46 protein-coding genes, 1 tRNA gene and 3 pseudogenes (1 of these 50 running past the window's edge) are annotated in these 57,671 nt (G+C 60.2%); 35 read left to right on the top strand and 15 right to left on the bottom strand.

Features of this window, described 5'->3' with window-relative positions; translation table 11 throughout:
• Positions 1 to 68: the final stretch of a hypothetical protein gene (locus NKI50_RS27700; protein ID WP_352718255.1), read on the top strand. The gene continues 388 nt to the left of window position 1, outside the view; only the last 68 of its 456 coding nucleotides appear in the window; the start codon falls outside the window, past its left edge; it ends in the stop codon at positions 66 to 68.
• Between the two features lie 10 nt (positions 69 to 78).
• Here NKI50_RS27700 and NKI50_RS27695 read toward each other — a convergent pair whose 3' ends face one another.
• From NKI50_RS27695 to NKI50_RS27680, 4 genes are all read right to left on the bottom strand, one after another.
• On the bottom strand, positions 79 to 1,305 hold the full coding sequence (locus NKI50_RS27695) for a M48 family metalloprotease (protein ID WP_352718253.1): 1,227 nt from the start codon (positions 1,303 to 1,305) through the stop codon (positions 79 to 81).
• A gap of 8 nt (positions 1,306 to 1,313) precedes the next feature.
• A complete protein-coding gene (locus NKI50_RS27690) occupies positions 1,314 to 2,951 on the bottom strand; it encodes a type IV secretory system conjugative DNA transfer family protein (protein WP_352718251.1) in 1,638 nt (545 codons plus the stop codon).
• 213 nt (positions 2,952 to 3,164) lie between these two features.
• Positions 3,165 to 3,467, bottom strand: a complete 303-nt coding sequence (locus tag NKI50_RS27685) for a hypothetical protein (RefSeq protein ID WP_352718249.1) — start codon at positions 3,465 to 3,467, stop codon at positions 3,165 to 3,167.
• Positions 3,467 to 4,339: a phage integrase N-terminal domain-containing protein gene (locus NKI50_RS27680; protein WP_352718247.1), complete on the bottom strand. Its 873-nt coding sequence runs from the start codon at positions 4,337 to 4,339 to the stop codon at positions 3,467 to 3,469. The genes NKI50_RS27685 and NKI50_RS27680 overlap by 1 nt, the downstream gene beginning before the upstream one ends.
• A gap of 934 nt (positions 4,340 to 5,273) precedes the next feature.
• Between NKI50_RS27680 and NKI50_RS27675 the strand changes: the two genes are divergently transcribed.
• From NKI50_RS27675 to NKI50_RS27665, 3 genes are all read left to right on the top strand, one after another.
• Complete coding sequence (locus tag NKI50_RS27675; RefSeq protein ID WP_352718245.1) at positions 5,274 to 5,489, top strand: hypothetical protein; 216 nt, start codon at positions 5,274 to 5,276, stop codon at positions 5,487 to 5,489.
• Positions 5,490 to 5,498: 9 nt separating this feature from the next.
• Positions 5,499 to 5,855: a DUF2958 domain-containing protein gene (locus NKI50_RS27670; RefSeq protein ID WP_352718243.1), complete on the top strand. Its 357-nt coding sequence runs from the start codon at positions 5,499 to 5,501 to the stop codon at positions 5,853 to 5,855.
• 246 nt (positions 5,856 to 6,101) lie between these two features.
• On the top strand, positions 6,102 to 6,377 hold the full coding sequence (locus NKI50_RS27665; protein ID WP_352641782.1) for a Y4lK-related protein: 276 nt from the start codon (positions 6,102 to 6,104) through the stop codon (positions 6,375 to 6,377).
• A 160-nt stretch (positions 6,378 to 6,537) separates the two neighbouring features.
• Here the strand turns inward: NKI50_RS27665 and NKI50_RS27660 are convergent, their stop codons facing one another.
• Positions 6,538 to 6,720, bottom strand: a complete 183-nt coding sequence (locus tag NKI50_RS27660; RefSeq protein WP_352641780.1) for a hypothetical protein — start codon at positions 6,718 to 6,720, stop codon at positions 6,538 to 6,540.
• A 1,225-nt stretch (positions 6,721 to 7,945) separates the two neighbouring features.
• On the opposite strand from NKI50_RS27660, the gene NKI50_RS27655 reads away from it, so the two are divergent.
• Positions 7,946 to 9,904: a ParB/RepB/Spo0J family partition protein gene (locus tag NKI50_RS27655; RefSeq protein ID WP_352718241.1), complete on the top strand. Its 1,959-nt coding sequence runs from the start codon at positions 7,946 to 7,948 to the stop codon at positions 9,902 to 9,904.
• Positions 9,905 to 10,055: 151 nt separating this feature from the next.
• Here the strand turns inward: NKI50_RS27655 and NKI50_RS27650 are convergent, their stop codons facing one another.
• From NKI50_RS27650 to NKI50_RS27640, 3 genes are read right to left on the bottom strand one after another with little or no spacing between them, the layout of a single operon-like run.
• Positions 10,056 to 10,334 (bottom strand): DNA -binding domain-containing protein, encoded by a 279-nt coding sequence (locus NKI50_RS27650; protein ID WP_352641777.1) that lies wholly within the window; start codon positions 10,332 to 10,334, stop codon positions 10,056 to 10,058.
• Positions 10,335 to 10,386: 52 nt separating this feature from the next.
• On the bottom strand, positions 10,387 to 10,815 hold the full coding sequence (locus tag NKI50_RS27645) for a hypothetical protein (RefSeq protein WP_352718239.1): 429 nt from the start codon (positions 10,813 to 10,815) through the stop codon (positions 10,387 to 10,389).
• Complete coding sequence (locus tag NKI50_RS27640; RefSeq protein WP_352718237.1) at positions 10,815 to 11,705, bottom strand: hypothetical protein; 891 nt, start codon at positions 11,703 to 11,705, stop codon at positions 10,815 to 10,817. Before NKI50_RS27640 ends, NKI50_RS27645 begins: the two co-directional genes overlap by 1 nt.
• A gap of 327 nt (positions 11,706 to 12,032) precedes the next feature.
• Here NKI50_RS27640 and NKI50_RS27635 point away from each other — a divergent pair, with 327 nt between their 5' ends.
• Together NKI50_RS27635 and NKI50_RS27630 are read left to right on the top strand one after the other, a co-directional pair.
• Positions 12,033 to 12,578 carry a recombinase family protein gene (locus tag NKI50_RS27635; protein ID WP_352718235.1) on the top strand — a complete coding sequence of 182 codons (546 nt, stop codon included), beginning with the start codon at positions 12,033 to 12,035 and terminating at the stop codon, positions 12,576 to 12,578.
• Between the two features lie 92 nt (positions 12,579 to 12,670).
• Positions 12,671 to 12,850, top strand: coding sequence for a hypothetical protein (locus tag NKI50_RS27630; RefSeq protein ID WP_352718233.1), 180 nt, complete (start codon positions 12,671 to 12,673; stop codon positions 12,848 to 12,850).
• Positions 12,851 to 12,917: 67 nt separating this feature from the next.
• Here the strand turns inward: NKI50_RS27630 and NKI50_RS27625 are convergent, their stop codons facing one another.
• Complete coding sequence (locus NKI50_RS27625; RefSeq protein ID WP_352718231.1) at positions 12,918 to 13,400, bottom strand: hypothetical protein; 483 nt, start codon at positions 13,398 to 13,400, stop codon at positions 12,918 to 12,920.
• 235 nt (positions 13,401 to 13,635) lie between these two features.
• Here NKI50_RS27625 and NKI50_RS27620 point away from each other — a divergent pair, with 235 nt between their 5' ends.
• The 8 genes and pseudogenes from NKI50_RS27620 to NKI50_RS27585 all read left to right on the top strand — a co-directional run bounded on the left by NKI50_RS27620 (position 13,636) and on the right by NKI50_RS27585 (position 23,966).
• Complete coding sequence (locus NKI50_RS27620) at positions 13,636 to 14,592, top strand: Y4kA family protein (RefSeq protein WP_352718229.1); 957 nt, start codon at positions 13,636 to 13,638, stop codon at positions 14,590 to 14,592.
• 424 nt (positions 14,593 to 15,016) lie between these two features.
• Entirely contained in the window at positions 15,017 to 17,089 is a 2,073-nt protein-coding gene (locus NKI50_RS27615; RefSeq protein ID WP_352718264.1) for a gluzincin family metallopeptidase, read from the top strand.
• 3 nt (positions 17,090 to 17,092) lie between these two features.
• A complete protein-coding gene (locus tag NKI50_RS27610; protein ID WP_352718227.1) occupies positions 17,093 to 18,697 on the top strand; it encodes a ComEC/Rec2 family competence protein in 1,605 nt (534 codons plus the stop codon).
• An 85-nt stretch (positions 18,698 to 18,782) separates the two neighbouring features.
• Positions 18,783 to 19,892 (top strand): patatin-like phospholipase family protein, encoded by a 1,110-nt coding sequence (locus NKI50_RS27605; protein WP_352718225.1) that lies wholly within the window; start codon positions 18,783 to 18,785, stop codon positions 19,890 to 19,892.
• Between the two features lie 31 nt (positions 19,893 to 19,923).
• Positions 19,924 to 20,068, top strand: a pseudogene (locus NKI50_RS27600) (IS5/IS1182 family transposase); the annotation flags it as partial.
• A 257-nt stretch (positions 20,069 to 20,325) separates the two neighbouring features.
• A complete protein-coding gene (locus NKI50_RS27595) occupies positions 20,326 to 20,772 on the top strand; it encodes a Ros/MucR family transcriptional regulator (protein WP_352718223.1) in 447 nt (148 codons plus the stop codon).
• Positions 20,773 to 20,944: 172 nt separating this feature from the next.
• On the top strand, positions 20,945 to 22,849 hold the full coding sequence (locus NKI50_RS27590; protein WP_352718221.1) for a hypothetical protein: 1,905 nt from the start codon (positions 20,945 to 20,947) through the stop codon (positions 22,847 to 22,849).
• A gap of 847 nt (positions 22,850 to 23,696) precedes the next feature.
• The gene (locus tag NKI50_RS27585; RefSeq protein ID WP_352718219.1) at positions 23,697 to 23,966 is read left to right on the top strand and encodes a hypothetical protein; all 270 of its coding nucleotides are present in this window, start codon (positions 23,697 to 23,699) and stop codon (positions 23,964 to 23,966) included.
• A 33-nt stretch (positions 23,967 to 23,999) separates the two neighbouring features.
• On the opposite strand, the gene NKI50_RS27580 is transcribed toward NKI50_RS27585, so the two are convergent.
• The 4 genes from NKI50_RS27580 to NKI50_RS27565 form a co-directional block, all read right to left on the bottom strand.
• Positions 24,000 to 24,479 (bottom strand): toll/interleukin-1 receptor domain-containing protein, encoded by a 480-nt coding sequence (locus NKI50_RS27580; protein ID WP_352718217.1) that lies wholly within the window; start codon positions 24,477 to 24,479, stop codon positions 24,000 to 24,002.
• 462 nt (positions 24,480 to 24,941) lie between these two features.
• Entirely contained in the window at positions 24,942 to 25,337 is a 396-nt protein-coding gene (locus NKI50_RS27575; protein WP_352718215.1) for a hypothetical protein, read from the bottom strand.
• A gap of 114 nt (positions 25,338 to 25,451) precedes the next feature.
• Positions 25,452 to 27,716 carry a KAP family P-loop NTPase fold protein gene (locus tag NKI50_RS27570; RefSeq protein ID WP_352718213.1) on the bottom strand — a complete coding sequence of 755 codons (2,265 nt, stop codon included), beginning with the start codon at positions 27,714 to 27,716 and terminating at the stop codon, positions 25,452 to 25,454.
• A gap of 26 nt (positions 27,717 to 27,742) precedes the next feature.
• On the bottom strand, positions 27,743 to 29,116 hold the full coding sequence (locus tag NKI50_RS27565; protein ID WP_352718211.1) for a site-specific integrase: 1,374 nt from the start codon (positions 29,114 to 29,116) through the stop codon (positions 27,743 to 27,745).
• Between the two features lie 403 nt (positions 29,117 to 29,519).
• On the opposite strand from NKI50_RS27565, the gene NKI50_RS27560 reads away from it, so the two are divergent.
• The 16 genes and pseudogenes from NKI50_RS27560 (at position 29,520) to NKI50_RS27485 (ending at position 52,636) form a co-directional block, all read left to right on the top strand.
• Entirely contained in the window at positions 29,520 to 30,083 is a 564-nt protein-coding gene (locus NKI50_RS27560; protein WP_352718209.1) for a hypothetical protein, read from the top strand.
• A 62-nt stretch (positions 30,084 to 30,145) separates the two neighbouring features.
• The gene (locus NKI50_RS27555) at positions 30,146 to 33,118 is read left to right on the top strand and encodes a TrlF family AAA-like ATPase (protein ID WP_352718262.1); all 2,973 of its coding nucleotides are present in this window, start codon (positions 30,146 to 30,148) and stop codon (positions 33,116 to 33,118) included.
• Positions 33,119 to 33,171: 53 nt separating this feature from the next.
• Positions 33,172 to 33,816 (top strand): TauD/TfdA family dioxygenase, encoded by a 645-nt coding sequence (locus NKI50_RS27550; RefSeq protein WP_352718207.1) that lies wholly within the window; start codon positions 33,172 to 33,174, stop codon positions 33,814 to 33,816.
• A complete protein-coding gene (locus NKI50_RS27545) occupies positions 33,809 to 34,747 on the top strand; it encodes a hypothetical protein (protein ID WP_352718205.1) in 939 nt (312 codons plus the stop codon). Before NKI50_RS27550 ends, NKI50_RS27545 begins: the two co-directional genes overlap by 8 nt.
• Positions 34,748 to 34,873: 126 nt before the next feature.
• Positions 34,874 to 38,806, top strand: a complete 3,933-nt coding sequence (locus tag NKI50_RS27540; RefSeq protein WP_352718203.1) for a hypothetical protein — start codon at positions 34,874 to 34,876, stop codon at positions 38,804 to 38,806.
• A gap of 94 nt (positions 38,807 to 38,900) precedes the next feature.
• Positions 38,901 to 38,970 (top strand) — tRNA-OTHER (locus NKI50_RS27535).
• Positions 38,971 to 39,336: 366 nt separating this feature from the next.
• Positions 39,337 to 39,540 (top strand): preprotein translocase subunit SecE, encoded by a 204-nt coding sequence (gene secE, locus NKI50_RS27530; protein ID WP_023721668.1) that lies wholly within the window; start codon positions 39,337 to 39,339, stop codon positions 39,538 to 39,540.
• A gap of 27 nt (positions 39,541 to 39,567) precedes the next feature.
• Positions 39,568 to 40,095, top strand: coding sequence for a transcription termination/antitermination protein NusG (gene nusG, locus NKI50_RS27525; RefSeq protein ID WP_006333333.1), 528 nt, complete (start codon positions 39,568 to 39,570; stop codon positions 40,093 to 40,095).
• 159 nt (positions 40,096 to 40,254) lie between these two features.
• A complete protein-coding gene (rplK, locus tag NKI50_RS27520; RefSeq protein WP_352718201.1) occupies positions 40,255 to 40,683 on the top strand; it encodes a 50S ribosomal protein L11 in 429 nt (142 codons plus the stop codon).
• A gap of 4 nt (positions 40,684 to 40,687) precedes the next feature.
• Complete coding sequence (rplA, locus tag NKI50_RS27515; RefSeq protein ID WP_352485033.1) at positions 40,688 to 41,386, top strand: 50S ribosomal protein L1; 699 nt, start codon at positions 40,688 to 40,690, stop codon at positions 41,384 to 41,386.
• Positions 41,387 to 41,777: 391 nt separating this feature from the next.
• Positions 41,778 to 42,296, top strand: coding sequence for a 50S ribosomal protein L10 (gene rplJ / locus NKI50_RS27510; RefSeq protein WP_008875657.1), 519 nt, complete (start codon positions 41,778 to 41,780; stop codon positions 42,294 to 42,296).
• A gap of 54 nt (positions 42,297 to 42,350) precedes the next feature.
• Positions 42,351 to 42,728: a 50S ribosomal protein L7/L12 gene (rplL, locus tag NKI50_RS27505; RefSeq protein WP_023680442.1), complete on the top strand. Its 378-nt coding sequence runs from the start codon at positions 42,351 to 42,353 to the stop codon at positions 42,726 to 42,728.
• A gap of 283 nt (positions 42,729 to 43,011) precedes the next feature.
• On the top strand, positions 43,012 to 47,148 hold the full coding sequence (gene rpoB / locus NKI50_RS27500) for a DNA-directed RNA polymerase subunit beta (protein WP_352496503.1): 4,137 nt from the start codon (positions 43,012 to 43,014) through the stop codon (positions 47,146 to 47,148).
• Between the two features lie 131 nt (positions 47,149 to 47,279).
• A pseudogene (gene rpoC / locus NKI50_RS27495) lies at positions 47,280 to 51,476 on the top strand (DNA-directed RNA polymerase subunit beta').
• 84 nt (positions 51,477 to 51,560) lie between these two features.
• Complete coding sequence (locus NKI50_RS27490; protein ID WP_352643659.1) at positions 51,561 to 52,226, top strand: O-methyltransferase; 666 nt, start codon at positions 51,561 to 51,563, stop codon at positions 52,224 to 52,226.
• 38 nt (positions 52,227 to 52,264) lie between these two features.
• Entirely contained in the window at positions 52,265 to 52,636 is a 372-nt protein-coding gene (locus NKI50_RS27485; protein ID WP_023721673.1) for a hypothetical protein, read from the top strand.
• 36 nt (positions 52,637 to 52,672) lie between these two features.
• Here NKI50_RS27485 and NKI50_RS27480 read toward each other — a convergent pair whose 3' ends face one another.
• Together NKI50_RS27480 and NKI50_RS27475 are read right to left on the bottom strand one after the other, a co-directional pair.
• Complete coding sequence (locus NKI50_RS27480; RefSeq protein WP_352587583.1) at positions 52,673 to 53,602, bottom strand: Gfo/Idh/MocA family protein; 930 nt, start codon at positions 53,600 to 53,602, stop codon at positions 52,673 to 52,675.
• Positions 53,603 to 53,726: 124 nt separating this feature from the next.
• Positions 53,727 to 54,008, bottom strand: coding sequence for a transcriptional regulator (locus NKI50_RS27475; protein WP_352643661.1), 282 nt, complete (start codon positions 54,006 to 54,008; stop codon positions 53,727 to 53,729).
• Between the two features lie 462 nt (positions 54,009 to 54,470).
• On the opposite strand from NKI50_RS27475, the gene rpsL reads away from it, so the two are divergent.
• From rpsL to NKI50_RS27455, 4 genes and pseudogenes are all read left to right on the top strand, one after another.
• The gene (rpsL, locus tag NKI50_RS27470; protein WP_006333356.1) at positions 54,471 to 54,842 is read left to right on the top strand and encodes a 30S ribosomal protein S12; all 372 of its coding nucleotides are present in this window, start codon (positions 54,471 to 54,473) and stop codon (positions 54,840 to 54,842) included.
• Between the two features lie 85 nt (positions 54,843 to 54,927).
• Positions 54,928 to 55,398: a 30S ribosomal protein S7 gene (gene rpsG / locus NKI50_RS27465; RefSeq protein WP_008875664.1), complete on the top strand. Its 471-nt coding sequence runs from the start codon at positions 54,928 to 54,930 to the stop codon at positions 55,396 to 55,398.
• Positions 55,399 to 55,428: 30 nt separating this feature from the next.
• The gene (fusA, locus tag NKI50_RS27460; protein WP_023680448.1) at positions 55,429 to 57,519 is read left to right on the top strand and encodes an elongation factor G; all 2,091 of its coding nucleotides are present in this window, start codon (positions 55,429 to 55,431) and stop codon (positions 57,517 to 57,519) included.
• A 67-nt stretch (positions 57,520 to 57,586) separates the two neighbouring features.
• Positions 57,587 to 57,671: pseudogene (locus NKI50_RS27455) on the top strand (GTP-binding protein); the annotation flags it as partial.

Below are 57,671 nucleotides of genomic sequence, written 5' to 3'. Positions count from 1 at the left end.
GAGCCGCTGACTCCAACCAGCACCAGCATGAGCGCGTTGTAGACCGCCAGTGGGAGCGAGATCGCTAGCGCTGCGGGATCAAGCGGCACTTTTCCGGGAAAGCGTTTTCAGATGCGCGCCGCTTCGAAGGGCATCGGTCCGGCGTTTGAGAGTAGGGTGAGTGCTGAACAGAGAGCCCATCTTGCCGCCGCGGAACATCAGGTAGCCGTACTTGTTTTCGATCCCGGTCGGCTTGGCCGGTATGCCATGGAGGCGCTCAAGAGCGCCAATCATGGCCTCCGGTGAAGCAATCCTGGCACCGATGGCATCGGCCTTGAACTCACGGGCACGCGACAGCCCCTTCACCATAAGCTCGGACCCGGCGAAAAGCGTATGCCTCGCCAGCATTCCCATTGCCGCGCTCAGCTGCGTCACACCGCGCCCATGGCGCTTTTCCTTTGTCGCCTGCGCCACCACTTCCGTGGCGATGATCGCCACGAAATTTGCCACATGAGCCATCATGGCCTGGAACCCTTCGGCAAATTGCATCCGTTCAACGTCGTTGTAGACGACATGCCCGAGTTCGTGACCGATCACCGCGTCCAGCTCCTGCGGTGAAAGGAGGTGCAACAGAGGTTTGCCAATAACGACCGCCGCCTCTTTGCGTGTTCCCATGGCAAAGGCATTGGTGACATTCACCACGCCGACGACCGGCGGCCTGATTCCAAGCGTTGCGGCATGTCCGGCGACACGCTGCGCGAGCGGGTGGCTGGCGTCGAGATACTGAACGCCGAAAGAACTGCCGACCATGGCCTTGGCCCGGGAAGTAAACCTGTTGCCGTAAATAAGGCCGGCAACCGCCAATATTCCGCCGATCACCCATCCCGGGCCACCCGGCCGCATATGCACCAAGGGAACACCGTGCGAGCCGCCCATTACCAGCCATTGAATGAATACGCAGGTAAACAGGACGGATCCTGCCAGGACGAGGGGGGTGCTGACGACGTTCCGGCTTAAGGAGGTCAGGTCAAGTTCCCGATTTTCGTCCGGCGCGGCAGCCTGGTGGCGCCTTGCTGCGACATCAGGCCGATCGCGCACCAAGGCCCGTCTCGCGATTTTGAACAGGACAACGACCTGCCAAATCGTAAGGCTCAGATCGACGATCACGAACGGGCCCGGCCAAGAAAAGTGGGGCGGCAGCGGCAGCACAACGCTCGGGTAAAGCCCGAAACCGAAAATGGCATACCAGCCGAGCCTCAGCGACGTGGCGGCCAAATACCTCACAGCCAAGGGCTTAACTTCGTCGAACAAGGGACCAGAGATCATACCGTTCCTCATACTTTGCGATTGGCTGGTGGAGTGACGCGATCACGGCAGGCTTGCCCCAGAAACCAGGGCACGAGTCTGGCCTGGATCGGGCGGACGCCACGCGCAAAGACAAGGCCTGTGCGGGTCTGGTCCGCGGCCAAGCCACTGAGCAGTTCCGTCACTTCGTCCGGCGTCAGGAGGGGACGGCCGGAATAAGCGATGCCGTGATTGACCGAGCCCGTTCCTGCCCCATTGCCACTGAAGATCGGGCCGGTCGAGGCGCTGTTGCTGGTGCCCGCTGTCCGGTAACCGCGCGTCTGGTCGCCGAGGAAGTCCGAAATCGTCAACGCTGTATAGTGTTCGTCCGTTCCGAAGAACGTTTTCACCGACGTATTGAAGAACGTCTTCCACCCGCCCGGGTAATGTTCTTCCAGCGTGGGCACGTCCTGAAGGAAGAACCAGAGGCGGACGCCGGCGCCGGCATGCGTGCGGATTGCGTCGCGGAAGCGCGGAAAGGGACCCAGGCTCAGGAACTCATCGAGGATGAAGAGGACGGGTATGTCCGGGATGGTTTCATTCTGGAGCATCGCGTCCAGGGCCGTCGTGAGTGTGATCCTCAGGAACGCGGCGTACGCGGACATCTTGTGGAACGGCACGTTGATGTAGACGGTCGCCGGTGCATCCTTCAGCGAACGGAAATCAAACGACGCCACCGAGGTGGCGCGATGGAGTCCCGGGTCGTCCCAAAGCGCGAACTCGGTGTTGATGGTGTCACGGAGGTTCGGAATGGATTTGCTGCGGTCCTTGCCGAGGACGATGTTGGCGGCGTTCGCGATCGCAGGGTTGCGCGAGGCGGCCATGGTCTTGATCGCCTCGGTGAAGAGGTCGAGTGGAGAGGCCGTAATACGCCGCACCTCGGCCATGTTGCGATGGCCCGGCGGCCCCGCCTCGGTTACGAACATGATGATGGCGGTAAGGACCGCGATGGCATCCTTGCGGAAGAAGTCCGGCGCGTACTGATCCGGCGGCATGATCAGATCGGCAAGCGCTTGGGCGTCGGAAAACGAGGCCACGCCGTCGAGGGGGTTGTAAGCGTCGGTTTCGGACTGAAAAGGTGAAATCCGATAGACCGGCCCGACGTTCCTCCGGCGCCAGGCGGCCGTTTGGGCGTAAAGCTCGCCCTTAGGGTCGAGCACCACACATGAGCCCTTGTAGCGGACCAGGTTGGGGATAATCGTCGTCGTCGATTTGCCGGTGCGTGTCGGCGCCACGGTCAGGAGGTGCCCTTCGCCATCCCAGTGGATCTGGCCGGCAACGGCGCCGCCGAGGGCGGGATCCTCGAAGGTCCCGATCAAAATCGAAGACGGGCTATCGAATTTCGCCGTAGGGTGCAGCAGGTCGGCTTTCAGGAGATCGGTGGCATCAGCCCATCGCGCCGAACCATGCAGCGGCGGCGGGTTGGCAACCGCCTCATCAACGCGCCGTTTCTCCTCGCGCTGCTCGTTTTCGATCCGTTTGCGCGCCCGGTGTTGGGCGAACATGTTGGTGATGGCGGTGCCGATTTTGAACCCGGTGGAAAGGCCTTCGGTGGCCGCCCCTTTACGGGACGATCCGAATAAGTCGACTCCCTTCAGGGGATCGAAATCCTTGAACCAATCCGGCATGCCCCAGCCCCCGCTGACCGGACGATGTAACACCAAGAAACAGTTGGCATAAAGCCTCTTGGTAGGAGCGACTTGGATTTTTCTAGGCTATTCTCAAATTAACAGCAGAACTGCTGTTTCCAGAGGCCTCCGGAAGCGGAGGCAAGAAACAAAAGAGGGGATGAACATCCCTTGCCTCTTGCCAGGCGTACGCCTGCTCCTGTCTTCCTGTGTTCACCACGTAATCTCAAGTTCCGGATATTCCGCGACAATGGACGGGCGGAAATCATCCTGTTCGAGACGGGTCGGACGCCAGACGTATTCGAACTGCTCGGCATCGAGCCATTTCTCAAGCGCCTTGGCGGCCTCCGTATCGGAAAGGTCGAATGGAAACTCCTGCACCACACGGTAGCGCCGATGGCCTTGGAAGGCGGCCTCATCGATGGCGGCCGCGACCGTCGCGGGCTTGAAGAGCCTGTTGGCGTATTTTGTCCTCATATTGGCGGCCATGAGGAAATTGCCTTCCGCGCGTTTCATCAGAAGGCACTCCCGAGGTAGGTATCGGTGATTTTCAGGCGGCCATGGCCGAGCTCGGCGGAAATCCGGTGGCGCGCCGCGCGGTCGGCGTACCGTTCGTTTGCGGTCATGTCTGCCCAGGCTTTGCCACCTGCCAGCGGACAGGCATGCCCGGTCAGCACCGCATAGCGTTGCTGGGCATAGGCATGGCGGAATCCGTGGGTGTTGCGCAGGCCCGCCTTCAGTGTCTGGTACTCGAACCGCTTGAGGTGTTCGACATAGCTCATCTGCGCGGGGATCAGCGACCCGCCGCCAGGGACAAGGCGCATGATGTGTTCGAGGACCTGCCGCTGTTCCAGCGTGGTCACGGGCACGGTCCGTGCCCGGCCTCCTTTCGTCCAGCTCGCCTGCAAGGCGATCTGGTCGGCGCGGATGGCCGCCTGCGGCTGGAACTTCATGGCTTCCTCGCGCCTGAGGCCAAAGGCCACCTGGAGCAGAACCGACGCCTTGATATAGGGGCATTCGATGGTGGCGAGCTTGGTGTTGTCGAGGGATTGCGCGCGATTGCGCGTGACTTCGCCACGTTCGGCGACGCCGTACGCGGCGTTGTCCCGGTTGACCACGTTGACCTTGTTGATTTTCTCGGCCCACCACCGCAGCCAGGTGAGGCGGTTGCGGATGCTCGCGTCCGAGGTGTCGGTATCGAGCCATCGTTCGACAAGGGCCTCGACATGCTTGGGTTTGAGGGAGGTCGCGGACGGAAGCTTGTAGCCGAGGTCCACGAGGTCGTTGGCCATTGCGGACAGGCCGCGCCGGCGGTTGTTCTGCGTGCCGTAAGAGCCGTCCCGGTTGCGTTGGCACAGCCGCACCAGGTCCATGGTTAGATCGTCCATCTTGCTCGCTTTTTGTTTTTGGCTGAGTGTTGATGGCCGATGCACGTCCGTAGAGCGTGACACCCCGCGAAGGTCATTCGCGGCAGGGCCGGAATGCGTAGTTTTCCTTACGGTATAAGCCTCCCTAGCCAGCCGGGTGGCTGGCCGAATTGGTTTGCCCTGTTGGGCGTCCGGTTACCGAGAGGTCGAAACCGGAGGTGTGGCCGCCGCGGCGGCGCACGTATGCGATGAGCTAGCATTCTGCTCTCCTTTGGTTGGGAAAAGGTCGGGTGAGATGGATCAGGCAGTTTTTTGCCTGGCGGGATAGTGGACGCTGTCGCCCGTTAATGGCCAGTACATTGCACCGGAAATGATCAGCGAAGCGTAGCGTCATTTGCAGGTCGTGTGGCGGCGTTTGCGTGAACCCGGCATCCACCGTGGGTTTGGGGGCGGTCTGTCACTCCCCAATACATTGGCGAGTGACAGACCGCCGGCCGCCGGCATCGTCGGACATTCTATGCCCGACCCTGCTCGTCACGCTGCTCCGTGTTCCTGGCCAAGGGCATTGGCCCGGATCCCGTATTGCGTTCGGCGCGGCAAGCGGTGGCCCCTCTCAGGGCCGAGCTTGGCGGGTCGGTGGCGACCGCCTACGCAGCCTGTGCACACGGGAGCCAGGACTGCGGCCTGTCCGGCAGGCCTCCAGCCTCCGCCGCCGCAGCGTGCTCGTGTTATCGAATTTGGCTCGTCGCGTCCGATGTCGTGCGATTGGCCCTGGCGTTTCCGTCGATGGTCTGCCCGGAGCTGATGACTGTTCTCTTCTAGCCGGCGCGGCCGTCTTGTCCCGTTCCTGCCCGCTCCTTCGCTGCGCTCCCGTGTTGGGGACAAGCCAGCCCTTTACGCCGTCTCCTTTGGAACCGTCCTCCGGGACAGAAACCATCAACCAAAGGAAAAGACCATGACCATCAAACGCAACACCGAAACGAAGTCCGAGCCCAAGATGCCGGTCTACCACGCCTACACCGTGCGGGACGGCAAGGACGGCCAGAAGGGCTTCTGGACCCGCATCGGCTCCTTCTTCGCCCACGACGACGGCGAAGGCGGCACGCTCCTCCTCGATGCCCTGCCGCTCGACGGACGTATCGTCCTGCGCGCACCGAAGGCCGACGAATAGGAGGCCGACATGCAGATCCTGACCCAAGACCTGCGGGAGAAGCTGCTGGCGAATGGTCGCCAGCAGCAACCCCTTCGCGGCACCGACGGCGAAATCGACTTCATGCCCGTCGTCAAACTGTTCACGCCGGATGCCGGTGCGACCTGGCTCCTCACCGAGATCGATCCGGATGACCCGGATATCGCCTTTGGCCTCTGTGACCTCGGGCTAGGCTGCCCCGAGCTTGGCAGCGTCAGCCTCACGGAACTCGCCGCCGTTCGGGCGCGCCTTGGCCTGCCGGTCGAGCGTGACCGGCATTTCCGAGCGGACAAGTCCCTATCGGCCTATGCCAGCGAGGCTCAGCGCCTCGGCCACATCCGGGCATAAGGCCCGTATGACAACGAACGCCACCTCCGGGTGGCGTTCAATCTTGGTGGTAATGCTCTCGACGTGACTAAGGCCGGTTAGTAAAAGCCAAGTCACCGTCGCAAAATCGACACGCACAAACCGAAGGGAGAGCCTGTCGGATACGGCTGCGAAAGCGGCAACGCAACGGCACCTGTTGCCGGGTTGCACGGTATGGTTGCAGATCCGGAACGTTGTGATAGGAATGTGATGCGAAGAGGCTTTTGAATGAAGCAGATGCGAGAAGAGGACATTCCGGCGTTCGTGCGGGAGGTGGCCGCAACCGGCTGCGACATCTGTGCCGTCGGTCCGGGTTACTACACCATGGGCGATGCCGATGTTCCGCGCGGCAAGCGTAGGGGGCTGTACAAGAAGCTCAACGAAATCGACGCGCACTACGGCAGCCGCGATCACCTGCGTTACAAAATCGCGGCGCACCTGGCCTTGATTGGCCGCTACATCGACGCGCCTTCACCGGAAGCGGAAGCCTGCCTAAGGGATTGAAGTTGCTATCATTGGCACCTGTGAGCGATTGCCGACCGAGGCACGGCAGTCGCGACGAGAGTTTTTTCTGTACAGCGAACCCAAATCCAGCCATGATTCAAACCCACAAGGTTACGGAACGGAGCTCTTGGCCCCGTTCCGACCTGATGCATCGATCCTTTTACTCCGCGATATGCGCGAGGATTTCTGCGATGGTATGCAGCATTTCCACCAACCGGTCGATTTCTTCCAAGACCTGGATGAATCCGGCAGGCATATCGTACGCTTTAGCGGCGAGAAGCGCCGCCCTGGTCGCAAGACTGACCAGAAACAAAACCCACACGACAACGTTGGGCGAAGACATTCCTGTCTCTCCATTGAGTTGCTGAGCTTGCTGTTGAGGCGAAGGCTCAGTTGCTTGAGATAGGATGAAGGGGAAGCCCGCTGTTAGCGCAGCGGGTTTTCTCCGTTTCTAGGATCTTCTATGGGCCATTCATGGTCACCTCCCGTTCGTCAGAACCTGAAAAGAACAAGGCCGCACTCGAGACGAGCGCGGCCTTGTAAGTACGTGAGACGGTGGCCGGCGCCGAGGCGCCGACATTCGTCAGGTATGTCGTGAGTCTAAGAAGCCAGGCAGCCATAATCGTTGAGCAACCGAAGTTTGCGTGAGCGGCGATGCGTGATCACAGCGAGGTGGAATTCGGAAAGATTCATCAAAATGGCCTCTAAGCCAGCGAAGTAATTAAGCTCACGGTACAGAGAACCGACCGCGTTGCAATGCTAAAATAGGCAAAATCGTGGAAAAATTTAACGATGTAATAAAAAGTGATAACAAAACTCTTGCAAACACAGATTGGCAGGATTCTCCCCTTTTTAGGAGCGTTGTTCGGAATACTGTGGGAGAACATGGGGTTGCGCAACGTTATCCACAGCCTGTTCACTGAGGGATCCTGCGGCGGGGGACAAATCGGCGGGCAAGCGATACCGAGCCCGCGTCGGACGCTGGATTCGATGGTCCGCTGGCCGAGATTCCGAATCAGCAGAATCTGTTGCGACTGGTAACCGCCGTTAGCCGATTTAGTCAGGCGGGACCTAACTTCGGTAGATGTTGGCATGAGCTGGCGTCGTTTTATACGGCGCCCTTCGCCGGGGGCGGTCGGTCCCGCATCCCGCCTGACGGCGGCGCTATGCTGATGCTCCTACGGCCGCCCTGTTGAACCGGTCTCAGGGCCACGAACTTTCTCCAGCACCGAACTGACTTGGTCCCGCTGGCGGGCATTTCGGTGCTTCCGCCTTGTACGCCGTTCTTTGTTGAGCCGCTTCGCGGCACGGCTGCGCCGACATGGGATGTGCCTAGCGGCACGTTTGCTGTGTGAGGGGAAGAGAGGCGCGCGGCCCTCTCTCCCAGCAAGCCGCCGCGGGCGGTTTCCCCCATCTTCCTCCGCTTCGATCCGTGCAGACCGGGGAGACCCCTCCGCCCCCGGGGCTTGCCCCCTCTCTCCCCGCTACTCGCCGCGAGGCAGGGGTTCAGGGGACCTGAACCCGTAGGGGAACGGGTCGACCTGAAACGAAATCAAAGGAGCAAGTCCATGAATACCGCTGAAATCACTATCCCGCTCGGCAAGCTGGTGCCGAGCAAGGCCAACGTCCGCCGCGTCAATGCGCAGGCAGGCAGGGCCGAACTGGCCGCCAGCATCGAGGCCCATGGCCTCATCCACAACCTTGTGGCCCGCAAGGCTGCGAAAGGGGCGAAGTTTGAGGTTGTCGCCGGAGGGCGGCGGCTGGGGGCCTTGCGTCTGCTGTTGGACGAGGGCCGCACCGTGCAGGGCGTGGCGGTGACCAAGGACTATCCGGTCAGGGCCATCCTGCGTGAGGAAGGCAGCGGCACCGAGATTTCCTTGGCCGAGAACGACCAGCGGGAACCAATGCACGCGGTGGACGAGGTCATTGCCTACCGCGACCTTGTGGAACAGGGCATGACGGCCGAGGACATCGCGGCCCGTTTCGGCAAGTCCGTTGTCACAGTGCGCCAGCGGCTGAAATTGGCCAGCCTGTCACCCCGCATCCTCGATGCCATGCGCGCCGATGAAGTGACCCTTGAGCAGGCCAAAGCACTGGCGATGAGCGACGACCACGCGGCACAGGAGGCGGCGTGGTTCGAACAGGATGGCTGGAGCCGCGATCCGTCCAGTATCCGCTCGTTCCTGACCAGCGCCCATGTGCGCGGCAATGACCGGCTGGCCCGCTTTGTGGGTGTTGAGGCGTACGAGGCCGCAGGGGGCGGGGTGCTGCGCGACCTGTTCGCCGAGGATGAACTGACGTTCCTGACCGACCGACCCTTGCTGGTGAAGCTTGCCAGTGACCGGCTTGAGGCGGTGGCCGACGAATTGCGTCCGCTGGGCTGGAAATGGGTGGAAATCAGCCTCGATAGTACCTTCATCCATGGCGGCGGGTTCGGGCGCATCCATGCGGTGCGGCGTAACCTTACCGAAGACGAGCAGGCGGAACTGTCAGCGCTGGGCATGCAGTACGACGAATTGGCAGAGGCCATCGACGCCTACGCCGAGGGCGACCCGCAAATCGAGGCCGACGAGGCCAAATTACGGGCTCTGGAAAATCGCATCGAAGCCATCCAGAACGCGGCGGGGGCCTTCGACCCGCTAGAGACGGCGCTGGCGGGCTGTGTCGTGTCGATAGCGTACGATGGCACGGTACAGGTGACGCCGGGGCTGGTGAAGGCCGAAGACCGCAAGGCACTGGCCGCGTTGCAGAGCGGCAGCGAAGATGAGGGCGACAGCGAAGGCGACGAGGTTAGCCAAGCCGGGGCGAAAGAAAGCCCCGATGAGGAAGCCGTCGGCATATCGGCAGCCCTGACCGAGGAGTTGACGGCTATCCGCACGGCAGCGCTGCGCGTGGAACTGTCGAACCGTCCCGATGTGGCGCTGGTCGCCATCCTGCATGCGCTGGTCAGCCGCGTCTTCTACGATTACCACCATGGGCGTATCGAGACAGCGGTGGAGGTCACCGGCCAGCGCCGCAATCTGGTGCCTTCCATCAAGGAGCCGGAGGCGTGCCGTGCGTTGGGTGGCTGGAACGAGGTGATGGAAGGCTGGGGGCATCGCCTGCCCGGAGACCTCGCCGACCTTTGGCCATGGCTGATGACGCAGCCGCAGGACGGACTGCTTGACCTGTTGGCGGTGGTGACTTCTGCCAACCTCAACGCTGTGGTCGCCCGCCATGAACCCGGCAAGGCGCGCATCGCTAACGCCGACCTGATGGCGGAAGCTCTCGGACTGGACATGCGTCTTTGGTGGACGCCCGAGACAGCTTTCCTCGCACGCTTGTCAAAGGCTGACATCGCCGGCGTGATGCGGGAGGCCGGGTGCCCGGAAGAGGCCGCGATGGCTGTTGAGCGCGCCCCGAAAGCCGAAGGCGTCTTGCAGGCCGAGAAGGAACTGGACGGCAAGGGCTGGCTTCCCGCCGCGCTGCGGGGGCCGGTCAAGGTTGACAGCGAAAGCCGTGATGAGGTGGCGCTCGCCGCCGAATAGAGGCCGGAAACCTTAAGCCCGGGGCAGCGATGCCCCGGGTTTTTTGCGCCGGAATGTCCTCAGGCCGATGTCGAACCGGCCAAGGCCAGGCGAGGGCGCCCCTGGCCCGCCCCTCGCGCTCCCCGCCCGCCCAGCCGTATTTCACAAGGCCTCAATGCGGCGCCCCACCAGCCAGCAAATACCGATAGCCATGCGTCGTCATCCACCGGGCACGCGCGAGATGCGTCTCCCAGGCCCGGAAGGCCCGATCGGGCTCCTTGGTTGGATCTATGTGCAGGACGATCTTGGCAACCTCGCGCCAGTCCGCATCTTCGGCGGCGGCATCGAGCACGCGCATATAGGTCACCATGTGCTGTTCGTCATAGCCGGTAAGAACCGGAGACGTGGGCGCCTCGTCGGCGACATCTGGATCGAGAAGCGGCTTGACCATGTCTGCAGTTTAACGCCTGTTCCCAGTCAAGCAAAGAGCTGTGCCTAGGGCCTCATTTTTCTGGCGGGGACTGGCGACCGCAAATGGTGACGATCGCGGAGTTGCCCCAAAAGGCGCGAGGCGAGAACGTGATCGAGTAGTCGCGGCTGCTGGTCGTCGGGCCGAACCACAAATAGGGCGAGGGGCTTGTCCACACTGGCAAATCCATTGCCGGTGTCCGGTCCTCGTCGGCGGGCGGTGTCGGCATGCCGTCCTGGCCGATGGTGATCATCGATACGCCGATATAGCTCCCGGCCTTGAAGCGGCCGACAAATTCGACCGCGTCGCCGATGTAGCGGAAGCACCCGTCGCTCTGGCCGAGCTTGAATCTCTGCCTGGGGACGGGTTGAGGCTGTTCTTCCTGCGCCGTCGCGGGAGCTGACAGGAGAACGGCGGCGCCGACAGCCCAAAATAGCGCCCGTTTTGACGCACTGTGGCGCATTACTTCTTCTCGGGGTCGGGCTCACCAAAAGCCTTCACGAAGATGGCCCTGCCAGCGCCTGAAATCTGCTTGTGGATGTCCCAGTCGAGCTTGCTGTCCTTGATGAAGAGACTGAGCGTACAAATATCGCCCCTGCAGAGGGCGCCCCGCATCGAGGACGGATCGTCCTGAAAAAAATATGAGGCCGAATATTCAACGATGACGTCCTTGCAGTCCTGGTCGGATAGGGCATCACCGACTCGGGTGAAGCACTTTGAGACCGTTCTGTGGGGCCGATCCTCGGCCGGACGATCAGTGGTCGAGGGCAGTTCGGCGCCGAACCTGGCAAGGCGGACATTGACGAAGTTGGGATCAAGCCCGCGATCGTCCGTCGTCATGCCGAAACTCGGCTGCAGGAAATAGGGGATGTTGGCGATATCGGGAGGCAGCTTCCCAATCACCACCGACCAGTCGTCGCTGACCCGCTCGATGCGGTCGAGGACGAGGTCCGCTTGGAACTGCTCGAGCATATTGCGTCCGCCGCTGGAAAAGCCCTTGATGGCGGAGATGGTGGTTCGGCCCTCGGGATAGACAACGCCATGGAACTGGCCATCCACGTTGCCGAGGAACAAGGGCAGGTTGCCCTTCTTGACCTCGACCCCGAAACCCATCGCTTTCAGACGCTTCTCGATCTCTGCGGCGGATATGCCGGCCCCAGCGGCCTTGAGAGCGTCGATGCCCGAGAAAGCGGCAGTGGCGTCAAGGCGGGCCCGTTCGATGACAGACGCTGCCGGAACGGTCAGGGCCGGTACCTGGGATGCGTCTACGGTGACGTTCTTGGGCTTGCTGTCACTGCACCCCGCGACAGCCAGCAGGAGACAGCCCAGCGCCGAAACGAACCTGGCTTTCATCGTCGGACCTATTGGCTGATGAGTTCGAGCTTGGCGCCAACGTCATCCGAATTGCATGCCGAGAGGGGGCCGGCCGAGACGACGGCAAGGATTGCGGTACGGATCAAGGAGCACCTGTTTCTGGAAGGAAAGAAGGGCTCAACCTCTATCCAGAAATCACGAGTTTTGCGGCGGACTATAAGCCTGCGCTAATTAAGGCCCCCTTGGCTTTTATGCGCAAGGTTTAGGCAAACAATCATGACCATCGTCGAGAAAATCGATAAATATATGCTGACGCGGACGTTGCAAAACTCGTAATATTTGAAGCAACAGGGGAGGCTTACGTGAATGAAATACGGCTATGCGCGGGTGTCCACTGAAGCGCAGGACTTGGCCGCCCAGATCGAGCGCTTGCAGGCGGCAGGCTGCGAGAAGATTTTCTTTGAAAAGCGTAGCGGCAAAGATGCCGACCGCCGTCAGTTGCAGCGGCTGCTGAAGACCCTAAAGCCAGGTGACGTGGTCCATGCCGTCGTCAGCGACCGGATGGCGCGGGATCCCTTTGACATGCTGAACATCCTCAGGACAGTGACGGCGGCCGGCGCCGGGCTGCGCCTGCTCGACGAGCCGTTTATCGACACCACGTCGGAAATGTCAGATCTGATCTTGTTCTTGGTTGGCTGGGCCGCCAAATGGCAGCGGCGCAGGATCCTGGAAAATACCTCGAACGGGCGCGCCCGCGCCAGGGCCAGGGGCGTCAAGTTCGGAAGGAAGCCCAAGCTCTCGTTGCAGCAGCAACGTGAGGCGCTCGCACGGCTTGCCGCCGGCGAGGCGCGGGGGCAGGTCGCCCACCGCTACAATGTCAGCAACAGCACGATTGCGCGGCTGCATCCGTAGCCCCAAAGGCGGCACTGCATTCGATCAGCAAAACTTGAGTTGCTCTTCCGTCACAAAAAGCGCGTAGGTTGCCGCCATCGAGGATATTGGTCATGGCGATACGCATCAGACTGCCGGGTGGCACGCTGAAGGTGAAGACCTATCGCGAGCTGCGCGTCCGCGAACGTGAGCGTCGCGTGCCAGTGGTCAAGATCGGGTCGATGTACGTCATCTGGTGGAAAAATCACCAAGACCCGTCCGATGACCAGTTACCGAGGAGGTCACGTCAGTAGCGTACTCCGGAGCACCTGCAGGAGTTCCATATGACGAACCCGCGATGGTTCTTTCGCCGGCTCATGCTTAGCCAGTCTTCTTGTTTTCATAAAGATCGTAGCTGCGTGTCACGTAGGTGACTACTGCGACGGCTATGAACATGGTCAGCCATACCGCGAAATGACTAAGAACACCCGTCGATACTAAAGTGGCATTGTCGAGCGTCTTTGGCAGCAGGATATCAAAAACTCGATCGAGTTTTGCAACCAGATAGCCTGTTGCCAATCCAGCAATAAGCTTTCCGATACCGTTGAGCCGTGTTTGTTCCCATATGGTGTAAGGTGTCACACAGATGCCTGCGGCCCATCCCATTACGGCTCCCAACACGCCCGCCAGTAAAAGGGAAAGCTCTGGCCACGTCGTGTGCCTGAGCAGATAAATCGACAAAGCTATGATCACAAGAATCAGGACGACTACAGCAAGATACCAGTCCCACTTGTCGCCACCATAACTGGGCGATTTTTTCGCACCTTGAGTAGCTGCACCAGCAGCCTGTTCCGAGCTTCCCACCGACATGTCTCCCAATGCCAACGTTATAGAATGACTATGAATACCATACATTTGATGAGGAGCAATCCGTCAAAGCTAGCTATGCGCTGCCAGCCGATCATAAAGTATAGGCTGTTTATGCCAAATTTGCTTTAGCTAAAGTATCACTTGATTAATGCGCTGCAATCTGCAACGTTAAGTATATCGGCTGGGGGAAGTGGCCGATTTTTAGCAAGAAAAGCTGGGGCGGCGTGCTATGAATAGCAGTCGGCGCATAGGGTCAATTTTATTGTTTGGGTCAGTTCTTAACGCATGTGCGGCGCATCCCGTTGTGCATGATTTCACAGGGTATTATGCGCCTGAGCTAGTGAGAAAAGCCCGCTGCGAAGCGAGACAGGCAATTGCTGACAAAATCGCAGCTTGGCTGATTGGCAACGATGATGATCCTTATGGGGTCGAAATATCCAAGAAAATTCGTGATCGGAAAATCAGACTGAGCACTATCGAGTGGAAGAAGCTAGATCCGCGTGACTACGCATATTTGGAATATTTCTTTCCAACGGCTATCGCCTTTAATTTCAATTTGGACATAACTGAGGCTAACGATGCAAGCGTTGATCTAAATTTCTTAGCTGCTATCACGAAGGGAACAGTATCCGTACCGATTAAAACTGGGCTAAATCGATCTCGTAATAACGTTCAAACTTTCACGATAGCTGACAAGTGGGGATATTTGCTAAAGGATCTGCCGGAGTATTACTGCGATCAGAATGAGGTAGACCCTGAATTCTTTTCTTCTCGGTCAAAATATGTTTATCCGATTGCAGGGAAAATTGGCATAGATGCCATGGTCGATGATTTCGTCGATCTGACCCTTTTCGGAGCGCTCGCCGGTGAAAAGGGTGAATCAAAGCCTGCAATGGCTTACGCCCAGCAGTTCACGACCAAAATATACGGCAATGTTACCCCTAAGATTACGGTAGTATCGTCGTCCTCATTAAAGGACGGCACGCTTGGACTTTCAAATTATAGGGAAGACAAGCACAAGATCATCGTCGGATTTTCTCTCGCCGTAAGTCCGCAATTCGAGAGGGAGGAAGAGAAGGTTGGCACCTATGTGAACGTCGAGGGCGACGCGACCACGCGACGTGCTATCGGCGCGATCGATCAGCTAATACGCCGTACCGAGCGAAGCTTCGTTCTTGTAGAATAGATGGGAGGTTCGAATGGCACGCAAGCCAACGAGTACAGGGGAGAAGCAGGAAAGGATCAAACTGTTTCCCCCCAGCCGCAAGTGGGTCGACATGAACGCGTATACTTTCGCCACCATCGTCTTGGAAGCGCAAAAGCATGGCCAGTTGGACGGATTAATGACAATCCTGGAAAAGGATCATGTAACGGTCAGGGCGGAGACAGTGAATGCGGCGAAGATGCTTCTACGCGATCACGACGTCGACTTGGTTAGTCCGTTTGCACGGACCATCCTACGCCTGGACCCCTCACGGTGTAAAAAGCGGCCGAATTCACCTAGGATCGGGTAATCGGGCTGAAGGGCGATGCCACATTGGGTTTAGACTGGACTAGCCTGAATCCCATTTGACGTGTGGGCATTTCTTGAGGAGACGAGAGTGGCAAGCATGACGGCGAGCAGCAATCTCATCCCTGAACCGCTCTCGCGCAAGCTGCGCGTCTTCGCCTTCGACCCCAGTGTGGCGGCACAATTCGATATGGCCGGCATCAGCGAGATGACGATCGACGTGCCCTGGGAGCGCAATCTCGAGCCCGGACCGGTTGGCGATTACATCGAGGTCATCGATGCCGATCCGGCGAGCGGTGCTTTCTACCGTCCGTTGGACCTCAACGATCCGCGCGTGCTTGCGCAGCAGGGCTTGCCCCCGTCGGAGACCAACCCGCAATTCCATCAGCAGATGGTCTACGCCGTCGCTATGGCCACGATCGTGCATTTCGAGCGGGCGCTGGGGCGTGTAGCCCTTTGGTCGTCGCACCACGACAAGGGCAGCCCTGAAGAAAGTTTCGTACGCCGGCTGCGCATCTACCCGCACGCCTTGCGCGACCGCAATGCCTTCTACAGCCCGGAAAAGAAGGCGCTGCTGTTCGGCTATTTTCCGGTCGGTATCAAGGACGCGAACAACACGCCAGGCACGCTGGTTTTCACCTGCCTGTCGCACGACATCATCGCCCACGAGACCACGCACGCGCTGCTAGACGGCGTGCATCCACGCTTCAACGACCCGGTCAATCAGGACGTCCTGGCCTTTCACGAGGCCTTTGCCGACATCGTTGCGCTTTTCCAGCACTTTTCCTACCCTGGAGTGCTGCGCGATCAGATTTCGCGCACCCGCGGCAACCTCGCCAACGAGAACCTGCTCGGCCAGTTGGCGCAGCAGTTCGGCCGTGCCAGCGGGCGCGGCAATGCGCTGCGCGACGCGCTCGGGGACATCGATCCCAAGACCGGCAAATGGAAGGCCAAGGAGCCCGATGTTCGTATCCTCGAGCGCACCGCCGAGCCGCACGCGCGCGGCGCCATTCTTGTCGCAGCGGTGTTCGGCGCCTTTCTCAAGGTCTATCGCAGCCGCACGGTGGACCTTTACCGCATCGCCACCGAGGGTACCGGCGTGCTTCGGGAGGGCGATATTCACCCGGACCTGACGCGGCGGCTGGCCGACGAGGCCGCGCGCACGGCGAGCTACGTGCTGCAGATGTGCATCCGCGGCATCGACTATTGTCCGCCGGTGGGGATAACGTTCAGCGATTATCTGCGTGGCGTGATTACCGCCGACTACGATCTCAATCCCGACGATTCCTCCGGCTACCGCCTAGCCTTCGTGGAAAGCTTCCGGCAGTGGGGCATTCACGCCCATGGTGCGCGCAGCACATCGGTCGATACGTTGTTCTGGCCGACCGGCGAGACGGCCTTCGCCGAAATGCCGGAGCGTGACAGTGCGCCGGCCGCAGTGCCCGGTCAGGCTGCGCCGATGGACGACCTCACCGTCGAGGACTATCAGCGTGCGGAAACGCAGGCGATTCTATCGCTGCTCAACGACCAGGAATCGACGGCCGGGCCGGACCAGGAGAGCCCTAAGCGGCAGTCCGCGCGCACAACCCGCAAGCTCGGTCAGGCAAGCGTCGAACTCGACCGCTACGAGGCTTGGGCGGAGATCGACACCAATGCTGCCATCGTCTGGAACTGGTTGATCGAAGGCGACGGGCGGCAGTTTGCCCGCAGCTTCGGCCTTGTTCTGGAGGAAGATGATCCCCCGCCCACCGTCTTTCGCTCGGCAACCAGCCCCAACCGCGTCGCGGTGGAGGTGCATTCCGTGCGCTGGGCGCTGCGGCGGGGCTTTCGCGACGTGATGGACACCAATCTGCTGATCGAGGTGACGCAGCGCCGTCGTGGCTATTTCGACGCGGCCGAGCAGAAGCGCATGGACCGGAGCGGCAACACGAAATTCGCCGGGGCTGGCGACTTCCGTCACCGTGCCGGCTGCACGCTCATCATCAACCCCTCCGACCTTTCGATACGCCGGGTCATCAAGACACCGGGCACGATCGCCGACAACCGGGAACTCGATCGCATCCGGAGCTATCTGGGCGGCGGTCTGGAGCCTGCGAACGCCTTCGAAAGCGCTCGCCAGTTGCTCAAGGCGCGCGAGCCCTTTGCCCTTTTACATCGCGACGGGGAGGGCTGACACGTGGCCAAGAAGACAACCAAGAAGAAGGCTGCGGCGGCTGGAGAGGTTGCGGGGCGGCTCCTGCCCAAGCCGGGCGAGGTCATCGTGCGCATGTACCGCATCGGCCATGGCGATTGCTTCCTGCTTGCTTTCGAGGGCGATGCTCCCGACAAGCCGGTCTATGTGCTGATCGACTGCGGCTACAAGCCCGGCTCGTCGAAGCTGGTGCATTTCAAGGAGGAACAGGCTCGCAATGTGGTCATCGGCCCCAATAAGGCCAGGGACATCACCCAGAACATCCGCGACGCCACCGGTGGCCATATCGATGTCGCGGTGATCACCCACGAGCATCAGGACCATGTCAACGGCATCAGCGCCAAGAATTTCGAAGGGATTTCCATCAGCGAAACCTGGTTCGCATGGACAGAGAATCCAGAGGACGACCTCGCCAATGCTTTGCGCGTAAAATTCAAGGATCAGCTGATCGGACTTGTGGCGGCCCGCAACCGCCTTGCGGCGGCTGATCCCGACGCCGCCGAGAAGATCGACCGGCTGATCGAATTCGAACTTGGCGGTGAGGACGAGCAGTTCAACGCTGTCAACGCAGTACAGGCGCTCGGAGCAGCCGCGGCCGGTCTGGAAAACTCTGCTAACAAGCAGTCGATGAAGCTGTTCAAGGATCTCGCCCGCAAGGAGGGCGGGATAAAGTATCTCAGGCCGCATGAGAAGGTGATCGCCATCCCTCGCGCCAAGGCACTGCGAGTCTTTGCGCTCGGCCCGCCCCGGGACGAGGCTTTGCTCGAAGAGCTCGACCCGGAAGGCCGTGAAGAATTTCACGGGGTGGGCCTGGCCTCGTCTAGCAACTATTTCGCGGCGGCGGCAGTGGCCGGTGGCGCGGCGGGCGGCGACTCGCCCTTCGCCAAGCGCTACCGGCTCGACACCGATAAGGCATTCGCCGACCCGCAGCATGGCGCGTTCTTCATCACCAACTACGGCCAGGACGCTCCCGTTGGCGCTGGTGTGCAGCCCCCCACCTCGTCTTCTGCGCCCGAGTGGCGGCGCATTGACAAGGAGTGGCTGTATTCGGCCGAGCAGCTGGCGCTTGACATGAACGACGCCACCAACAATGCCAGCCTGGTGCTGGCCTTTGAGCTCGGCAAGGGCGGCAAGGTTCTACTGTTCGCCGCCGACGCGCAGCGCGGCAACTGGCTGTCATGGGGGCGGATGAACTGGCGCGACGGCGATGACGTCATAACCACGAAGGACCTGCTGTCGCGTGCCGTGCTCTACAAGGTCGGGCACCATTGCAGCCACAACGCCACGCTGAATGGCAAGATCAGCGACGAATGGGCCAATCTGTCTTGGATGGCGACCGGCGACGCCGCCGGTGAGTTTACCGCTATGATCACCGCGGTGCGCGCTTGGGCGGAAACTCAGAAGGGCTGGGATCATCCGCTGAAGGCGATCAAGGATGAACTTTTGAAGAAAGCCTCCGGCCGCGTGCTTCAGACCGACACCGCCTTTGCCGCGATGAAGCCGGACGACGCTGTCGAGGCCGACTGGACCACCTTCGAACAGCGGGTGACCGAGAATCAACTGTATTTCGACTACCGCATTCAGCAGTGAGGCCTGCGAATGGCAGCCGATACGTCGCCCTGAACGCCAATGCGACGGCTGTTGAAGCCTGACCAATAACGGGGAGCTGGAATGCATGGCGAAGAAGGTGAAACCGGAGAGCTGGAACAGTCCCGCGCTGGCGCTTTCGGGCGGCGGCTTCCGGGCGACGCTCTACCATTGCGGCGCGCTGATGCGGCTGAACGAGCTTGGCTATCTCACCAAAATCACGCGCTTCTCCAGCGTCTCCGGCGGCTCCATCACCAGCGGCATGCTCGCCGCCGCTTGGCCCCGGCTGAAAGTTGAAAACGGCATCGTGACCAATCTCGATGCCGAGGTGATCGCCCCATTGCGCTCCTTTTGCCGCCGCTCCATCGACACGATGGCCGTTGGCTGGGGCGCCGTGCTGCCGGGCAAGTCGATAGGTGACGTGCTCGCCGACGCCTATGACGACATGTTCAAGAAAATCACGCTGCAGGATCTGCCGGACAGCCCGCAATTTGTGTTTGACGCGACCAACCTCCAAACTGGCCGGCTGGTGCGACTGATGAAGAAGCGGCTTGCCGATTTCACCATTGGTGAAATCCGCAATCCCAAGGTCCGGGTAGCGGTTGCCGTCGCGGCGTCCAGCGCCTTTCCGCCGGTGCTGTCGCCAGTCGACATCAAGGTCGATCCGAAGAGTTGGGTGAAGCTGGACGGCGCCATCCACTATGGCGATCCCGCCTACACCCGCACCCTGTCGCTGACCGACGGCGGCGCCTACGACAATCTCGGGCTGGAGACGATCAACGATTTCAGCACGGTGATCGTCAGCGACGCCGGCGCGCCCTTCGGGACTGAGGAGACGGCCTCGACGCTCTGGCCGCAGCAGGCCATGCGAGCGCTGGACATCGCCACCGACCAGGCTCGCGCGCTGCGCAAGCGCCTGCTGTTCGCGCAATGCGCGGCGGAAAACCGCCTAGCCGTCTACAGCGGCATCGACAGCAACCCGGCCGAATATCCGGCCGCGCAGACGCTGAAGCCTGATTTAGCGTTCACGACCAAGCTGGCGCGCATGCGCACACGGCTTGACCCTTTCTCGGACAAGGAACAGGGGCGCCTGATCAACTGGGGTTGGCTGATGATGGACGTTGCCATGCGCAGCTACGTGACAAAGCAAGCACCGCCGCCGTCCAGCCTGCCGCTGCCGAAATATCCGCTTGGCTGATCGGCTGTTGAATCTCAAGACCCGTAATATCTGTCCGGCGCCGGTCCGCAAGATTCTGCGATCAATCCACGAGAGCGCACGCGACATGGCGCGCGACGTCGCCGCCACCTTGCGAGCGGAAGAAGGTCGAGATGCTGTTCGCACATCCCAAGCGCATCCTGAAACTCGACCGTCTGCCCGCCGGCATGGGATCGCCTTCACGAGTTTGAGAGGGCATCTGCTGCGAGGTGGAACTCGTCGCGTGCGCCGTTCGAAACTCGTAGTCGCGTGAAGACAGGCGCGTTCGTCGCGCCGCGCTTGACATGAGCCAACCCCCGCATTTGGAGGGCGAGCAGCACGTGAGCTGCTTGACCCCAAAATAGGGAGCTCAATTCCTTGCACGATCAGACTTTCCTCAATACGAAAGGGAGGGCAACAAAAGGAGTTCAACGCGTTGACTGAAGAAACCGATCGCGGCCACGCCGAATTGATGGAGTTGACTGCGGATATCGTTGCCGCGTTTGTCCAGAATAATGCTGTTCCGGTTGCGGGATTGCCTGACCTCATTTCTTCGGTGAATTCTGCTCTCTCGGCGCTTGGAAAACCGACGGTCGTCGACTCGCCTGTTCAAACACCAGCGGTCAATCCGAAAAAGTCAGTGTTTCCCGATCATATTATTTCTCTGGAAAACGGTCGCAAGTTCAAGTCGATGAAACGCCACTTGGGCTTGCTTGGAATGACGCCCGACGAATACCGGTCAAAATGGGGACTGGCCAGAGACTATCCGATGGTGGCGCCAAGCTACGCCGCGCAAAGATCGGAACTGGCGAAATCAATCGGGTTGGGCCGGAAACCAGGTGTGCCGGTTAAGAAGGCGGCTAAGGGGAAAACTAAGGCCTAGCCAAGCCACCTTCCGCGATTCACGCAATTGCTATAGCGAGGAGCAGAAACACCTGCATTTCGATCAACTTTCCGGCCGGTCATCGCAGAAGCGCGGCAGAATGGACACGCCAGCGCCCATGAAATAGGCGGTTGCCGTAGCCGCCCGGCCTGAAAACTCGTATGATTGCGCGGTGTTAAATCAACTGCGCGTGTGGCTGATAGTGGCGGTATTGACCGCCGCTTCGGCAGTGGTCCGGGCGCAGGATTGGGGCCAGGTCGCCAACGTTTCTGCCAGCATGGGCGTCAACGATGGTCGCGTTTGTGTTGGCGAAGCCTCGCGCGGCGATCTCGGCTGCCCCACCTATGCGCCCTATGTCAGCGCCACCAGTGGCTGGGTTGGCATCGGCACCACAAACCCGGCCGCCAATCTGGAAATTGCGAATTCGATCGGCGATTCCATTCTGCGCGTGCGCAAGGCAGGCGGCAGCTACGCCTATTTAAACCTTTCCGACGGCACCGCAGGCAATGACTGGCGGGTTTATAACTACTACGACGGCAAATTCTCCATTCAGCACGGTACACAAAGCACCGGGCGATTCCTGAACATAGACATCTCCGGCAACACCGGCCTGCGCACCGCCGATCCTTCCTCCACCCTCCACGTCAACGGCGGCATTCGCCTTGCCATGGATAGCTCGGCCACCACCAACACCTGCGACACCTACCGCTCCGGTGCCATCCGCTACAGCGGCACCACCTTCCAGGTCTGCTACGGCACCGGCGGCTGGGCCAATCTTACCGATGCCTCCGGCACCACCACCACCGCCGACCGCATCACCTCCGGCACCGCACAAGTAATAGCCAACGGCAACTCCAACAGCATCAGCATCACCGAAGCCGGCGTCACCACCGGCTATTACTACAACGGCATCTGGGTTGCGGGCGGCGTCTCCACCACCGGCACCATATCCGGTACCAACGGCTACATCAGCAGCAGCCTCGGCATTGGCACAGCAACCCCTAGCACCTCCTTGGTAGTAGCTGGCCCAGTTTCAGGAACCAAAAGTTTGGCGATTTGGGTAAGTCCGACAGATGCTGCATATGCAACAAGCATGGGGCCCAACGACTTTTCCTTTAATCGCTCCAACGTAAGCTATATTCATCAGAAAGGTATCAATGGTTCTATAATGGTACGCCTTTCCAGCGCGACGGCTGGTGACACTTACATGATGAATATTACTCTCAATGGTATTGAGGTCGGCGGCTCAGCTAAACCTTCTACTACGCTCGCTGTCTCCGGCACCCTACAAATTGCCAACAGCGGTGAAGCCTGCGACGCCAACCGCTCCGGCGCCATCCGCTACACCAACAGCACTTTCCAGGTCTGCTACGGCACCGGCGGCTGGGCCAACCTTGCCGACGCCTCCTCCACTGTCGCCACTGCCGACCGCATCATCAGTGGCACCGCCAAAGTCATCGCCAACGGCAACTCCAACAGCATCTCCATCACCGAAGCGGGCGTCACCACCGGCTACTACTACAACGGTGTCTGGGTGGCGGGCGGGGTGAGCACGACGGGACCGATTTCGGGAACTGGGGGCTATTTCGCCAACAGTCTGGGTATTGGGTTGACACCCACTAGCAACGCGTTAGATGTGTCCGGCACCCAACGGATAATTTCTTTCTCTCCGACTGGGCTGATAGCTGACTTCCTGATCAGCAATACGACAGCGGTATCCGTTACCGGGCTTGGTATTTACGCCTACCCGTCCGACTATTCTACCGCCTATCTCCAAAGTACTGCCATGCTCTACTCGCGAGTTGGTCAGAAGTATCTCGAGCTCGCAGCGGCTGCGGGTGGCAGCATCCGTTTTAATACCAACGGTTTCAACACCGCGGCTTCTGAACGCATGCGTATCAACTCTTCCGGATCTGTGGGCATCGGCACCGCCACCCCCACCACGGCGCTGGAAGTCTCCGGCACCGTCTCCACTACCCTCCTGCAACTGGCGGACAGTCCCGCCAACACCTGCGGTCCTGGCACCTACGGCTCCATGAAGATGGTCAATGGGCGGCCTTACTACTGCCGGCCGTAGCGGGGGAGGCCCTACGCATAAATCCGATTTTACGAATCACACCGAGCTCATGCCCTGATGTCATCCGTTGGCCGAATCGGGACATCGTGGCCGAGCATCCGGCCCAGCAATGCGACCAAGTTACCGACCGCTCGCCGGTGAGCCGGACCTTGCGGCCGCCGGGCCAGGAAGTCGAGCGTCATCCCTTCGGCGGGATCTGCGGCCGTCCCCGGCCTGACGAATGCAATGCAAAGATGCAGGTCGTCGGGCTCGAACACGATGGCCAGGCTCCGTCGCTGTTTTCGGCCAGTTGGTAGGTGATGGCGCTCATGGCAGTCACTCCTTTGGCCGTGAGCTTGCCGATTTGGTCGAGGATTTCCATCCCCAGAACTGGGTATTGACGCATGGCGGGCGCCTTCTGTCCGGCATGTTTCTTCGGTGAAAAGGGGGCTCTGCACCCCTGCCTGACCGGCGAGGTCCGGGGGTAGCAACTGCAAGAGGGGTTGGGTGCGGCCGCAGGCGAAGCCGAGGCTCGGCCCTCTTGCGGGCGCGAAGGGCGGAGCCCTCCGGAAATCCTTTGATGCCCAGCCGTCCAGCGCGATTATACCGTATGCGGCGTCCGTCGCCGTGATCCCGGTGCGTTCAAACGGTCTCTGCCGCGGTGATCCCGCGAGCGGTCTCCTCGGGCGATGCGCCCACGATGTCCCAAGCGAAGCTCCATGCTCGCCTCCTGTTAACCATCGGCCAAATATGAACAAAACAGGAACAAAAATTCAAGGATGGTCTTGACGAGAGAGGAAAATGTTCCTCATTTCCACGTATGCCGGAACAGCCTGAAAAGTGGCCAAGAGGCGCGCCATGGACCTTGATGCACGCCCACAATGCCGGGCAGGTGGCCCGCGTGAGCTGCGGCCACTGCAACGTCAGGCGCTTCTACAAGCCGCTCGAACTCCGGGAGGTCATCGGCAACGTCACCATTGATCAGGTCCGGGCCAAGGTCCGCTGCGAGACATGCGGCCGCAAGGAATCCATGCGGGCAGAATTGTTTCATCCTGTGGGGCAGGAACTGGAGACCATCCGCTTCCGGCGCTTGGTCGAGATCCGATGGGAGCGGCGGGTCGTCTGGAGGGATGAATAGCAGGCGCCCCGACCGGCGAGGTTCGGGTAGCAACTAGGGGGCGATCAGCTCGGCGAGCTTGGCCGCAACGTCTGCCATCGAATTTTCTTTAGTGCTCAGGCCACTTCGCGAGCCGAGCAGAGGGCTAACATCGCGGAGAGCTTCGTACGTCGTGTTGTGTACGATGGGAACAAGCTGGTCACGCGCCAACAGTGCCGAAAGCTCCTTTTCGGCGATGCCCGCGTCCTGGATGCGGTTCAAAAACGCTGGGGTTACCAGAACAATTCCGACTCGCGAATTCGCCAGCCCCTTGTCGATTTCGCGGAGCAGCGGCGTGCCGAGGATAACGTCCTTCTCGCTGAACCAGACAGTGACATTACGCAACTCAAGCAGATCGTGCAGCTCTTTGGCGGCCCCCTGCCGGTCGTCCCAGGCGTGGCAAAGAAAGATGTCCCGGCGGGTAGGCAGGGGCGGTCGCTTTTCGACAGTTTCGCGGATCGGCGTGAGTGCCCGCACCTCAGCAGGCGTGTACACCACGGACGAACCTGCCCGCGACCATTTCGGCCTTGCGCTGCTGCTGGACCCGCCGCTGCTAATCCCGCCGCCGCCGCTGCTCCCAGGCGAGGAGTAGGACGGAGAGTACGGCCGGTACGAGTACGACCTGTAGCCGCCGCGGCCACCGCATGCGGGGCAGTCCTCTCGACCGCTCGCTGTGCGATGGCCATATACTGGTGCTGTGCATCTTGCCATGTGGCCGATGATACTAGGTACCATCGCATAATGCACGTCCGATTAATCAAATGACCTGCTCAGAAGTGGTTGGGCGGGAAACCAGCCCATTGTAGTCACTACGGCAAGGGCGACATTGCTACTTTGCAGAAACAGGACATTTCTATTTTGCGGCCATACAGACCATTTGACATGATGGATATTGTTGGCTGGAATGAATCCCTGGTTGGGTAAGTAGTGGAGCGAACTCCACGTATCCGTCGATTGCTACTGTTTGCGGTAGTAGGCGCTCCAGGCCGATCTGATATCGGCGAAAGACCATTCTTTTCGCCGACCGTAATAGGGGCTCGGGCGGAAAAAACACTGGTTCAGGCCGGTCTCCCTCTGGAACTTCATGAACCATGCCGTGGATTTTGGCTTACCGCGGGCTGTTGCCTGGATCCGGCGAATGAGCCCGCTGTCTGCCCAGTGGTCACCCGGATTGGGAAGCGAGGCGGGGTCGGCCAGGTAGCTGCGGAGCTTTTGCAATGTTGCATCTTCCGGTGCCTGGTGAAGGTCTGCGCGAAGTTCTGCCACGGCGAGCGCGGCGCCTTGTCTGGCAGCTTCCGTCAGCATGTCGCGCAACTGGGTGCTGGTCAGCACCAGCGCTTGCAGGGCTTCCATGAGCCTTACTTTCCTTGATGGAATTTTTGCGGCAGAGATCGCCGCCGACTCATTGCCTCACAGTCCAAAAATGACGTCAAGCGCAAAGCGTAGCAGGATCGCTGTCAAAGGAAATCAGTACTGCTCCCCCTGGGCGAGAAGCTTCGTGATTCTTATGGAAGCCTCTTTAAACTTTGATTTTGATCGAAGCGCTTTTACCCGCCGCGTTACCTCGTCATAGTCAAGAAATGGCTCAATGTCCTGTTTCTTCAGCACATTAAAAATTCCCCGATCACTGCTGCTGATCTGAGAGGTCAGCCCGTCAATGGTCAGTAGCAGCCCTTCATCCGATTTGATGTTTGCGCGCAATAGCTGGCGGGGGCCTTCGTTATCGCCAGCCTGTTGCCAGGCGAAAAGAAGGCTAAGCGGTCGTGGGGATTCCAGAATTTGTTTTGCGCTCATCGCCTGATATCGTGTCAGCATGATGCGGATTGCATCGTCCATTTGGCGCTCCGTTGCCAACGTCCAATCGCTGTCGTGGCGACTCTGATTTCCATACCGACCATGGGCAAAGATCTCACGCCGAAATACAAACGTAAGCCAGCCTATAGCTGCACCCTTCGCGAACATGTCACGGGTTGCGTTGATGCGTTGAGTCGGCTTTAGCCGCGACAAAAGCGAACCTATGAGCGGAAGCGTCCTGTCCCATAGAGAATTGAAAGCAAAACCGTCAAAGGGGCGGAGCCGGTACGCCTCATCCATGCTGTTTGCAAACGCCATAAGCAGATTGCGGGACTGCTTTTCGTCTAGCAGTTCGTGGGCACCACCTTTGATGCGCTCGATCATCAAGTCAGCCTTGGTAAGTGTTCCGGCCGCATTTTGGCGTTGGAACGCCAAGAGCACTGCTGCCGTTTGATCGGGACCAGCTGCCAGCGCATCCCACATGGCACTGAAATCGCTTTGCGTTAGAGCGTGGGAAGGGGAGGCCATCGCAAAGTAAAGCCTGTAGTGGTCCGGGCTCGACAGGCGCCGCCTTTGGATCGCTTTGTCTCGTGTTTGGTCACCAACCTGTTGGAAAAGTTGAAATATTGGGCCATCTTTTGAGAAACCCGGCTCAACACCAGCAAGCTGCGTGGAGAAAGAATACCGGTAGAGATAGTCGGCGAATGTGGATTTGCCAGCTGCCGACTCAAGCGAAGCCAATTGGTGGATCTTCTCCGCCTCGTCCACCCGAGCCGTCCCCAACGACAGCGACGCCGCCGTACCGCAATACTCTTCGATCCATCGATACAGCGCTGGATTCCCGTCTTTGATTAACTGCAACCAGACGAGGTCTGCCAAATCGGCGCCAATTTCTCGGAGAGGAGGCCAAAAAAAACGAATTGAATCCAGTGCTCGAACCACAGATCTCGGGGTCCGCAATTGCCGGCCACCTTCGTTATCGACTACCTGCCGCAGCCGCTCTCGCTCGTCCTCATCCTTGACTGTGCCTATTTGCTGCAGCGCTTCAGCGAACCACTGGCGCAATTGGAAGGTTTCTGGCTTGGGCACCATCACTGTCAGCTGAATGATCTTCTCAAGAAAAGCTCGGCCATCTTGGACGCTGGCTGCTTCCTGGATGCTATGTGCCAACACTTCGCTGTCGTAGCAGAGAAGGTAGATTACGTTTGGCAGATCGATGACGGACCTTACAAGGCGCAGGATCTCCATAATTTCCCCTGGTTCCAGTCGATCGACGTCATCAATAGTGATTACGAAGCGGTGGCCAAGGTCGCGCAACGATTTGACGAGCTGGTCCTTGAGATCGGCCAACTGAGGGGGAGCTTCGGTCCCGGTCATATCCCCAGCGGCTTTCAAGCCTTTTCCCGCATACTTGACCACGCCAAGCCCGGCTACGTCGCCTGCTACTTCAAGCAATCCTCCAGCCTTGCTCAGCCCGGCCATAAAGCTGCGAAGCGCTTTGCCAGCGCTTTTGGCTTTTGCGATTGAGATCGGCGTAGCGTCGCCTGCCATAAGGGCGACTTGATCCAATTGGCCTGAGAGCTCGCCGAACAGGCTGGTGATTAGGGCGTCCCGATTGCCGATCAGCCAAGGGCGAAAATGGATGACTGTTGGTCTCGCCACGGGAGGTAGTTTGCCGAGCTCATCGCCGACCAAAAACAGCAGGCTCGATTTTCCAGAGCCCCAAGCCCCTTCAAGGCCGACAACCAAGCCGTCCTCGGATGCTCGGTCGACTAAGGATGTGGCAATACGCTTAGCCACCTCGCGGAATCCAAGTTTATCTTGGTCGCCTACGCCTAAGGCGCGGTCACCTCGAACTGAATAACTTTCTGTAGATGCCATGACGCAGTCTATCCTGATATTTTTAAAGACGTTCAGCCTAATTTCATCTGCTGTCAAAGGATCACTGTGTTGGTCAGGGGTGGCTATATTCCAAGCAGTACGCCAAGCCGTTCGGTGACCGGACGCATGGGGTCAACCAAGCCAAGATCGTAGATCATCGTGGTTTCAAGGTTGCCCTTGTGGTCGACGTAGTGGGATATGGCCTCATGGGAGACCCCTTGGCCGGCCAACATCAGCGAGATCGCGATCCGCTTGAGGTCGTAGAGCTGGAAATACTCGGGGACGCCCGGCAGGGCTTTGAACCTGTCCAGCCCCTTGCGGAAGTTGTCGCGGGGCAGGGTGACGTCGGTGTGTGACGGGAACAGCAACTTGCTTTCGGGCCAGCGGAGACGTTGGGCCTGAACCATCGCGGCAACCCTGGAATGGATGGGCACCGAACGGTAGGCATACTCGTAAAGCGACCGCGACAATTTGATGCCCTTGGTGTTGTGCTTATGCCAGACCAGCGTCTCCAGATCGAAATGGTCGAATTCTGCATTAGCTAAATCACTGGGACGAGCCATGGTCAGGAACAGGATGCCCATGAAATTGCAGAGCTCCTGCATCTGGTCGTTGCCGGTTGCCACCTGTCCCTTGACCAGAGCCATGTTACGCTTCGCGTGGCCTTCGAGGTGATCGATCTCAGGCACGGCCTCAAACACCGGGTAGAAGATGTGGGCCGCGATCTGCCGTATCTGTTCGGTGGAATAATCCCGGCGGCGGCGGATCTGCTTCCGCGCGCGGATGGGGGTGCACGGATTGCGCATGTCCACCAGTTGCATGCGGATAGCCCAGTTGTAGAGCGCCAAGACGTGCCGCAGCGCGCTGTTGAACACGTATGGCGAGGTAAACTGCTTCTGGAATTCTTCGATATGGAGTGGCTTGACGGAGGAGAGCGGTCGATCGGCAAACAGCGTTCCGAAATCCTTGTAACGCCGCCGGCTGTTGTGGCCGCGCTTGGTGGTGATCTTGGGCGTTGGGCGTAGCCAGTGGGCCACAAAAATCGCGAAGTTGTAGCGGTAGCCTTGGGAAAGGCCGCTGACATGGCTTTCCCAATAGCGGTCAATCGCTTCACGGACCGTCAGAAGGTGTGCGCGGCGGGGGTCGGTTCGGTCGAAATCCGGATTTTCGCCGGCCTCCAGCCGGCGCTGCCGCTGGCCGACCGCCAGTCGGGCAGAGGATACGGTGAGAACGACGGTTGTCCCGAGCACTTTTCGATAGCGCCTGCCATTGAACTGGTAGGCATGGACGAAGGCTTTATTTCCGAGCGCAGTCACACGGAGTCCCAGCCCTGAAACGGAGTCGTTGCGAATGCGGCCGTCTATTCCAACCGGATAATCCCAGTAAATTTCCTGGCCTTTCCCAGAAGGGCAATTTGCGGTAAAAACTAGATCGTCAGTTAAAAATAATTGGGGCATTTCATGTAACTTCCATGTAACCGATTTATAGCAAATGTTACATGGAAAGTGAAGTAATGATGATCATCAAGTCATCAAAAATGACATAAAAACAAATGATTACTAATTTCGATAATCTCGGATTATCGTACTTGGGGCGCTCCGAAGGAAGGGGTCATGCGTTCGAATCGCGTCGGGTGCGCCAAGTTATTCAATTGGTTACATGACTTTCAATCCTATCAATTCCTTTCATGTAACTTTCATGTAACAGACTTTTCTGACAATCAATTGCTACGGTTGTTGTGGCGGGCGCACGTAAAAAGGCGATATTGTCCACGGCGACGCCAAATACGGCTGGCGGAAGACAATGAAATCAGTCATTACGGCACTATAGTGTACGACGGAGAGCTGGGAGGCTTAGCTAATGGCAGCAGAACCTGAAATTTGGACGGATCCTGATCGTCCTAAGGATTTCCCTAAACCACAGGAAACGATTGCCAGGCTTGCGAAGGCCACTCACGCATTTCTCGCCGGCGAAACTGATCTCTTTGAAGTTAGTGTCAACGAGCGCAGTTTGACGCATCATCTGGCAGTCCACATCGCGCCTTACTTCGACCAATGGCATACCGATTGCGAATACAACCGGCTAGGGGACAAAGGGAAGAACCTGCCTCGGCCGGACGAATTCAAGACATCTCCGGATGATACGTCGGCTATGACGATCTTCCCCGACATCATAGTTCATCGCAGACGTACTCTTTACAACTGTGCGGTCGTGGAAGTGAAAAAAGCGGGCAACAGGAGGGGGCTGGACCTTGACGCGGAAAAGCTCCGCGGCCTCACAATGGCTGGAGACTACGACTACACAGTTGGCTTGCATCTGATTATCGACTGCGCAAAGGCCGTGGTGGCCGATGTTGTGGCGTATCGAGGTGGGGAGGTCGATGGCGACCTTACTGCGTACGCTCAAGGCCTTTTCATTCAGTAATATTCGGTGTGCAGGAGTAAAGTACAGTGCAAGGCGACGACGACAAGAAAACAGAAGCGTCGATCAGTCGCGGTTCAGAATGGCATCGATGGGAGCCGCACATTCATGCGCCTGGCACCATTCTTAATAACCAGTTCGGAGCCACGGATCCCTGGAATTTCTATCTGGCGACGCTCGAAAGCCTGACACCCAAAATCGAGGCAATCGCCGTTACCGACTACTATGTCACCGACACCTACGAGGAATTCCTCAAACACAAAGCTGCTGGCCGGTTGCCCGGTGTAAAGCTGATCTTCCCGAACATCGAGTTGCGCCTCGATGTGGCGGCAAAGTCCGGCTTCGTGAACATCCATCTGTTGGTCAGCCCCGAAGATCCGCACCATGTCGATGAGGTCAAGCGTATCCTCAAGCGCCTGCAATTTGGCGCGCACAACGATCGTTACGACTGCTCACGCGAAGAGCTTATCAAGCTTGGAAAGCGCGCCGACTCGACAATCATCGATGACGGCGCGGCTCTTCGGCACGGTGCGACCCAGGTCAAGGTCAATTTCGACCTACTGCGCAAGGTCATCCATGAAAGCGAATGGGCAAAGAAGAACATACTGATCGCCGTCGCCGGTGCCGCCGGTGACGGCACGTCTGGTCTTCGGCAGGCCGCCGACGCCACCATACGCCAGGAAATCGAGAAATTCGCCCATATCATCTTCTCGAGCAGCCCGGCCCAGAGGGAATTCTGGCTTGGCCAGCGGGGCGTGACCGTCGAACAGCTGCGCTCGGCATATGATGGCTGCAAGCCTTGTCTTCACGGGAGCGACTCGCACGACCAGAGCTCAGTGGGCCAGCCAGTCGATAATCGCTTCTCATGGATCAAGGGCGCCCTGGAGTTCGATTCGCTCCGTCAGGCCTGCATCGACCCGGAGGGCCGCGCCTATGTCGGCGAGCAGCCGCCGCGGTCGGCAATGCCGTCGCAGGTCATCTCGCACGTCAGGATCGACAATACGGACTGGGCCACCACGCCTGATATCCCGCTCAACCCCGGTCTTGTAGCCATTATTGGAGCGCGAGGATCGGGCAAGACCGCGTTGGCCGACGTCATTGCGGCAGGTTGCGATGCAATCTCGTCCTCTGGCTGGGATGCAGACGAGAATATCAGCCCGTCCTTCCTGGCACGGGCCCGCAAGCTGATCGGTAAGGCGACGACGACACTCACCTGGGGCGGCGGCTCGACGGTCACGCGCTCCCTCAATGGCAGCGACGCCAACGGCCATATGTCCTTTCCTCGCGCCCGCTATCTCTCACAGCAGTTCGTCGAAGAGCTTTGCTCGGCGAAGGGTGTCTCCGATGGTCTCGTGGACGAGATCGAACGCGTGATATTCGAGTCGCATTCACAAGACGATCGTGAATGGGCTACCGACTTTGCCGATCTGCGCGACCAGCAGACTGCACGGTTCCAGCAGGCACGCAGTCGAGAAGCCGGCGCGATTTTGGACGTTTCTGACCGCATCGCTGGCGAACTGGAGAAGGAAAGCCTCGTCGCCACACTGGCCACGCAGGTCGCGCAGAAAAAGAAACAGATCGCGGACTACACAACCGACCGCACCAAGCTCGTCGTCAAAGGAACTGAAGCGCAGGTTGCCCGCCACACCCAGCTCAGCGGGGTGGCTCAGAATCTGCGGAACAAGATCCAAACCTTGGGAAATCAGCGCCGTGCCTTCGTCGCTTTACAAGACGAGGCTCGGAGCGTGCGCGCTACTGGCGCACCGGAAATGCTCCGCCAAGCTCAGGCACGGCACGCCAACAGCGGCCTGGACGCCAAGCAGTGGGACGATTTCCTGCTGATTTATAAGGGTGACGTCGACAAGAGCTTGACGGCTTACATCGCGTGGGCGGATGGCGAGGTTCGGAAGCTCAACGGCGTTCCGCCGCCGACTGGCGATCCGAACGTCGCGCTGATCGCCGACAATGCTGATCTCTCGGCACTTACGCTCGCCCCAATCCTCGCTGAAATGACACGCCTGGGGGCGTTATTCAGCGCTGATAAGCTGGTTCGGGACCAATACACTGCACTGACCGGCCGTATTACGCAGGAGAGTTCTGCGCTTCAGGCTCTCGAAACCCGGCTCACCGATGCGCAAGGGGCTGCAGGGCGCCGGAAGGAGCTTCAGACCGAGCGCGATGATACGTACGGACGGGTTTTCGAGGCGATCATTAACGAACAGAACGCGCTAGCCGGTCTCTACGCGCCGCTGATGGCGAGGCTTGCAGCGGCATCAGGCACCCTCAACAAGCTCAGCTTCTCGGTTCGCAGGATCGCTGATGTAGAAGCATGGGGCTCGGTAGCGGAGGAAGAACTCCTCGACAGACGCAAGGCCGGTCCCTTTTACGGCCGCCGCTCACTCATCATTGCCGCAACGGAGGCACTCAAGCCCGCTTGGGAGATGGGCTCGGCGGCGGCGGTTCAGGCTGCGATGACAGCCTTCATTGGAAAATACGCCAATGACCTTCTCTCGCACGCGCCCTATGCGCCCACGCAACAAGCCGAGTTCCGCACCTGGTCGAAGCAATTCGCGCACTGGCTTTTTGGGACCGACCACATCACCGTTCGGTACGAGATCTCCTATGACGGCGTCGACATCCGGAAGCTCTCGCCAGGCACGCGGGGCATCGTTCTTTTGCTGCTCTACCTCGCCCTCGACGATTCTGACGATCGTCCGTTGATCATCGACCAGCCGGAGGAAAATCTCGATCCAAAGTCCGTATTTGACGAGCTGGTGGCGCTGTTCATTGCCGCTAAATCGAAGCGCCAAGTCATCATTGTCACGCATAACGCCAATCTTGTCATCAACACCGACGCTGATCAGATCATCGTAGCCGAAGCTGGCCCGCATCCGTCGGGCGGTCTTCCGCCGATCAGCTATGTGGCGGGCGGGCTGGAAAACGCCGCAATCCGCAAGGCCGTGTGTGACATCCTCGAGGGTGGCGAGGCCGCGTTCCGCGAGCGCGCACGGCGGCTTCGTGTTCGTCTTGATCGATAGGTCGGGCAACGATGGTCACAAAGGACACTGCTATCACCGCTCCCCAGCCGCTCTTGGCCACGCTGGCCGAATGCGGTTGGGCCCGCCATGTCGCAGGCGTCGTAGAGGCCGAAGCCATCGTCAGCGAAATCGGCCGTATGGGCGATCTTCTCGGCAGGCGCACTGCTGGCCGAGGCGGCGCGCTGCAGGAGTTCGTCCGACCCCAAATGGCCGATCATGCACATCCTCGATCCTTGAGCGCGCGCTATGGCCTGAACGCATTGCCGTTCCACACAGAACTGAGCCACCGACCAAGGCCCTGCCGCTATCTCCTTCTCGGGTGCATCGAGCCCGGGTTGCCCCGCGCGGTGACGATGCTCCTCGATTGGCGAACCATCGGCTTTTCGCCGGATGAGCTTCACCTCCTCGAAGGCGCTCCGATCCTGGTGCGAACCGGCCGGCGCTCTTTCTACTCGACCATTCTGTCGCCCGATCGCGCCTTCCTCCGATACGATCCCGGCTGCCTTGAAGCCGTCGATGAGCGCGGACAGGCAGCCCTGAGACTTATGGAACATCGGTTGGCCAGGGGGACCCCGGAAGTCCATCATTGGCACCAGGGGGACATTTTAGTTATCGACAACTGGCGCGTTCTGCACGGCCGCGGGCCGACGGACCAAGGCTCCGGCCGGCGTCTAGCGAGGGTTCTGATCGATGCCTGACGACGTCTTCATCGCGATCAACGGCGACGCGCTACATGCGAAGTCGAAGGTTTACATCGGCCGCGCTCTGGTCAGGAAAGGCGCCGGGGAACTCGACGAATACCAGCTTTGGGCTTCGCTCGCACTTGAGCTGCTTGGCAAAGCTGCGCTTGCGCGCAAGCACCCGAGCCTCGTTGTGGATCCGACCCACTGGCAGTCCATGTTCGTTGCCGCCGGCATCAACGTTACGACCGATGTGAAGACCATAGCGGCAAAAACCTTGTTTGAGCGCCTTGCGCACCTCGTTCCGAGGTTCGACAAGACCATCCAAAAATTCTGCCAGGAGATCGCGGAGCGTCGCAACACGGAGCTCCACTCAGCCGACCTCCCATTTCATACCATGCGGCTTGACGCCTGGGAGGCGCGCTATTGGCATGCTTGCGACACGATCCTTAACCAGATGGGATCTTCGTTGGAACAATGGTTGGGTGCGGCCGATGCAAAGGCTCCGCGTCAGTTGCTTGATGAAGCTGCTCAAGCCCTTGATTCGGCAGTCAAGCTTCGCGTCGAGGCCGCCAGGGAACAGTTCGAGGCGTTGAAGAAGGCAGAGCGGGAGCGCCTAGCGGCTGAGGCCGTATTGCTACAACCGCGACATCAGGCTGAACTCTTCAAGGGTAGTTACGATGAAATCTGGGTGGAGAGCTGCCCGGCATGCAAGTGCCGCGCCTTCATTACTGGCGAGCAAACCGGCGAAGACATCAGCGAGGAGCACGATGAGGGAGCCATCTGGGAGATCGTTGACCGCGAATTCGTTGGCGAAGAATTCCGCTGCCCAACGTGCGATCTAGCGCTTACGGGTAGCGCCGAAATTGAAGCGGCAGGTGTGGACTATATCTTCGAGGATCGGCAAGAGCGCGAGATGGAGCATGAGCCTGACTACGGCAATGACTAACGCGCTGACGAAGGTTTCCGCTTGCGCCGAGTCCAACCAACACTCTTCCTTATCGGGGGATTCGGTCGACCCTTGTTCGTGTCGAACCCTAGGCTTACGCGAAAAACCAACTTTACCTGAAGCGACATGATAGCCGACCTGATCCTCATTGATCCTGAACTTTGGGCCAAAACGCGTTCAGGTGCTCGCGCAGGCCGCGGTTTCCGATACCAGGATGCGCTCTGCGCTGCATTGGCCGTCGAAGCCTGGGCAGGAGGAGCAGCGTGGAATGCCGTCGTTCCTGAAGGACTTGAGGATGCGACACTGCACGGGCCGGGATTGGAAATCCGCGCCCAGATTAAGTCGCGCCACGACCCTCGGGGGCGCTTCAGCTTAACTGAAGTGGCCGGGTTCATTGCGAAGATGGCGCTCCCTTTGGACAAAGCGGCTGGTAGCAGCGTTCGACTGGCGCTAATTCTCGAGCGCAACGTAGACGGCCTCGAACCCAGCGGGTGGTTGGAAACGCTAGCGTCAACAGGCCAGAATTTCGAGAAGTTTGCGGAGGCACTGTCGATGGCCTTCGCCCCCGGCACGATCGACAGCGCCGCTCTGCTCGCCAAACTTCACCTTGTGGTGTCACCTGACCCCTTGGGCGCGACTCCATTAATTCTGGAACGAAAGGGCGCTCTGGACCCTGCGGCAGGCCGCCTGGTGGCCCAAGAGCTTCGTGCTGTTGCAGGGCGTGCTGCGGATGATAATTACGCGAACCAGCCCCAAGCCCCGGCATCGCTCGGCGCTACAGACGTCCAGCGTCTGATCGACGGCGTCCAGCGCATCCTTGACCCCTTGGGCCGGCTCAAACTTGCGGATGACCTCTGCGAGGCGGCAAACTTCCACGAATCGCTTAACGCACCTGACTTCTATAGCGGCGTGAACGTCATGCCCGGTCACGTCAGCGCAGGCCTGGTGTTCGACCGACCAGCCGAAACCGCTGATATCTTGGAAGCGTTGGAAGCCCAAGGGGCCGTGCTGGTGGCGGGTCCTTCAGGTGCTGGCAAATCGGCACTGACTTGGTTGGCGGCTTATCATACCCGACATGCCGTGCGCTGGTATCGCGTTCGCCGCCTAGGCGAGCCGGATGTGCCCAGACTAGTCCAGCTAGCTCGCCTTCTCGATGCTGGTCCAGGCCGCCCGGTTGGATTTGTCATTGATGATGTAGGCCGCACCGGTGCGGCCGGCTGGGATATGCTCGTTTCTGAGATCCAAGCAATAGCGGGTTTGCTCGTCCTCGGTTCGGTTCGGGAAGAAGACATCTTCCTTCTTGGCACGGCTGCGACAACTCCTGTCGTCCGGCCCCATCTCGACGAGCCTCTTGCTGAGCGTCTTTGGCTTGCCTTGTCGGCTCAGGGGGAGGTCGCTTTCTCCCATTGGGTCGAGCCCTTCGATGAAAGCAAAGGCCTTCTGCTGGAATACACGCACCTGCTGGCAAAGGGTCAGCGGCTTGAGCAGACGCTCACCGAGCAGGTCCGCCGACGCCTATCGGAGAACAGAAACGACGAACTGGAACTGTTGCGACGCATCGCGTTTCCAAGCCGGTATGGTGCGGTCGTAGAGAGCCGATTCATCCGTGAGCGTGTCGGTTGGGACTGGTTCCGAATGGCGAAGGCCCTAGCGCGCCTCATCGAGGAGCATGCCGTGAAGGAGACGTCAGATGGCGGTCTCGCAGGCTTGCATGAGATCCGGTCCGCCTATCTCGATGAGGCTATCCGGGCTTGTCTCGACATGCCTCTGTCCGAAACGATTATCGAAGCTGCGTCGGTCGTCAGCGCCACTCACCTGCCGATCTTTATCGTACGCATCCTGAGAGCCTATCCGGAGGAGCGATCCGAGCTTGTCAGCGCCTTGGCTTGCCGTACGGTTAGGGGCGATGTTGCTTCCCTTGGCCCCATACTCCACGGACTGGGCCTAGCGACTGCCGACATCGTCGCCGCACATTGGTTAGAAATCTCTCGGCGTCTGAAGGTCGACGATCGGTTCTCTTCTCTTTTGTTCAACCTGACTGCAGTGACTCCGATGGAGGGAGACCTACCGCTATTCGCAAAGGTGCGGGAAGCCGGAGCCTCCTTCGCCACGGTCAAAGTAGAGGACCTGCGGGGCAGCTTCCTTGATCGACTTGAAGACGCGAGTGGCTTGGACATCCATCACATCGATCTGGAGACGCTACATCGTTTGCAAGCGGCTCTAATGCCGTTGCGAGGTTGTTCCAAGGCGCCTAGCCTAGATCTGCCGCTAGATCAGGATCTGTCGGCAGCACCACTGCTCCCCTTGCTCGAATTCATCCGGACGACTTGGGACATAAAACCCACTGAGTCCGCCCGCCTTGTTGACCTGGCTGGCGGATCGCTGGCCCTATTGGCGCGCTTGCGTGACGAGCTTCCTTGGATCACTGCCCCTCGGTTGGTGGAGGTTGAGGGCGAGGATGGCGGAGGCCGTGAAGCCGCCGTGGAGGCCAATGTCCGAGTCATTTCGGACGCCGTGCAGAACGATCTGCATGGCGACGTCGTGCGTCTGTGCGAACTCATGCTGGTCGCTGCGCCGGAGGCCCGAAGGGCGGTATCCGACACCATATTGCCGGATGGTGCCTCGTTGATGGTGGCGGGACACAGCCTCAATAGCAAACGCATCCCTCGAGAGAGTCTCCCCAGTCCGGCTCGCGTTGCTTGGAACCGCGCTCAAGCTCGCGCCGTGGACCGTCTCGTCGGGGCGCCTCAAGAAACCGGCCGTACCGCCTCCCTGGCGCACCTCATCGAAGAACTAAGTCAGCGACTCGATGAGGCCGCCAACTTATATCTCCGAATGGAAAAGCCCAAAGAGCGTTGGAAACTCCTCATCAATATCACCGGGATGCTGCGAGACTTCGTGCCGCCGCCGCGCGTCAATGAGGTAATGTCGCACTCTCTCGATCCTGGGTCCTATTCCGGATCCGATCATATGCACAATTTTGCTGTGGATCTGCAGACACTTGTGCTGGAACTGGCCGACGGCAACAACGAGAATGTCAAAGTCAGCGCTATGCGCGTTGTGGACCTTATCGAGACCGCAGAGAAACTCTCCGATCCTACGCTCTGGCGCATGATTTCGTCGCCACCGATCCAGGCCATGTCGGATCTTTCCTCTCGGCTCCGGGATATCCGGGCTGTCTATGGCCATATTGCCAATGATCCCGATCGCCGACGTCGATGGGCGGCGAACTTCAGTACCACCAGCCGACGTCATTCCGCTCTCTCGAAGGCAGCCTCCCAATCGCGAATCCAAGCTGACGACGACCTCGCGACGCGTCGGAAGAAATACGAGGATGTCTTCGCAGACGCCGGTCTGACCGTTCGCGTTCATGCGCGAGCCTCGGAGAAGGACGCAGGATATGCGTGGCCCCACGTGTACTTCGCCGGTCTGGTTGTGACCGACTCGATAGAGGGCTGGATTGGCGATCTAGACCGGTTCAGAGCGGTTTGTGAAATCTTGGCGGATGAACCGAGGATGAGTTGCGCTCCCCTGATCCGTGATCAAATTCCGCCCGTCGCTATGGTGAGGATCGGTGAGGTGCTCCTTCCAGACTTGAATTTCGCGGAGGAGTGGGCAGCGCTTTTGCCATGGCCCATAGTCGACACACCTTTGCTGAACCGCGTTACAAGCACGTTGAGCGATATTTCTGCCGTATCTGCCATGGTTCAGGACAAGGGTACCGATCTCAATCCCGCAGAAGCCATCCACTTCGAGGCGCACCTGCACCGTATTGAGGACGCTATCGCGTGGTTCGGCGAAGCGACAGCGGATGAGGCGTCCGCAGCTTTAGCCATGACAAGTCAGGTGATCCTCGCCAGCATCCAGCGTATGCAGGCGGAACTCCAGGGTTCCGCAGAAGGAGGTTCGCTAGCCGTCGAGTTTGGTCGCCTTATGAACGGCGAGTTCTCCGAATTGACGACGCAGGTCGCAGCTTTGCGTATAGCATTGATGGAACACGCCCTCGGCCTTGAGGCTTGGTCAGACTTATCTGCCCCATTGGAAGGGGTCGACGCCTGATCAAATTCCGAGAAACTTGATTGAAAAGAGCATTTTGTGTTACACAAATCCTTGCACAACCACAGGAAAAATGCCAGATATCGCTTTGTTAACAACGGGATGTAGATAGGCTATTCGGTCTCCAAAACCGCAGGTCGTAGGTTCGAGCCCTGCTGCCCGTGCCATTCCTAGGAATGGATACCTAAAAAACGATTCTTTTGCAGCGCAGCCTTTGAAAACCGGCTTGTGACTTGCCATATAGCATAAGTTGCGGCATAAGGGCCGCATAGCCGGGACGGGACGACTGGATGGTTCCGAGGCGGCGTTTGGTCATAAAGCGGACACTTGCCACTTGCGTGGATCAAGAATCGGTTTTATGTAGACGAAACAGACACGCGACGCGTGGAGCTGGGAAGCCGGCTTTACGCGTCTGATTTGCATGGGCGAAATGATTGCGCTGATTCGGCGCGAACGCACGCTCAAGCGGCACGTCCCGGCCAGCGGGATCATCCAGGAGACCCGGCCAACGGGTCTTGCAGACAGAGCGGCATATGGCTTCGAAAACCACAAATCCTTTCACCTTTCTCCAGCAGGTTCGCGCGGAGACTGCCAAGGTCACTTGGCCGTCGCGGCGCGAAACGGTGATCTCGACGGTGATGGTCCTTGTGTTCGCGGTCATCGCGATGATCTTTTTCTTTACCGCAGACGTGGCCATGGGCTTTGCGGTCGAAAAAATCCTCGGCCTCGGACAGTAAGTCCGGCGATTACGGAGAAGTCTTAAAATGACCGCGCGGTGGTACATCGTCCACGCCTACTCGAACTTTGAAAAGAAGGTCGCCGAGGACATCGAGAACAAGGCCAAGCAGAAGGGCCTGTCCGCCGACATCGAGCAGATCGTGGTGCCGACCGAGAAGGTCGTCGAGATCCGCCGCGGCCGCAAGGTCGATGCCGAGCGCAAGTTCTTTCCGGGCTATGTGCTGTTGAAGGCCAATCTGACCGATGCCGTGTTCTCGCTCGTCAAGAACACGCCGAAGGTCACCGGTTTCCTGGGCGACTCCAAGCCGGTGCCGATCACCGAAGCCGAAGCCCAGCGTATCCTGAACCAGGTTCAGGAAGGCGTCGAGCGGCCGAAGCCGTCGGTGACGTTCGAGATCGGCGAAGCGATCCGCGTTTCGGATGGACCATTCGCGTCGTTCAACGGTTTCGTCCAGGAAGTGGACGAAGAGCGGGCGCGGCTCAAGGTGGAAGTATCGATCTTCGGGCGCGCCGTGCCGGTCGATCTGGAATTCGGACAGGTCGAGAAGGGCTGATCCGAAATCCCTGCACCGGTTTCGGCGGCAGGGAAGGCGGCGCGGAGATCGCGCGGCCAAAACGGGTGGGAGGCGAATGCGGCTTTAGCCGGCCGCGCGGACCGCACCACCAGACTGCAACCGCCGGCAAGACCGGCATGAGAAAAGGCAGGAAGAGAGATGGCTAAGAAAATTGCAGGCCAGCTCAAGCTCCAGGTTTCCGCGGGATCGGCCACGCCGTCGCCCCCGATCGGCCCGGCGCTTGGTCAGCGTGGCATCAACATCATGGAGTTCTGCAAGGCGTTCAACGCGCAGACCCAGGAAATGGAAAAGGGTTCGCCGGTTCCGGTCGTCATCACCTACTATCAGGACAAGTCGTTCACCTTCGTCATGAAGACGCCGCCGGTGAGCTACTTCCTGAAGAAGGCCGCGAACCTGAAGTCGGGCTCGAAGGAGCCGGGCAAGGTCAAGGCCGGCACGATCGGCCGCGACAAGGTGCGCGCCATCGCCGAGCAGAAGATGAAGGATCTGAACGCAAACGACGTCGAGGCGGCCATGCGCATGGTCGAGGGCTCTGCCCGCTCGATGGGTCTGGAAGTGGTGCGCTGAGATCATGGCAAAGATTGCAAAGCGTGTATCGCAGACCCGCGAAGGCATCGATCCCAACAAGGCTTACGCTTTGGGTGAGGCGCTGAAGCTGCTCAAGGATCGCTCCTCGGTGAAGTTCGACGAGACGATCGAAGTCGCGATGAACCTCGGCGTCGACCCCCGCCATGCCGACCAGATGGTCCGCGGCGTGGTCAACCTGCCGAACGGCACCGGCCGCAGCGTTCGCGTCGCCGTCTTCGCGCGTGGCGACAAGGCCGAGGAGGCCAAGGCCGCCGGCGCTGACATCGTCGGAGCCGAGGATCTGGTCGACATCGTCCAGAAGGGCACGATCGACTTCGACCGCTGCATCGCCACGCCGGACATGATGCCGCTGGTCGGCCGTCTCGGCAAGGTGCTCGGCCCGCGTGGCATGATGCCGAACCCGAAGGTCGGCACCGTCACCACCGACGTGGCCGCCGCCGTGAAGGCATCGAAGGGCGGCGCCGTCGAGTTCCGCGTCGAGAAAGCCGGCATCGTTCATGCCGGCGTCGGCAAGGTCTCGTTCGACGTCAAGGCGCTGGAAGAAAACGTCCGCGCCTTCGCTGATGCGGTGACCAGGGCAAAGCCGGCTGGTGCCAAGGGCAATTACGTCAAGAAGGTGTCGGTCACCTCGACGATGGGCCCGGGCCTCAAGCTCGACGTCTCGACGCTCGCGGCGTCCTGATACGAACAATTGGATCGGCCGCTAAAACGCTGATCCGTGAAAGAATTCCGGGCCTCCGATCTGTCGGCGGCCCGGTACCGGAAGTCGAAAGGCTTCCGGACATCCTGTCCGAGATTGCAGGCGGCCCCCAAGCCTTAGGTGATGTGGGCCTTAATTCATGTGGGCCTGCATGAGACGGGTGAAGACCGGACAAAGGAGCGAAAGCTCCAATGAAAGGTTCGAACCGTGTTTGCCTTTTGTCTGCGCACCGTCCGGCTTGCCGGCAGGTGTGGCGAAAGGGGGCAGGATCCTCGAGCGTCGTTCGGGAGATCCGTTACTGGATGGCCCGGCCGGCAAAAGGCAACCCGACGCCTGTCCTTCGTAGAGGGCAGGGGTCAACTGGAGATAGGCAGTGGACAGAGCGGAAAAACGCGAACTCGTCACGGGCCTGAATGATGCGTTCTCAAGCGCTGGTTCAGTCGTCGTGGCCCACTACGCCGGTATCACCGTCGCGCAAATGAACGACCTTCGGTCGAAAATGCGCGCCGCCGGTGGCACCGTCAAAGTCGCGAAGAACCGTCTCGCCAAAATCGCTCTTCAGGGCACGGACTCCGCATCGATCATCGAGCTGTTCAAGGGACAGACGCTGATCGCCTATTCGGAGGATCCGATTGCGGCGCCGAAGGTCGCGTCCGATTTCGCCAAGGGAAATGACAAGCTCGTCATTCTCGGCGGCGCAATGGGCACCACCTCGCTCAACGCCGACGGTGTGAAGGCACTCGCCACACTTCCGTCGCTCGATGAGCTGCGCGCCAGGCTGGTTGGCATGATCGCCACGCCGGCAACCCGGATCGCCCAGATCGTCAATGCGCCTGCGGCTTCGGTCGCGCGCGTCATCGGCGCTTACGCCCGGAAGGACGAGGCGGCATGAGGCCGTTCCTCGCTATCACAAACACACGTTCGAACCTTATGAAGGAACATTGCAATGGCTGATCTGGCAAAGATCGTAGACGACCTTTCGAAGCTGACCGTCCTCGAGGCGGCCGAGCTGTCGAAGCTTCTTGAAGAAAAGTGGGGCGTTTCCGCCGCTGCTCCGGTGGCGGTTGCCGCTGCTGGCGGCGCCGCGGCCGCTGCCGCTCCGGTCGAGGAAAAGACGGAATTCGACGTCGTCCTCACCGAGGCAGGCGCTCAGAAGATCAACGTCATCAAGGAAGTTCGCGCCATCACCGGTCTTGGGCTCAAGGAAGCCAAGGACCTGGTCGAGGCGGCTCCGAAGCCGGTCAAGGAAGCCGTTTCCAAGGCCGACGCGGACAAGTTCAAGGCCCAGCTGGAAGCAGCCGGCGCCAAGGTCGAACTGAAGTAAGCGTTGAGTACCGGCGGGCGGCGTCGCGCCGTCCGCCACTCCCTTCACGTCGAAGGGAGGCTCATGGCGCGAAGAGTGCGAAAACCTCTTTCCTGAGGGCCGCAAACCGGCCTTCAGGAAACGGGTTTTCTCCCGTTTCTGGCCCACCGCCAATTGGTGGTGGGTGAAAAGACAAGAAGCCGCCGACAGGCGGCGGGCAACAAGACAGGGCCGCCTGAGGTGGCCCGAGATGCAAGGCGAGCCGCGGCGAGGCTCGTCCCGAGAATTGAGCTAAGGAGCGACGATGGCCCAGACCCAGACTTTCAATGGCCGCAGACGCGTACGCAAGTTTTTCGGAAAGATCCCGGAAGTTGCGGAGATGCCGAACCTGATCGAGGTTCAGAAGGCATCCTATGACCAGTTCCTGATGGTGGAGGAGCCCAAGGGTGGGCGTCCTGACGAGGGGCTGCAGGCAGTTTTCAAGTCGGTCTTCCCGATTTCCGATTTTTCCGGCTCCTCGATGCTGGAATTCGTGAAGTACGAGTTCGAAGGACCCAAATTCGACGTTGACGAATGCCGCCAGCGCGACCTGACCTATGCGGCGCCGCTCAAGGTGACGCTGCGCCTCATCGTGTTCGATATCGACGAGGATACCGGCGCGAAGTCGATCAAGGACATCAAGGAGCAGGACGTCTACATGGGCGACATGCCGCTCATGACCTTGAACGGCACCTTCATCGTCAACGGCACCGAGCGCGTCATCGTCTCGCAGATGCACCGTTCGCCGGGCGTCTTTTTCGACCATGACAAGGGCAAGTCGCACTCGTCCGGCAAGCTGTTGTTTGCCGCGCGCGTCATTCCCTATCGCGGCTCGTGGCTCGACATCGAGTTCGATAGCAAGGACGTCGTGCACGCCCGTATCGACCGCCGCCGCAAGATTCCGGTAACGTCGCTGCTGATGGCGCTCGGCATGGACGGCGAAGAGATCCTGTCGACCTTCTACAACAAGATCACCTACAAGCGCGCCGGCGACCATTGGCGCATTCCCTTCAACGTCGAGCGTTTCCGCGGCCTCAAGGCCGTTGGTGACCTGGTTGACGCCGACACCGGCGAGGTCGTCGTCGAGGCCGGCAAGAAGATCACTGCCCGCCAGGCCAGGGCGCTTGGCGAAAAAGGTCTCAAGGCGATCAAGGCGACCGACGAGGATCTGCTCGGCAACTACCTTGCCGAGGACATCGTCAACTATGGCACCGGCGAGATTTTCCTCGAAGCCGGCGACGAGATCGATGAAAAGACGCTGAAAGTGCTTCTCGGCACCGGCGATGACGAGATCAAGGTTCTCGACATCGATCACGTCAATGTCGGCGCCTATATCCGCAACACGCTCAACGTCGACAAAAACGAGAGCCGCCAGGACGCGCTGTTCGACATCTACCGCGTCATGCGCCCCGGCGAGCCGCCGACGCTCGAGACCGCCGAAGCCATGTTCAACTCGCTGTTCTTCGACAGCGAGCGCTATGATCTTTCGGCCGTCGGCCGCGTCAAGATGAACATGCGCCTCGAGCTCAAGGCCGAGGATACCGTGCGCGTGCTGCGCAAGGACGACATCCTGGCCGTGGTCAAGACGCTGGTCGAACTGCGCGACGGCAAGGGCGAGATCGACGACATCGACAATCTCGGCAACCGCCGCGTGCGCTCGGTCGGCGAGCTGATGGAGAACCAGTACCGCGTCGGCCTGCTGCGCATGGAGCGCGCGATCAAGGAACGTATGTCCTCGATCGAGATCGACACGGTGATGCCGCAGGACCTGATCAACGCCAAGCCGGCGGCTGCCGCCGTGCGCGAGTTCTTCGGTTCCTCGCAGCTGTCGCAGTTCATGGATCAGACCAACCCGCTGTCGGAGATCACCCACAAGCGCCGCCTGTCGGCGCTTGGACCGGGCGGCCTGACCCGCGAGCGTGCCGGGTTCGAGGTGCGCGACGTGCACCCAACGCATTACGGCCGCATCTGCCCGATCGAGACGCCGGAAGGCCCGAATATCGGCCTGATCAACTCGCTTGCGACCTTCGCGCGTGTCAACAAATACGGCTTCATCGAGAGCCCGTACCGCAAGATCGTCAACGGCAAGCTGACCAATGAGGTCGTCTACCTGTCGGCTATGGAAGAGGCCAAGCACCACGTCGCGCAGGCCAATGCCGAGCTCGACAAGAATGGTCATTTCGTCGACGAATTCGTCATTTGCCGTAACGCCGGCGAAGTGATGATGGCGCCGCGCGAAAACGTCGATCTGATGGACGTGTCGCCGAAGCAGATGGTGTCGGTGGCCGCGGCCCTGATTCCGTTCCTTGAGAACGACGACGCCAACCGCGCGCTGATGGGCTCGAACATGCAGCGTCAGGCCGTGCCGCTGGTGCGCGCCGAAGCGCCGTTCGTCGGCACCGGCATGGAGCCGATCGTCGCCCGTGACTCGGGCGCCGCCATCGGCGCCCGCCGCGGCGGCATCGTCGACCAGGTGGACGCGACGCGTATCGTCATCCGCGCCACGGAAGATCTCGATCCTGGCAAGTCCGGCGTCGATATCTACCGGCTGATGAAGTTCCAGCGTTCGAACCAGAACACCTGCATCAACCAGCGTCCGCTGGTGCGCATGGGCGACCGGGTCAACAAGGGCGACATCATCGCCGACGGCCCGTCGACCGAGCTCGGTGATCTGGCCCTCGGCCGCAACGTGCTGGTCGCGTTCATGCCGTGGAATGGCTACAACTACGAGGATTCCATCCTCTTGTCCGAGCGCATCGTCGCCGACGACGTCTTCACCTCGATCCACATCGAGGAGTTCGAAGTCATGGCCCGCGACACCAAGCTCGGGCCGGAGGAGATCACGCGCGATATCCCGAACGTCTCGGAAGAAGCGCTGAAGAACCTCGATGAGGCCGGCATCGTCTACATTGGTGCGGAAGTGCAGCCGGGCGACATCCTGGTCGGCAAGATCACGCCGAAGGGCGAAAGCCCGATGACGCCGGAAGAAAAGCTGCTGCGCGCCATCTTCGGTGAAAAGGCCTCGGACGTGCGCGATACCTCCATGCGCATGCCTCCGGGAACCTTCGGCACCGTCGTCGAAGTGCGCGTCTTCAACCGCCACGGTGTCGAGAAGGACGAGCGCGCCATGGCGATCGAGCGCGAGGAGATCGAACGCCTCGCCAAGGACCGCGACGACGAGCAGGCAATCCTCGACCGTAACGTCTATTCGCGCCTTTCCGACGTTCTCGTCGGCAAGGAGGCGATTGCCGGGCCGAAGGGCTTCAAGAAGGGCTCGAAGCTGTCGAAGGACACGCTCGACGAGTATCCGCGTTCGCAGTGGTGGCAGTTTGCCGTGGAGAACGAAAAGCTCCAGAGCGAACTGGAAGCCCTGCGTGGCCAGTACGACGATTCCAAGAAGGCGCTCGAGCAGCGCTTCATGGACAAGGTCGAGAAGGTGCAGCGCGGCGACGAGATGCCTCCGGGCGTCATGAAGATGGTCAAGGTCTTCGTGGCCGTGAAGCGCAAGATGCAGCCCGGCGACAAGATGGCCGGCCGGCACGGCAACAAGGGTGTCGTGTCGCGGATCGTTCCGGTCGAGGACATGCCTTTCCTCGAGGACGGCACGCATGCCGACATCGTGCTCAACCCGCTGGGTGTGCCGAGCCGCATGAATGTCGGCCAGATCCTGGAAACGCATCTGGGCTGGGCTTGCGCCGGAATGGGCAAGAAGATCGGCGATCTGATCGATGCGTACAAGACGGCGGGCGACATCAAGCCGCTGCGCAAGACGCTTGAGAGCTTCATGCCGGCCAATGACCGCAACGAGCCGGTCCGCGAATATGACGACGAGAGCATCGTTCGCCTCAGCGAGCAGATGCGCCGCGGCGTCTCCATCGCGACACCGGTGTTCGACGGCGCGCACGAGGCCGACATCAACATCATGCTGGAGCAGGCGGGCCTGCACACCAGCGGTCAGTCGCAGCTCTATGACGGACGCACCGGCGAACCGTTCGATCGCAAAGTGACGATGGGCTACATATATATGCTCAAGCTTCACCACCTTGTGGACGACAAGATCCACGCGCGTTCGATCGGGCCGTACTCGCTCGTTACCCAGCAGCCGCTGGGCGGCAAGGCGCAGTTCGGTGGCCAGCGCTTTGGCGAGATGGAGGTCTGGGCGCTTGAAGCGTACGGCGCCGCCTACACGCTGCAGGAGATGCTGACGGTGAAGTCGGATGACGTCGCCGGCCGCACCAAGGTCTACGAGGCGATCGTCAGAGGCGACGACACATTCGAGGCCGGCATCCCCGAGAGCTTCAACGTTCTCGTTAAGGAAATGCGGTCTCTCGGCCTCAATGTCGAGTTGGAGAACACCAAGCTCGACGACAACCCGATCCGGCTGCCCGACGCGGCCGAGTAAGCAAGACGTCCGGCCGCGGCCTTCCCGCGACCGGACGCACCAAATTCTCGGCCGATGGCCGATCAAGTCGGCGGGCGTTTGGCCCGCGCTAGATGCAAGGGGTTTTCGAGGACCCCGAAAAGGAGAACGGCATGAACCAAGAGGTCATGAATCTCTTCAACCCCCAGGCGCCTGCGCAGGTGTTCGATTCCATCCGGATCTCGCTTGCCAGCCCTGAGAAGATTCTGTCCTGGTCATTCGGCGAGATCAAGAAGCCGGAGACCATCAACTACCGCACCTTCAAGCCGGAGCGTGACGGCCTGTTCTGCGCGCGCATTTTTGGTCCGATCAAGGACTATGAGTGCCTCTGCGGCAAGTACAAGCGCATGAAGTACAAGGGCGTCATCTGCGAGAAGTGCGGCGTCGAAGTCACGCTGTCGCGCGTCCGCCGCGAGCGCATGGGCCATATCGAGCTGGCGGCACCGGTCGCCCACATCTGGTTCCTGAAGTCGCTGCCGTCGCGCATCGGCACGCTGCTCGACATGACCCTGAAGGACATCGAGCGGGTCCTTTACTTCGAGAACTACATCGTCACCGAACCCGGCCTCACCGCGCTGAAGGAGCACCAGCTGCTCAGCGAGGAAGAGTACATGATGGCCGTCGACGAATATGGCGAGGATAGTTTCACCGCCATGATCGGCGCCGAGGCGATCCACGACCTGCTGGCCGGCATGGACCTCGAGAAGATCGCCGGCGATCTGCGTTCGGAACTGGCTTCGACCACCTCCTAGCTCAAGCAGAAGAAGTATCTGAAGCGTCTCAAGGTCGTCGAGAACTTCATGGAATCCGGCAACCGTCCGGAATGGATGATCATGAAGGTGGTTCCGGTGATCCCGCCGGATCTGCGTCCGCTTGTCCCGCTGGACGGCGGCCGTTTCGCTACGTCGGATCTGAACGACCTCTACCGCCGCGTCATCAACCGCAACAACCGCTTGAAGCGGCTGATCGAGCTGCGCGCGCCCGGCATCATCGTGCGCAATGAAAAGCGCATGCTGCAGGAAGCCGTCGATGCGCTGTTCGACAATGGCCGCCGCGGCCGCGTCATCACCGGCGCCAACAAGCGTCCGCTGAAGTCGCTGTCCGACATGTTGAAGGGCAAGCAGGGCCGGTTCCGCCAGAACCTGCTCGGCAAGCGCGTCGACTATTCCGGCCGCTCGGTCATCGTCACCGGTCCCGAGCTCAAGCTGCACCAGTGCGGCCTGCCGAAGAAGATGGCGCTCGAGCTGTTTAAGCCCTTCATCTACGCCCGTCTCGACGCCAAGGGTTACTCCTCGACCGTCAAGCAGGCGAAGAAGCTGGTCGAAAAGGAGCGTCCGGAGGTCTGGGATATCCTCGACGAGGTCATCCGCGAGCATCCGGTGCTGTTGAACCGCGCGCCGACGCTGCACCGCCTCGGCATCCAGGCGTTCGAGCCGATCCTGATCGAAGGCAAGGCGATCCAGCTTCACCCGCTGGTCTGCACGGCCTTCAACGCCGACTTCGACGGCGACCAGATGGCGGTCCACGTGCCGCTGTCACTGGAAGCGCAGCTCGAGGCTCGCGTGCTGATGATGTCGACCAACAACATCCTGCACCCGGCTTCCGGCGCGCCGATCATCGTCCCGTCGCAGGACATGGTTCTCGGTCTCTACTATCTGTCGATCGTCAACCAGAACGAGCCGGGCGAGGGCATGGTGTTTGCCGATATGGGCGAGCTCCAGCATGCGCTCGAGACCAAGGCGGTAACGCTGCATTCCAAGATCAAGGGGCGCTTCCGCACGGTCGACGCCGACGGTAAGGTCGTATCGAAGATCCACGACACCACGCCTGGCCGCATGATCATCGGCGAGCTGCTGCCGAAGAACGTCAACGTGCCCTACGAGACCGCCAACCAGGAGATGACCAAGAAGAACATCTCCAAGATGATCGACACCGTCTACCGCCATTGCGGTCAGAAGGAGACGGTCATTTTCTGCGATCGCATCATGGCTCTCGGCTTCAGCCACGCCTGCCGTGCCGGCATTTCGTTCGGCAAGGACGACATGCTGATCCCGGATGCCAAGATCAAGCTGGTGTCCGACACCGAGGCTTTGGCCAAGGAATACGAGCAGCAGTACAATGACGGCCTGATCACCCAGGGCGAGAAGTACAACAAGGTCGTCGACGCCTGGGCCAAGTGCTCGGAAAAGGTCGCCGACGAAATGATGGCCCGCATCAAGGCGGTCGAGTTCGAGGACAACGGCCGTCAGAAGCCGATGAACTCGATCTACATGATGTCGCACTCCGGTGCGCGCGGCTCGCCCACCCAGATGCGCCAGCTCGCCGGCATGCGCGGCCTGATGGCCAAGCCTAGCGGTGAAATCATTGAGACGCCGATCATCTCGAACTTCAAGGAAGGCCTGACCGTGCTCGAGTACTTCAACTCGACCCACGGCGCCCGCAAGGGTCTGGCCGACACCGCCTTGAAGACGGCGAACTCGGGTTACCTGACGCGTCGTCTTGTCGACGTGGCGCAGGACTGCATCGTCAACTCGCTCGACTGCGGCACCGACAAGGGCCTCACCATGCAGCCGATCGTCGATGCCGGTCAGGTCGTCGCTTCGGTTGGTCAGCGCGTTCTCGGCCGCACCTCGCTCGACGATATCACTCACCCGGTCACCGGCGAGGTTCTGGTCAAGGCCGGAACGCTGATGGACGAGCGTGACGTGGAACTGATCGAAAAGGCCGGTGTGCAGTCTGTCCGCATCCGTTCGGCGCTAACCTGCGAGGTCAGGGTCGGCGTTTGCGCGGTCTGTTACGGACGCGATCTGGCCCGCGGCACGCCTGTCAACCAGGGCGAGGCTGTCGGCGTCATCGCGGCGCAGTCGATTGGCGAGCCGGGCACCCAGCTCACCATGCGTACCTTCCACATGGGCGGCACGGCGCAGGTGGTGGATTCCTCGTTCCTTGAAGCCTCGTACGAGGGCAAGGTCGAGATCCGCAACCGCAACGTGGTGCGCAACTCCGACGGCCAGCTGATGGTCATGGGTCGCAACATGGCGGTGCTGATCCTCGACGAGGCCGGCAAGGAACGCGCCACGCACCGCGTCACCTACGGTTCGCGCATCTTCGTCGACGATGGCGACAAGGTGAAGCGCGGCCAGCGTATTGCCGAGTGGGATCCCTATACCCGCCCGGTCCTCACCGAAATCGAGGGCAGGGTGGCGTTCGAAGATCTGGTCGATGGCATTTCCGTTCAGGAAACCGCCGACGAATCGACCGGCATCACCAAGCGCGAGGTCATCGACTGGCGTTCGACGCCACGCGGCAACGACCTCAAGCCGGCGATCGTCGTCCAGGATGCCAAGGGCAAGGTCGGCAAGCTGTCGAAGGGTGGCGACGCCCGCTTCCTGCTCTCGGTCGAGGCCATTCTTTCGGTCGAGCCCGGCGCACAGGTTCGCCCCGGCGACGTGCTGGCGCGTATTCCGATGGAAAGCGCCAAGACCAAGGACATCACCGGCGGTCTGCCGCGTGTGGCCGAACTGTTCGAGGCACGCCGTCCGAAGGATCACGCCATCATCGCCGAGATCGATGGCACGATCCGCTTCGGTCGCGACTACAAGAACAAGCGCCGCATCATCATCGAGCCGCATGACTCGACGCTTGAGCCGGTCGAATACCTGATCCCGAAGGGCAAGCCGTTCCATCTCCAGGACGGCGACGTCATCGAGAAGGGCGACTATATCCTCGACGGCAATCCGGCGCCGCACGACATCCTGGCGATCAAGGGCGTGGAGGCGCTTGCCTCCTACCTCGTCAACGAGATCCAGGAGGTCTACCGCCTGCAGGGCGTGTCGATCAACGACAAGCACATCGAGGTGATCGTTCGCCAGATGCTGCAGAAGGTCGAGATCACCACGCAGGGCGATTCGACCTACATTCCGGGCGACCACGTCGACGTGATCGAACTGGAAGAGGTCAACGAGCGCCTGGTCGAGGAGGGCAAGAAGCCGGCCGAAGGCCAGCCGGTGCTGCTGGGCATCACCAAGGCCTCGCTGCAGACGCCGTCCTTCATCTCCGCCGCCTCCTTCCAGGAGACGACGAGGGTGCTGACCGAAGCTGCGGTTGCCGGCAAGACCGACATGCTGCAGGGGCTGAAGGAAAACGTCATCGTCGGCCGGCTCATCCCGGCCGGCACCGGCGGCACGATGAGCCAGATCCGGCGCATCGCCACCTCGCGCGACGAGTTGATCATCGACGAGCGCCGCAAGGCGTCCGGCGTCGAGGTCGCCGAGCCGATGCTGACCGACATGGTTACCGCCGCGCAGTAAGCGCGCAAGTAAGAGAAGATAGAAAAGGGGCCCAAGTGGCCCCTTTTCGCATTGTGGTTCCCCAATCGGATCGGAGGACAACGGATGAGCAGGAGGATCTGGGCTTCTGTCGACGGCTACATTGTCGAGGTTCTTTTCGAGGCGGATCCCGCCCTCGATGCGGTTCTGGCGGCCAACCATGACCACGGCCTGCCGGCGATCGATGTTTCGCCGGCACAGGGCAAGCTGCTGTCACTTCTTGCGCGAATGCAGGGAGCGAAGAAGGTACTCGAAATCGGCACGTTGGGCGGTTATTCGACAATCTGGATGGCGCGAGCGTTGCCCGTGGACGGCAAGGTCGTGACGCTCGAACTTGATCCGCACCACGCCAGTGTCGCGCGGTCGAACTTTGAACGGGCAGGGGTGTCGGACCGTGTGGAACTGCGGGTCGGACCGGCGCTTCAATCGCTTGCGGCGTTAGGCGCCGAGAATGCCGGGCCGTTCGACTTCATCTTCATCGACGCCGACAAGCCGAACAATCCGCACTATCTGTCCTGGGCCATGCGTCTTTCGAGGCCGGGGACTGTCATCGTCTGCGACAATGTCATCCGTGACGGCGCTGTGGTGAATGAAGATGGTCGCGACGCCAATGTCGAAGGGGCACGCGCGGCGTTCTCGTTCATCGGCAGCGACAAGCGTCTGGAAGGTACCGCGATCCAGACTGTTGGCGCCAAGGGCTATGACGGCTTTGCAATAGCGATCGTCAGTTGAAGCTGCCACCGGCGGCTGGCTTTTTAAGGAATCGGCAATTGAACGAGGCGACCATCTGGGAATTGATCAACACTGGCCGAGATCGTATGAGCTTTGGGCAGCGAAGGCTTTGGGACCTGATCAAGATCGATCCGGAAGAATGGCTGCATCACTCTCCTGCTGGGAGTGATCATCGCATCTGGGTCGTAGCGTTGATCGGCCGGAGCGTGATTTCTTACAATGACATTGAAGGTGGTTTCGGCCGCTCAAATTTCATTCGATATGGAGAAATCACCGAGCTTGGCTGGGGGCAGGCCGATCTCGAGGTGGCGGTTCAACATGTCATGAGCGAACTTGAACAAGGACACCGGACGGCTCCCGTTGCTTCTGCGCCTCGTCCGGGAGAATTCCTGGACCGCAAGCCAAGATGATCCGGAACATTCAAGGTCGCTCTACCGGGGTCAGTGTCAGTCAAAAAAAGCTTCGACCACATTGCGCTTGCCGAGCATGAAGGCGTCGGCGACGTGCTGGAGCGGCGCGAGGTCGACGTCGGAAACGCCGGCGCGCACGATCTCGGCGAAGCGCTTGTAGAGCATCGGATATTCGGCTTCCGGCTCCTCGTGAACGACGCGGCCATCGATGGCGAGCTTTGAGCCGCCGCCAGAAAGCACCATCGATCCGGCCTCGGTATCGGCCAGGATGTCCCAGCTTTGCGGCCCGGTCTGGCGCCAGTCGAGTTCCATCGTCACCGGCAGACCGTTCGAAGTACGGAAGACGATATGGGCGGCGATCGGGGCCGCGCGGTTTTCGGGGAAATCGAGTTCTGCCGAACTGATGAACATCGGTGGCAGGATGTGGGTGGCGATCGACAGCGCGTTGATGCCGGGATCGAAGACGCCAAAGCCGCCGGGAGCCCAGATCCATTCCTGATTCGGATGCCAGCGGCGCACGTCTTCCTTCCAGTTGATGGCGGCCGACCTGATCGTAGTCGAGCTGAGGAATGTACGCGCTGCTTCGACGGCCGGCGCATAGCGCGAGTGCCAGCTGGCGAACAGGCAGACGCCGTTCGCCACCGCCAGCGCTTTCAAATCCTCGACCTCGCTGACCGTGGCGCCGGGCGGTTTTTCCAGGAAGACATGCTTTTTCGCCGCCAGCGCCGTGCGCGCGGCGTCGTAGCGAAACTGCGGCGGCATGCATAGCGACACCGCCTCGAGTTCGGGCGTTGCGTCGAGCATCGCCTCGATCGTCGGGAAGTTCGGGATGTCCTCCACTTTGCCATGGCGGCTGGCTGCGGCAACCAGGCGATAACCCTGGTCCTTCGCCAGCGCCGGCAGATGCTGGTCGCGGACGATCTTTCCCACGCCGACGATGCCGAGCTTGATGGGATTAGAAGACATGGGAGCTCCGCAGGTTGAGTGTGCTTGGTTTTGCCAGAGGTCGTTTCTTAGCAGAGAAGTTGTGGCGGGCAAGTCGCCGGGCTTTTGTCGCCGGCTCGTGAGATCGACCGCGATTCAGATCTCTTCAGATCGGCACATCGAACGTCACGATCGACACTTCGCCTTCGAGCGCGCCCTGATAGGCGGACAGATGCGGTTCCTCGTCGGGCACGCCGTCCATGTCGCCGATCTGGTCGAGCTCGGCCTCGGCATAGCCTTCGGCGGCAAGCGATTCGAGAGCACGGCGCACCGCAGAATCGTCGTCCGGCGCGACCAGCATCAGATGCACGCCTTCCGGCTTACCGCCTTTGCGCTTCCACACCCGGCCGGTAATAATGGTGACCGGGCGCTCCTCATTGTCATTCACGGGTTTGTACCTCCGGGCGAGGGGGTTTGGGCTGTTCATGCCGCCTTTTCGCACGAAGCACGGCCTGGAAACAGGCGCAAGCCGGTCACTTTCTGCCTTCCTCTTGAAAAACGGCGCAAGAAAATTACATGCATTTTTCGCATGGCTGCCACGCCTCGGTTTCAGCGCAATATTTGCCGCTCCGGGGTTGACGGACAGTGGCCATACGAGTAGAAGCCGCCCAGTCAGAACCGATGTGAGGCTCTTGCTTCCGAAGCGACACGCTTTGGAGTTTGCCTCAAACAGGGTTCGTTTTACGAGCGAAAAGACATTTCCGGCGTGCATGAAGCGGCTTCCGCTTCCTCTGCCATTTGTTCGGGCAAGACCGCGAGGCGCGGTTTGTGGCCCGAATTTGCGTATGGAAATGACGCTTTGAGCGGCCCTGACCGGGCGAGACACGGAATTGAGAGACAAGAGGGTTTAATGCCTACCGTCAACCAGCTGATCCGCAAGCCGCGCATTGCGCCGGTGAAGCGCAACAAGGTCCCGGCCATGCAGCAGAACCCGCAGAAGCGGGGCGTCTGCACGCGCGTCTACACCACGACGCCGAAGAAGCCGAACTCGGCGCTGCGCAAGGTGGCCAAGATCCGCCTGACCAATGGTTTTGAAGTGATCGGTTACATCCCCGGCGAAGGCCACAACCTTCAGGAGCACTCGGTGGTGATGATCCGCGGCGGTCGCGTCAAGGATCTTCCGGGCGTCCGTTACCACATCATCCGCGGCGTGCTCGACACGCAAGGCGTGAAGAACCGCAAGCAACGCCGTTCGAAATACGGCGCCAAGCGTCCGAAGTGACCGAAGCGTAGCCAAGGTCGTTCCGGGCGGCGTCAAGCGACGATCCGGGATCCAGGCCACCGCGTAGAATTGAGGCAGAGAAAAAATGTCCCGTCGTCACAGTGCAGAAAAGCGTGAGATCAATCCGGACCCGAAGTTCGGCGATCTGATCGTCACCAAGTTCATGAACGCCGTCATGTATGACGGCAAGAAGTCGGTTGCCGAGACCATCGTCTACGGCGCGCTCGACCAGGTCCAGTCCAAGACCAAGCAGGAACCGGTCACCGTCTTCCATCAGGCGCTCGACAATGTCGCGCCGCATGTGGAAGTGCGTTCGCGCCGCGTCGGCGGCGCCACCTACCAGGTTCCGGTCGACGTGCGCCCCGAGCGCCGTCAGGCATTGGCCATCCGTTGGCTGATCGCCGCCGCCCGCAACCGCAACGAGACCACTATGGTCGACCGCCTCTCCGGCGAGCTGATGGACGCGGCCAACAACCGCGGCACCGCCGTCAAGAAGCGTGAAGATACCCACAAGATGGCAGAAGCCAACCGCGCTTTCGCGCACTACCGCTGGTAAAGCGCGAACGAGACTGAAGAGGCACCTCCCATGGCCCGCGAATATAAAATCGAAGACTACCGCAATTTCGGTATCATGGCGCATATCGACGCCGGCAAGACGACGACCACCGAGCGCGTCCTCTATTACACGGGCAAGTCGCACAAGATCGGCGAAGTCCATGACGGCGCTGCGACCATGGATTGGATGGAGCAGGAGCAGGAGCGCGGCATCACCATCACGTCGGCCGCCACCACGACCTTCTGGAAGGGTCGAGACGGCAAGATGCATCGCTTCAACATCATCGACACCCCCGGCCACGTCGACTTCACCATCGAGGTCGAACGTTCGCTGCGCGTGCTCGACGGCGCCATCGCGCTGCTCGATGCCAATGCCGGTGTCGAGCCGCAGACGGAGACCGTCTGGCGCCAGGCTGACAAGTACCGCGTGCCGCGCATGATCTTCTGCAACAAGATGGACAAGATCGGCGCCGACTTCTACCGCTCGGTCGAGATGATCGGTTCGCGCCTCGGTGCGCATGCCGTCGTCATGCAGCTGCCGATCGGCGCCGAGACCGAGTTCAAGGGTGTCGTCGACCTCGTTGAGATGAACGCGCTGGTCTGGCGCGACGAGACGCTGGGCGCTGCCTGGGACATCGTCGAGATCCCTGCCGACCTCAAGGCTCGTGCCGAAGAGTACCGCGAGAAGATGATCGAGGCCGCCGTCGAAATGGACGAAACGGCGCTCGAGAATTACCTCGAAGGCAAGATGCCGAGCAATGACGAGATCCGTGCGCTCATCCGCAAGGGCACGATCGCGGTGAAGTTCTATCCGATGTTCTGTGGCTCGGCCTTCAAGAACAAGGGCGTGCAGCCGCTGCTCGACGCCGTCGTCGAATATCTGCCGTCGCCGGCCGATGTCCCGGCCATCAAGGGCGTCGACGCCAAGACCGACGCCGAGATCGAGCGTCATGCCGACGACAACGAGCCGCTGTCGATGCTCGCCTTCAAGATCATGAACGACCCGTTCGTCGGTTCGCTCACCTTTGCCCGCATCTATTCGGGCAAGCTCACCAAGGGCATCTCGGTCGACAACACCGTGAAGGGCAAGAAAGAGCGCATCGGCCGCATGCTGCAGATGCATGCGAATTCGCGCGCCGACGTCGAAGAGGCTTTTGCCGGCGACATCGTCGCCCTCGCTGGTCTCAAGGACACCACCACCGGCGACACGCTCAGTGATCCGCTGCATCCGGTCATCCTCGAGCGCATGGAATTCCCCGATCCGGTCATCCAGATCGCCATCGAGCCGAAGACCAAGAACGACCAAGAAAAGATGGGCCTCGCCCTTCACCGCCTGGCCGCCGAGGATCCGTCCTTCCGCGTCAAGACCGACGAGGAAAGCGGCCAGACGATCATCTCCGGCATGGGCGAGCTTCACCTCGACATCATCGTCGACCGCATGCGTCGCGAGTTCAAGGTCGAGGCCAATGTCGGCGCGCCGCAGGTGGCCTATCGCGAGACGATCACTCGCAAGCACGAGCAGGACTACACGCACAAGAAGCAGACCGGCGGTACCGGCCAGTTCGCCCGCGTCAAGATCCTGTTCGAGCCGAATCCGGAAAGCAGCGAATTCGAGTTCGAAACCAAGATCGTCGGCGGCGCTGTGCCGAAGGAATACATCCCCGGTGTCGAAAAGGGCATCAACAGCGTCATGACCTCGGGCCCGTTCGCCGGGTTCCCGATGATCGGCGTCAAGGCGACGCTGATCGATGGTGCCTACCACGACGTGGACTCTTCGGTTCTGGCCTTCGAAATCGCCGGCCGCGCCTGCTTCCGTGAAGCAGCGCCGAAGTTGGGCGTGCAGTTGCTCGAGCCGATCATGAAGGTCGAAGTGGTGACGCCGGAAGATTACGTCGGCAGCGTCATTGGCGACCTGAACGGCCGTCGCGGACAGATCCAGGGCCAGGAAGCCCGTGGCGTCGCGGTGGTCATCAACGCGATGGTGCCGCTCGCCAACATGTTTAAATACGTGGACAACCTTCGCTCGATGAGCCAGGGCCGCGCGGCCTACACGATGCAGTTCGACCATTACGAACCGGTCCCGACCGCGGTCGCCCAGGAAGTCCAGAAGAAATACGCGTAACTCGAAACGAGTTGCACCAGTAACTTAATTCAAGGCCCGCACGGGCTGGCAGGAATGGAGAGATCACATGGCAAAAGGTAAATTCGAGCGCACTAAGCCTCATGTGAACATTGGCACGATTGGTCACGTCGACCACGGCAAGACGTCGCTGA

Origin of the sequence: Mesorhizobium sp. M0563, assembly GCF_040321065.1 — a bacterium.
Classification (GTDB): Bacteria; Pseudomonadota; Alphaproteobacteria; order Rhizobiales; family Rhizobiaceae; genus Mesorhizobium.
The sequence above is the reverse complement of the archived record's forward strand: the minus strand, read 5'-3'. Positions and strand labels throughout refer to the sequence as shown.

Bases quoted from the DNA above. Each gene is read 5' to 3' on its own strand.
- NKI50_RS27695 (WP_352718253.1), bottom strand. From the start codon at position 1,305: ATGATCTCTGGTCCCTTGTTCGACGAAGTTAAGCCCTTGGCTGTGAGG.
- NKI50_RS27690 (WP_352718251.1), bottom strand. From the start codon at position 2,951: ATGCCGGATTGGTTCAAGGATTTCGATCCCCTGAAGGGAGTCGACTTA.
- NKI50_RS27685 (WP_352718249.1), bottom strand. From the start codon at position 3,467: ATGAAACGCGCGGAAGGCAATTTCCTCATGGCCGCCAATATGAGGACA.
- NKI50_RS27680 (WP_352718247.1), bottom strand. From the start codon at position 4,339: ATGGACGATCTAACCATGGACCTGGTGCGGCTGTGCCAACGCAACCGG.
- NKI50_RS27675 (WP_352718245.1), top strand. From the start codon at position 5,274: ATGACCATCAAACGCAACACCGAAACGAAGTCCGAGCCCAAGATGCCG.
- NKI50_RS27670 (WP_352718243.1), top strand. From the start codon at position 5,499: ATGCAGATCCTGACCCAAGACCTGCGGGAGAAGCTGCTGGCGAATGGT.
- NKI50_RS27665 (WP_352641782.1), top strand. From the start codon at position 6,102: ATGAAGCAGATGCGAGAAGAGGACATTCCGGCGTTCGTGCGGGAGGTG.
- NKI50_RS27660 (WP_352641780.1), bottom strand. From the start codon at position 6,720: ATGTCTTCGCCCAACGTTGTCGTGTGGGTTTTGTTTCTGGTCAGTCTT.
- NKI50_RS27655 (WP_352718241.1), top strand. From the start codon at position 7,946: ATGAATACCGCTGAAATCACTATCCCGCTCGGCAAGCTGGTGCCGAGC.
- NKI50_RS27650 (WP_352641777.1), bottom strand. From the start codon at position 10,334: ATGGTCAAGCCGCTTCTCGATCCAGATGTCGCCGACGAGGCGCCCACG.
- NKI50_RS27645 (WP_352718239.1), bottom strand. From the start codon at position 10,815: ATGCGCCACAGTGCGTCAAAACGGGCGCTATTTTGGGCTGTCGGCGCC.
- NKI50_RS27640 (WP_352718237.1), bottom strand. From the start codon at position 11,705: ATGAAAGCCAGGTTCGTTTCGGCGCTGGGCTGTCTCCTGCTGGCTGTC.
- NKI50_RS27635 (WP_352718235.1), top strand. From the start codon at position 12,033: ATGAAATACGGCTATGCGCGGGTGTCCACTGAAGCGCAGGACTTGGCC.
- NKI50_RS27630 (WP_352718233.1), top strand. From the start codon at position 12,671: ATGGCGATACGCATCAGACTGCCGGGTGGCACGCTGAAGGTGAAGACC.
- NKI50_RS27620 (WP_352718229.1), top strand. From the start codon at position 13,636: ATGAATAGCAGTCGGCGCATAGGGTCAATTTTATTGTTTGGGTCAGTT.
- NKI50_RS27615 (WP_352718264.1), top strand. From the start codon at position 15,017: ATGACGGCGAGCAGCAATCTCATCCCTGAACCGCTCTCGCGCAAGCTG.
- NKI50_RS27605 (WP_352718225.1), top strand. From the start codon at position 18,783: ATGGCGAAGAAGGTGAAACCGGAGAGCTGGAACAGTCCCGCGCTGGCG.
- NKI50_RS27585 (WP_352718219.1), top strand. From the start codon at position 23,697: ATGCACGCCCACAATGCCGGGCAGGTGGCCCGCGTGAGCTGCGGCCAC.
- NKI50_RS27575 (WP_352718215.1), bottom strand. From the start codon at position 25,337: ATGGAAGCCCTGCAAGCGCTGGTGCTGACCAGCACCCAGTTGCGCGAC.
- NKI50_RS27565 (WP_352718211.1), bottom strand. From the start codon at position 29,116: ATGCCCCAATTATTTTTAACTGACGATCTAGTTTTTACCGCAAATTGC.
- NKI50_RS27560 (WP_352718209.1), top strand. From the start codon at position 29,520: ATGGCAGCAGAACCTGAAATTTGGACGGATCCTGATCGTCCTAAGGAT.
- NKI50_RS27545 (WP_352718205.1), top strand. From the start codon at position 33,809: ATGCCTGACGACGTCTTCATCGCGATCAACGGCGACGCGCTACATGCG.
- NKI50_RS27540 (WP_352718203.1), top strand. From the start codon at position 34,874: ATGATAGCCGACCTGATCCTCATTGATCCTGAACTTTGGGCCAAAACG.
- secE (WP_023721668.1), top strand. From the start codon at position 39,337: ATGGCTTCGAAAACCACAAATCCTTTCACCTTTCTCCAGCAGGTTCGC.
- nusG (WP_006333333.1), top strand. From the start codon at position 39,568: ATGACCGCGCGGTGGTACATCGTCCACGCCTACTCGAACTTTGAAAAG.
- rplK (WP_352718201.1), top strand. From the start codon at position 40,255: ATGGCTAAGAAAATTGCAGGCCAGCTCAAGCTCCAGGTTTCCGCGGGA.
- rplA (WP_352485033.1), top strand. From the start codon at position 40,688: ATGGCAAAGATTGCAAAGCGTGTATCGCAGACCCGCGAAGGCATCGAT.
- rplL (WP_023680442.1), top strand. From the start codon at position 42,351: ATGGCTGATCTGGCAAAGATCGTAGACGACCTTTCGAAGCTGACCGTC.
- rpoB (WP_352496503.1), top strand. From the start codon at position 43,012: ATGGCCCAGACCCAGACTTTCAATGGCCGCAGACGCGTACGCAAGTTT.
- NKI50_RS27490 (WP_352643659.1), top strand. From the start codon at position 51,561: ATGAGCAGGAGGATCTGGGCTTCTGTCGACGGCTACATTGTCGAGGTT.
- NKI50_RS27480 (WP_352587583.1), bottom strand. From the start codon at position 53,602: ATGTCTTCTAATCCCATCAAGCTCGGCATCGTCGGCGTGGGAAAGATC.
- rpsL (WP_006333356.1), top strand. From the start codon at position 54,471: ATGCCTACCGTCAACCAGCTGATCCGCAAGCCGCGCATTGCGCCGGTG.
- rpsG (WP_008875664.1), top strand. From the start codon at position 54,928: ATGTCCCGTCGTCACAGTGCAGAAAAGCGTGAGATCAATCCGGACCCG.
- fusA (WP_023680448.1), top strand. From the start codon at position 55,429: ATGGCCCGCGAATATAAAATCGAAGACTACCGCAATTTCGGTATCATG.